Genomic DNA, 56,547 nt, shown 5'->3' on the forward strand with positions numbered 1-56,547 from the left:
AGGTTGATCTTCTCTTCTACGAACTCACTGAAAATGACTTTCTCGATTCTGAAACAAATACTTATTCCCCGGTTATTCGCGATACGGTGAGACTGGAATTTCTTGATGATGAGTATATACAGGATGGACTTATGTATGCTGAGTTCAGGTTTCGGCATGAAAATAGCTTTCCCAATAAAATAAAGAGTAAAATTCGGTTTCTGGACAATAATGGGCGTGAACAGTTTAATGTGAATTATGATATTCCTGGAGGTTCGGTCGCTTCTCCATCCATCGTTGATACCGTGCATACCATGGCTGGAAGCGAAATAGTGAGGGTGAGACGATCTATTCAAATGGTTGTGGAGCTGGAAATGCTAGGAGGAGGAAAAGATATCGAAGGCGGACTTGACTTTTCTTCAAAAGGATTGTTCAAGTTTGAATTTTGATATGCGGAATAGAATCCTCATTTTATTTGCTTTTGTTTCGGTGCTCTGCTACGGGCAGAACAGGCCTCTGCTATATAATGTAGATGATCTTCCGCAGGCCTTATTGCAAAACCCGGGAACCAGGATAGATTTTACCAAACATATTGGAGTTCCTTTTTTTTCTCAGATACATCTTTTTGCCGGTTCTACTGGGGTCACAGCTCATGATATTTTCAGTGATGAAAACTCGAATGTGAATCAGCGGGTTCAGAATGTAATGGATAGAATAACTTCGGGGGATTATTTTTCAGTTAACGAACAGTTGGAAGTACTTTCTTTTGGCTGGAAAATGGGTAGCAGGGGATATTTCTCAGCGGGGGTCTATCAGGAACTAGATATCTTTGCTTACTTTCCAAAAGACCCGGCCCTGCTTGCGTTTGAAGGTAATGCCGAGTATATTGGAAAGAGTTTCAGTTTTTCTGATGCCAATTTTACTGGAGAGGTATTAACGGTATACCATGCCGGTTATAACTATAAGGTTGATCCGAAACTTTCAGTTGGCGGAAGAGTCAAATTATATTCGGGAATTTTCAATGCTGAAAGTACTCAGAATGATGGTTTTTTTAGTACCGTTGAAACCCCGGGCGGGCCTAATTTCTACAGGCATGAATTAGATGATCTTGATGTGCTTGTAAACACTTCAGGTTATGCCTCTTTAAAGGAACAGGATAACATGACAGTAGATCAGGCTGTGGCAGAACTTTTGAGTAGGTCATTTTTTGGGCAGAATGTTGGCCTGGGAATAGATCTTGGATTCAATTACAGGGTAACAGAACAGTTTGCGGTAAATGCATCTATCCAGGACCTTGGGCTGATGTTTCATAAGAATGATACTGAAAATTATCATTATTTCGGTTCCTATTCAACTAATGGCCTGGAACCTTTATTTCCTGAACTTGATGGTAATGAAAGAACTATCCCCTACTGGGAAGTATTTGAAGAGCAATTGGATGCAAATTTAAAGGAAGAGACTACTTATAATGAGTATAATACCTGGCGTCCACTTAAGTTCAATGCTTCCTTTGAATTCGGTACCGGAAAGTCGATCCTTCCCTGCGACTACCTGATTAGCAAAAAGCCCAGATTTATGAACCTTTTTGGGATGCTTGTCTCGGGAGTGAATAGAAGCAAGGGCCCAACCTATGGGGTGACAGCATACTGGGACCGGAAGGTAACGGATAACTTACGCTTTCGGCTGGCTTATGGTGTTGATGATTTCAGTCTTACCAAACTAGGATTAATGGTTTCCTCTCGATTTAAGAATTTTAATATCTATCTTGCAGCAAACGATATTATTGGTTATACTAATTTAGCAAAAGCAAACAGTGCCTCCCTGCAATTCGGGATGCAATTTATTTTTAAAGATTTATGAGAACTTTACTTACCGCCCTGTTCACTTTCGGGGTAATTTTTATTTCAGCCGCTCAGAGTTTAGATCAGTATAAATATATTTTGATCCCGGAAACATTCGAATTCACCGGAGAGGTAGATCAGTACAGACTGAACTCTATGACGAAATTTCTGTTCGAAAAGGAAGGCTATATTACCTTGATGAAGACCGAAGAAAAACCGGCCGATCTCAGACAGAACCCATGTTTGGGAGTAACTACGAAACTTGAAAACAATTCCGGGCTTTTTGTTACAAAATTGGTTTTAAAGCTTGAGGATTGTTATGGAAACGTGGTTTTTAGTTCTGAAGAGGGGAGAAGCAGGGAGAAAGAATTTGAAGATTCTTATCAGGAAGCTTTAAGGGGTGCCTTTGAATCCATAAAAGAACTGAATTATCAATATGAGCCTAATGCCAATATCTCAGCTAATGTTCCTTTACCGAAAGTTGTAGAGGTTGATGAGGTAGAACAGCCGGAAGAAGAGGTAGAAGAAGAAGTTCAGGAAATCATGGTAGAAGAGATGAATGAAGAAAAGGAAGAAGAACCTACGCAAGAGGATGCAGGGACAAATGAGTATCGCTATGCAGGCAAAACCTATACAGTAAAGGAAACCGCACAGGGATATGGCTTATTTCCGGAAAATGCTTCTGAGCCAATCGCAATCCTGATTGAAACCGAAGGAGGAAAGAGTTTTATCTATAATTCGCTAACAAATCAGGGCATTGCTTACTTTGATTCACAAAATAATCTTGTGGTGGAATACTTCAGCCGTGCAGAAAATAAGAAGGTAATTATCAAATATGAACGAATTGATTAATACCCGTATTTCTTTTTCCATCTTTTTCTGAGAAATTCCCTTTGGGCATTTTCTCTCTGATTATTGCCAGGGTTGTAGAGTGTAGTGTTCTTTATTTCTTCAGGCATAAATTCAGCTGCAACAAAATTGCCTTCATGGTTATGGGCGTACTTGTAATCTTTTCCGTAGCCAATGTCTTTCATAAGTTTAGTGGGAGCATTCCTGATGGCTAAAGGCACCGATAGATTACCCGTTTTTTTAACCAGACGCTGAGCTTCATTAATTGCCATATAGGAAGCATTACTTTTTGGGGAAGTTGCCAGGTAGGTGACGCACTGGCTCAGAATGATCCTGGCTTCCGGATAGCCGATAGTATTCACCGCCTGGAAGGAATTGTTGGCTATTACTAAAGCAGTAGGATTCGCGTTTCCAATATCTTCACTGGCCAGAATAAGAAGCCTTCTCGCAATGAATTTCACGTCTTCACCGCCTTCAATCATTCTTGCTAACCAGTAAACAGCAGCATTAGGATCGCTTCCGCGTATGGATTTGATAAATGCTGAAATTATGTCGTAGTGTTGCTCGCCCGCCTTGTCATATAATACAGTGTTTTGCTGCACTTTGGAGAGAACCAGTTCGTTGGTGATCTCTGTATTTTGCTCTTCAGAAGTAACAACCAGTTCAAAGATATTAAGCAGCTTTCGAGCATCCCCGCCACTCAATCGTAAAAGGGCTTCAGTTTCTTTAAGTTTGACCTTCTTGGCCGAAATTATTTTATCCTCTTTCATTGCCCGTTCTAACAATGCGATGAGATCTTCTTTTGAAAATGGTTTCAGGATATAAACCTGACATCTGGATAGCAATGCCGAAATAACCTCAAAACTTGGGTTTTCGGTGGTTGCTCCAATCAGGGTTACCCATCCTTTTTCCACAGCTCCAAGTAATGAATCCTGCTGGGATTTGCTAAAGCGGTGTATTTCATCAATGAACAGAATGGGACTTTTGGTGGTAAAAAGGCCTTCGCTTTTTTTTGCCTTTTCAATAACCTCTCTAACATCTTTCACGCCACTGCTTATTGCACTCAGTGTATAAAAAGGTCTGCCAGATTCATTGGCAATAATATTGGCCAAAGTTGTTTTGCCCACCCCCGGAGGACCCCAAAAGATCATGGAAGGAATCATACCCTGTTTAATCTGTTGTTTTAAGGCTCCGTTTTGTCCAATAAGATGTTGCTGACTAAGATAGTCGTCTAAGGTTTTTGGTCGAAGTCTTTCCGCCAGGGGTTGGTTCATAGCTGTATTTTAAATGACAGTTTTACATCCATTAGAGTTTGGATGCTTTTTTGTAATATTAATTAAAATTGAAGAAAATTTGAAAGCTTCCACACCTTTTGTTTTTACCAGCGGAACCATTGGGTATCCATTATTATTTGTGCTTCTAATATGGATAGTATTTTGGGTAGAGGTACGCTTTGGTGTAAGTTTTAACCACTTTGGTGTCAGGCCGGGTGAAATTACAGGTTTAAGAGGGATAATTTTCTCTCCTTTTATCCATTCAGATATTGAACATTTGTTCAATAACACCATACCATTATTTATTTTATCACTGGCATTGTTCTATTTCTATAGACCTATTAGCTGGAAAGTTTTGTTGATTGGGCTTATTTCTACAGGGGTGCTGACCTGGCTTATTGGCAGGCCTTCAAATCATATAGGAGCCAGCGGTATAATCTATCTGCTGGCCTCATTCTTATTCTTCAAAGGAATATTTTCCAAATATTACAGGCTGGTTGCCCTTTCCCTGATAGTTGTTTTTATCTATGGGGGATTAGTATGGTATGTCACGCCTATAGACCCTACTATCTCCTGGGAAGGCCATTTATCTGGATTGTTAAGTGGTTTGAGTCTTGCACTGATCTTTAGGAAAAATATTACTGAACCTCCAAAGTATTCTTGGCAACAACCGGATTATTCGGAAGATGATGACCCCTTTATGCGGCATTTCGATAAGGATGGGAATTTTATTGAAAAACTTCCGGAAGATGAAGAAGCCGAAGAAGATGAAATGGAATACAGATATATCTATAAAGAAGGTCCAAAGAAAGATTAAAGTCTTTGCCTTACCACCTCATATAAAAATGCGCCGCAAGCAACCGATACATTCAGGGATGCGATACTTCCCAGCATTGGTAATTTAGCCTTATTGTTTACCGATTTTAAAATTGAATTTGAGACTCCTTTAGCTTCATTTCCCATGACAATCGCCAGGGGCTGGTTAAGATTTAAATCGTAAATAACATCATAGGTTTTTTCAGTGGCGGCGATTACATTTATATCATAGGTTTGTAAGTGATAAACTGCATCAAGTATATGGTTCACCTTACAAATAGGCACCTTGAATACAGCTCCGGCAGACGTTTTTACCGTATCAGCATTTATAGGGGCTGATCCTTTCTCCTGAATAATGATCCCGGAAACTCCACAACATTCGGCAGTTCTTATAATAGCACCGAAGTTTCTCACATCTGTAAGTCCGTCGAGTAATAAGAAAAGCGGGATAGTGGAGGCGTTTTGAGCTTTTTCTACCAGCTTTTCAAGGCTTATAAAGCTCACCGGGGAGATATTTGCCACAACGCCCTGATGATTGCCCTTACTTAGCTTATTAAGCTTTTCTATAGGAACATAAGAAACATTATAACTACCATCCTTAAGATGACGATTAAGTTCCTGAAATAGTGAGCCTGATAATCCTTTCTGGATGAATATTTTTTCAATAGACTTTCCGCTCTCAATAGCTTCAATTACGGCACGTATTCCAAAAATTCGGGTAGTTTCATTCATGGGTCAAAAGTACATTTTATTTTAAATAAAAACACCTCCCGAAGGAGGTGTTAGTTTAAAAGTCTTTACCTAATTGATTATTGCTTTTCAAAAAGAAGTTCTACAGTGTATGGAGAAACTCCACATCCACCACCTTCTACAAAATCGGTAAATTTAAGTGTAAAGGATGAATCGTCGGTTATGTCAAAAGGTTGAGGGGATTCAGATCCTTGGGCCCAGACTATTGATCCGGCTCCACATCCTAATCCAGTATTACCTCTTAAAACACCTACTTCTGTACATACAAATTCAAAAGCAAGATTTTGTCCACCATACGCAGTTAGCCAAGCAAATTCGAATGATCTAACTGTTCGGCTGTCTGCATTCAGACTTACAGTCATTCCGTCTTGAAGGTACGGGAGGCCGAAAGCAAGACCATTTGATAAAAGAGAGACCTTGTAATCACCGGTAAATGTTCCTTCCGGTAACGGACAACCTACAGTTACATTGTAACGGAAAGGTGAACTAAAGAAAAGCCCACTAAGGTTTGCACCAGAATTAGTACTGGTGAATGTTTGTCCTTTTGTGGTGTTTACAGCCAGTCTAAACTGAAATTGGTCTCCAGGAGCCAGTTCGTCTTCAGATACTCCTAGTGCACTTAATGCTTCCTGTGCTGGCACTACAAGCGTATAATTAGGAAGTCCTGATTCACCTTCTGTAAATTCAGAAGCAGGGACATTCTTTACTAAGACTTCACTTACGTCATCATCGCCATCTGAATCTCGATAAGCAACATAGACGTCCATTGATTCAAGTTCGTCTCCATCTGAAGCATCACTTTCTTCTAGGACTACAGCAAATTCTGTTGTTCCCAAGTTATAGAGGTCGTATACTCCTGATCGAAGTTCGAGGGTCCTCAAAAATGCTCCGGTTTCAACGTTTTGAACCTGAAGAGCAATTTTATCTTCATCTTCGCAGCCTACCAGTGAAATGGTAAGAAATGCTAATAATAAATATTGTAATTTTTTCATCTTTCTGTTTTTTTTAAATTACTCAGCACAAGAACTAGTATCCCAGAATACAGGTACTGTATGATCAGCTTTTTGGTCAACATTAATATTCTGTTCAACCAATTCATTCGGATAAAGGAATGATCTGATAAATCCAGCATTAGGAATGATCAGGGTAGGCTGCAGGTTCATAGGTGCACAGGTTCTTCTGTAAGTATTGTATGCTTCCACTCCATTACCAAACAAAGCGATGAAGTATTGCTTCACAATAATATCTAATTTTTCATCCTCGCTGGAGGCTGCATCGTAATCTGCCAGCACCTCGTTAACATAAGCGTCGATATCATCATCTGATGGGACAAGAGCCTCATTTGCTACGGAAGCACCAAAATCCATTACTTTTTCGATAGATGTTCTCATACCATTTTCAAGATAGTCCCTTGCATCACCTGTAACTCCCATTGTTAAGGCAGCTTCAGCCAACATGAAATCTGAATAGGATGCTAACATTATTGGAGAAATTCCTGCTCCTTGTAATCCAATTGTTCTTCCAGGTACTGGTTGTCCAGAACTGTCATCAAATTTACCTCCTACAGGATAAACTCCCCAGGTAGTTCTGTCTCCTCCATCTGGTGGAATTCCATCGTTGTTTCCATGATCTCTACCCCAATAACCAGCGGTAGGATTTGTGGTACCTTCATAATTAGCTGCATAACAGAATGGATAATGGTCTAGGTCGTAATGAGTAGGTGCTTCTTCGTTAATACATTCCGCTTCCTGCTCATTCGTTGTCATTGTTAAAGTTTGACGATAGAAGTAATATCTGGTTCGAGGATCTGGCTCAGATTTCTCGAATGCCATATAATACATATAAGAGTTAGACATGTAATCAGTAACATCAGCTGCCACATCAAAGTTTCTTCCGAATATTGGGTGACGGCTGTCTGGATTTGCATCTACATTTGAATATCTGAATTCGAAATCCTCACTGGTGTCATTAATGTAATCTCCACTAGCTACAATATCATTGATTTTTGAAGCAACACTATTGTCAACCAGTCTTGTTTGAACGTACATTTTTAACTTTAACGTATTAGCAAGAGCAAGCCAGTTATCCTCATCACCATCATAGTAAAGATCGTTTGTAGGAAGGAAGGCCTCTTCTTTTTCCAAATCGGCAATGGCTTCATCAAGTAAAGCCTCCATAGCAGAATATATCTCTGCTCCAGGAGTTACATTTGGATTTTGGAAGTTAACACCATCAAGAGCTTCGGAATAAGGTACCGGGCCGAAATAGTCCACAAGGGAAACCATTACGTAAGCCTCGATGATCTTAGAAATTGCAAGGTGTGTATACAATTCCTGTTCTTCTGCACGCTCTCTTAAAGCTCTCGCATCTGCAATTATATCTGCATAAGCAATAGAATAAGGAGTGTTAAACTGATCTGCCTGATATGCATTCGAATAAATAGGTCCGAACATATGTAGCATTCTGGTAACCTCCATACCTTCTTCTGTAATAGCTTCAAAGTAAGACGCAAGATCCACCTGTATGCTATTTAGGTAAAAGTCTACATCGGCATTTCCTGGAGCCAGCGCATTGGGGTTGTCCAGGATCTCCAATTCCGTGGTTTCGCAGGAATTTGCACCTACAAGTACAATAGCCATGGCGAAGACCTTTATAACTGAATTTTTAATCTGTTTGTACATAGTAATATTTTTTTCTAATTAAAAGGTAGCTTTAACACTGAATCCCATTCTTCGGGCGCTTGGTCCGGTTATATAATCTATACCTTGTCCATTCCCAACACCTGTACTAAGCGTATTTGTGTCGAAATTGATCGCTTCTGGGAAATTAAATGCTCTGTACCAAAGATTTGTTCCTGTTAAGTTAATAGAGAAACTTCCAAATGGAGTTTCTTCCAATAGTCTCTTTGGAAAGCTATAGCCTAGAGTGACTTCTGCCAGTCTTAGAGTAGAACCGTCATAAATCTGTAATTCATTAGGTCCAAAACCTTTATTGTTAAAATAAAGATCTGTTGCAGTGATCTGAACATTGTTAGGAGATCCATCTGCTAAGACACCAGGTAGAATAAATGTATCTTCTCTGTCTACAGGTACTGCAGCAACACCACGTCCTTCTGTGGCACCGGCAGTTTGAGAGAAAATATCTCCTCCGTGACGGTATTGTACACTTGCACTGAAGTTTATTCCTTTGTAACTGAAGTTGGTGTTACCCGTTGCATTCCAATCTGGATTAGGGTCGCCCAAAATCTTAAGTCCTGTAGCTTCTAAATAATATCCATCACTACCTACGATACGATTACCGTTCTCATCTCTGGCGATAGCCGAACCTCTTAATACTCCGTAAGGTGCACCTTCAACAGCATAGTTTGCCGGTCTTCCTCCAATAGAAGAAGTAAGGGCAATTTGCTCGGTTCCTTCTGGAAGTTCTGTTACAATTGGTTCGTCTGCATAGAAGTTACCGCCAATATTCCAGTTAATATCATCAGTTCTTATTACTGCCATATTCAAATCTACTTCAACACCTTGGTTTTCCATCTTACCAGCATTAATTCTGGTTACAGTAAATCCGGTTGCAGGATCCAGGTTTTGATCGGTAATAAGATCTTTAGACTCTTTCTTGAATAAACTTACGTTTAAATTAAGTCTATTATCGAATAATCTTGAATCCAAACCTACTTCAAATTCGCTAACAGTTTCTGGTTTCAAATTTGGATTACCCAGTCTGTTTGATACAGAGTTTCCAGTAATAACATTACCAAATCTGTCTACGAATGCCCTTGAAGTCAGTGCTAGTGAATTCCTTGTTCCGTAAGGAGAAGGGAATCCAGCTGAGGAACCGTATCCAACTCGAAGTTTTAGATAGTTAACAGCATCAGACCTTAATCCATCAAAAGCTGAGGTTGGAATGAATGATAAACTTGCTGCCGGGTAGAATAAAGAATAATTATCTTTTTCTAGGGTTGAACTCCAGTCATTACGGGCAGCTACGTTAAGATAAGCAAAATTCTGGTAACCCAGTGTTGCATCTCCGTAAACCCCTAACTGGTTTTCTTCGGAATAGAACGCAATATTACCTCCAGTAAAACTATTTACGGAAGAGGCGTTAACGAAGTTGTAATGTTCAAGAACCCCAAATGCAAGTTGTTGAGTACTTTCAATTCCATCTCTTTCAAAGGTATCTCTACGTGTAGTTCCTCCCACAACGAAATTGAAGTCAAAATCTGAAGAAAGATCGTAATCACCTATTAACTGCAAGTTGTTATTGAAAATTTTGTTTTTCGCCTGGACTGTTCTGTAAATTCCAAGTGGATTTCCATCCACACCACCTTTATTCTGGCCATAAGAACTAAACTCTGTATAAGTGTCAAGACCGGCAGTATAAGAAAGGTTAAGATTGTCATTTAGAGTATACATGATATTCGCAGAACCAAAGATCCTTTCTGTGTTTTGAGTAGTTTTTGAATTGGCTACTGTCCACCTTGGGTTTTGAATATCATTACCAGCTCTATAATAAATACTTCTTCCATCCGGTGTTTGGAAAGGCATTCCCATTAAGTCAACACTTGAAGGGGTGTACATAACATCACCAAATACAGAGGCACCATCACCAACAGTACCACTACCAGCAGAAGCTGCAATTGGTGGCGTTGAATAATCTGTGTTGGAATAGTTGATAGTTCCATTAACACTGAAGTTGTTGCTCAGTTGGGCGTTACCACCGAAACCAAAGTTGTTTCTTCTTAAAGTGTTTCCTGGAGTAAAACCTCGGTCATCAAGATAACCATAGTTCATGTTGAAATTTGCGTTATCTGATCCCCCAGAAACGTTAACGGAGGTTGTGGACGCCACACCTGTTCTAAAGAATTTTTCAACACTATTATACGGTTGAAGACGGTAATCTGATTCTACTAACTCAGGAAATCCCTGTACAAGGCTTTGGTCTGAAATATTAGAGAACGGATGTGCTATCAAAGTAGTTCCATCTTCTGCAATCCCTCTGAATAAGCTGTTATCGCTTATGTCCTGGCCATATCTTGATCCCCAGCTACTAAAGAAGAATCCGAAACTTTGGTGGAAACCACCTGCGTATTCCTCGGTATAATCTGGAAGATGTGGTTCAGAGAAAAACAAGGATTGAGAAACACTCACTTCCATTTTTTTGTTGGTAACACCTTCAGCAGAGTTCTTAGTGGTGATTAAAACCACCCCATTTCGACCTCTTTCTCCATAAAGTACAGTTGCACTCAAACCTTTTAGAACCTGAACATCTTCAATGTTGTTAGGATCAAGGTCAAGAAAACGACTTGATTCTGTTACACCATCGAAAAATGCAGTTTGCTCATTTGCTCCTCCATCAAAAGGAACACCATCAACTACAAATAAAGGCTGGTTACTTCCGGAAATAGAAGAATACCCTCGAATGATAAAGTTTGTACCAGAACCTGATACACCATTGGTAGCCGTAATATTAACCCCGGCTGCTTTACCTTGAAGAATCCTACCTATATCACCTTCAGTTTTCTGATTAATTTGTTCAGAATCCACTTGACTTACGGCATAACCAAGGGCTTTTTGTTCCCTCTTAATACCCTGAGCGGTGACAACCACTTCTTCTAATTGTGCCGAATCGGCAGACATTTCCACATCTATTCGATCAGTTTCTCCAACAGTGAATTCCACGGTTTCAAGACCGATAAATGAGTAAACCAGAACATCCCCCTGGGTAGCCTGGATGGTGTAATTTCCATCGAAATCTGTTTGAACACCGGTAGAAGTCCCTTTGATAACGATGTTCACACCAGGTAGCGGTAGACCAGCTTCATCGGTCACCGTACCGGAAATCGTTTGATCTTGTGCAAAGGACATCTGCACTACAAACGCCAGTAATAGCGTTAAAATACTAGTAAAGTTTGCTTTCATTTTAAATTTATTTGAATTAGCCAGTGCCAAAAATGCCAAAAATATGTTAACTGTCAATAAAAAATATGTTAAAAAAATTGTTACTTTTTAACTGACCTTGTTCAAAACATTCTATGTTTAAATTAAATTGAAAAAAAGTGGTGAATAATTATGGGTTATTGATTTATCAAAGCCTTTATTGTTTATTTGATAAACAAATCATATTTGGGTCTGCTATTTTTTACTTTTTGAAATAAAAAAACCACCCTATTTAGGGTGGTTTTTAGATTAAACTTACTATGAATTTTATTCTTAGTCCTCGATGATAACAACATAAGAATCATCTGCCTGTGACATACTGCCACTGGTAGCTCTGAATTCGTAGTATAAAGTATCGTCAACAGCCAGGTTTAAATCAGCATAATTTGTATTCATTAATTTGATTTCTCCCCCTTCAGTTGATACCTCTGCAGCGCTATTTGAATATGTTCCATCAGAATTTTTCTTTAAGAAAAGTTCTGCGCTGTCAATAGGAGCAGATAGGGTGTAGGTTGAATATGCAATTGCAGCTCCATTGTTTATAGAGTCAAGGCTTAGTTCAACAGGATTTTCGTCATCTACTTCTATTGCTTTCACTACAGCTACTGTAAATGGGTCTTTTGCAGTGTTTCCATTTGATAATTGAGATTCGATCATAATATCGAATTCATCATCTAATTGGAAATCGCCAAAAACCGAGGAATTAAATGTGGCCATGTCTTCCGATACAGTTGCGGATGTTAGAGAGGATCCATCTAACATTACCTCAACAGAATTTATGGTTATACCTTCATCAGTGAAAAAATCTATGGTGAGATCTTCATTAGTATCGAACACACTAATGTTTTGATCTGCCAGGTATGAATAGCCGCCTATATATGTAGGATCCTCAAAGGGAGCATCCTCATCGCATGAGGTTAGAAGCAAACTTGCAAACACCATGCTCAGGCTTATGTATCTTAAATAATTTTTCATTTCTTATCTTTTTGTTTTTCTTTAATTTATTGTACGTCCCAGAAGATTTTGGTGTATAAATCGTCTTCTCCTCCTAAGTTCTGAACGGCAGCCTCATAATTTTCTGAATTGAGTGCTGGTTCTTCGGTAGGGTAGAATACTCTGTTTGGAACAGGAAGATCTGAAAGTGCAGAGTTTACTAAGAAATCTGGCTCGTCTAATCTTCTGTATTCAGTCCAGGCTTCAAAGCCTCTGTTGAAAAGAGCTATCCATTTTTGAGTACCTATTAATTCTTCCCAGTTAGCTGAATTGTATGCTACACCTGATTGAGCAAGGTAAGCTTCCGCCTCTTCTTGTGTCCCATTGTATTTTAAGATACTTGCAGTAACCCCATTTTCATAGAATTGTTCAGCATCTCCACTTATGAAACCTCTTTCTACAGCTTCGGCTAGAAAAAACTGAGCTTCGTAATACTCAAGAACAGCACCGGGTGCATCTGGAGTGGCAACCAGGTCTGGATCTATATGAGTATAAGCAGCATAAGAGTTGTTAGCTCCAATGGGCCCTCCTAAATAGCCATCTTCAATGTTCTCGTCGAAGAAATCGTCGATTCTGGGGTCGTTTACAGACTGAAGATAGTTGACAGAAGTAGCTCCTGCTACATAATCTTCTGCTCTGTTGTTCAATTCAAAAAGTTCATACACCGGATTAGTATTAGGAGCAGAACTTTCGTAATTAATGATCGCACTGTCATCAGATGATTCCATTACTCCATCATTATAGGCTTCACTAACAGTGCTAGAAGCCAGGCTTTCGTTTACATCGGCCAGTCTCATTCCTAAACGTAGTTTAAGAGTATTAGCGAATTTTCTCCATTTTGCCACATCTCCGTTATAGAAGATATCTGCAGTTCCAAAAGAACTCCCGCCATTTGAAAGAGTAGCCTGATCTTCGGAAACCCTTCTAATAAGATCTTCATAGATCGTAGCCGCATCGTCATATACAGGAGTGAAGTTATCTATATTCAATGTTTCAGAATAAGGTACATCACCACTTAGATCAACCAGCATCTGATAGGAGTAAACCTCAAGGATGTCTATGATGGCAAGTTTATTTGCCCTGGTTTCTTCATCTAAAAATTCGTCAGCCTGAATAGCTTCCCTGGATGATTTCAGATCATTAAGCACTCTGGAGTAAATTATAGTCCAGTATCCATCAGCTAAATCTCTACCAATAACATCGTAGTTAGCTTCATCGTTATAGGTAGTCTCTGTCCAGTGCTGGGCCCAAAGGCGGAAAACATTGGATCCTACGGACATATCGTTTATTACATCTGCAAGTTCTTTTTCGGCATTCGTGAATGTGAATTCCGCGGGAACTTCTGCAGGGTTTTTTGGGTCAACATTATAATCGGTAATGTCATCTGTACAGCTCGCCACTGTAAGACCGATTAAAATGCTAAATATTAAAAACTTTTTCATTATTTAAATTTTTTAGAATTGTAGTTGAACGTTGAATCCATACTCTCTAGTAGCTGGGTAAGCACCAATTTGGAATCCTTGTACATTACTTGCGCTAAATCCAGATTCTGGATCGGCATATGGAAGGTCTTTACTTATGATCCAAAGATTTCTACCGGTAGCAGAAAGCTTGATGCCTGTAAATGGCATATTTTTAAGCATGCTCGAAGGAAAGCTATATGAAAGTGCCATTTCCCGCAGTTTCACGTATGAAGCATCATAAACGAACTGAGCATCAGGAGCATTTCCGTATCTACCATAAGGGTTGGCATAAGTTGAAAAATCTGCTCTAACGGTGTTAGGGCTTCCGTCTGCCTGAACGCCTGGAAGAACAATTCCTCCACCTTGAGACAGAGAGTTTCTCTTTGGATTTCCAAGATCATTAAGGCCGGCAGTTTCAGGATAGATACCTGTTGCCATACCAAAGTAAAGATCTCCGGTGAATACACTTCCACCTTCTTGGATATCGAGTAGGAAACTAAAATCCCAGTTTTTATAACTGAATGAGTTCTGAACACCGGCTTTCCAATCTGGGTTGATATTACCAATTACTTCCTGTCTTGAAGTAGTTTTAGCATAGTTACCATCTTCTCCAACAAGTCGCTGTCCGTTCACGTATTCATAATTAGTACCTTTTAACACTCCGTATTCTTCTCCTACGGTTGCATTAAGTGTAACCCCGAAGAATGAATTCACTAATAAGTTCTTAGAATCCTGATATAGCTTGGTAACTTCTGTTTGGTAAGTAGAGAAGTTAGTATTTATTCTCCATTCAAAGTTCTCGTTTCTAACAGGAGAACCGTAAAGTTGGAATTCAAGTCCTTCATTTTCCACAACTCCTGAATTTACAACACTGGAAGTAAATCCGGTTGCTGGAGTTACTGTTACAGGAACGATTTGGTTTTCAGTTTCTTTCTTGTAAACAGAGGCGTCAAAGCCTAATCTTCTGTTCCAGAAGTTCATTTCAAGACCAACCTCAAGTTCGTTTGTTCGTTCCTCGGTTAGATTGGCGTTTTTGGCTGAAGTTGGGTTTGAATATAATGGTACACCATTGAAACCTGCAACTGCGTCAAAAGTATTAACTAATTGATATGGCTGAGCACCATTACCAACTTCACCATAACCTGCCCTTAATTTACCGTAGGTAATCACTGAACTGTTAAACAGGTTCGAGAAAATAACACTCGTAGAGATCGCCGGATAATTAAAGGCTTTATTGTCATCCGGAAGGGTGGAGAAAGTATCCCTTCTTAAAGAACCTTCCAGGTAATAAGTGTCTTTATAGTCAAAGCTTGCTGTACCGTAAACGCCAAATACTCTCTGATCATAATTTTTCTCTGATGGATAATCAAGAAGAGATACAGAGTTGCTTAGGGTGTAAAGCCCTTCAATTACAAGACCTCCATTTGTAGTAGAGGTGATTTGGTCTAGTTTATTCTGGCGATAGTTGGCTCCCAGAGTTGAAACTATTCCCAGGTCTTCTGTGATGTCATAATCGAAATTTAAGAATAGATCGTAGTTATACTCAGTGAAGTTGATATTAGTTCTTGAATATTCTGAAAGGTCTATTCCTCCAACATTGTTTCTTTCTTCACGAAGTTCACTAAAGCTATCTATACTAGCACGACCCTGTACGTCGAACCAGTCTGTGAACTCATAAGAAAGAGTTGCATAACCAAAGATTCTGTTACGCTCATCAGAGTTGTAATTCTCAAATCTTGTGAAATATGGGTTGTCCCAGTATTTAGGGCTTGTATTTCCAGGCCCGGAAGGATTCCAGGTGATGTTTTTTCCTGTCTGATGATAAACTTCCTCCTGTTCACGCAGATCTACATTGTTAGCCCACCACTGTCTGAAATTCGTCATAAGGTTCTCTGCATCATAACCAGTTCCATAGCGACCTAAACCTGAATTTTTAGTGTAAACAGCTTTTCCGCTTGCACTTAGCTTATCTGTAAGATTCAGAGTTCCGGAAAAGTCAACAGTGTGTCTACCAATTTCACTATTAGGCATTATACCTGTTTGATTATAACGCGTATATGAAATTCTTGAAGAACCTTTATCTCCTCCTGCAGTTACCGCGATGTTCTGAATATCAGTGTAGGCAGTTTCAAAAATATAGGAAGGGTCATTTTTTGCAGCTACCCATGGGTGAGCCTGCTGGTATGTATCTAATTCAGGGTAAAAAGACTTCCATCCATATACCATAAGGTTAGGATCAAACCTGCCGCCAAAAGAAGCGTCGTCACCAGTAGGTGGCACAAGGTCAGCTGTTCCGTCTCCATCAACATCTTCAGAAAGGAAGTACCCTCCAGGACCGTATCCTTGGTAAGGGCCGTATCCTTCTCCGTATTCCTTTTGAAATTTCGCAAAAGTATCAGGGTCATAATTCCCTACATTAATTGAAGAGTTAATTGTTACTCCAATACCTTTCTGGTTTTCACCTTTTTTAGTGGTAATTATGATCGCTCCGTTGGCAGCCCTTGAGCCGTATAGGGCGGTAGCGGCTGCACCTTTAAGAACGTTAACAGATTTGATGTCATCCGGATTGATGTCTGACGCAGCATTACCATAATCATAACCGTCTCCACCAGTTTCCTGGTCGTCTGTGTTGAAAGTGTTGTTGTTAATAGGCACACCATCTACAACAAACAGCGCTTGATTGTTCCCTGTAATAGAAGAATAACCACGAATAATTACATTCGAAGAACCACCGATGGTCGAACTTTTTTTAATGTCAAGTCCTGAAATCTTACCTGATAAAGAGTTTACGAAGTTTCCTTCTTTAGCGGTGCTGACCTCTGAACCATCAACCTCCTGGGTAGCATACCCCAGTGATTTCTTTTCCCTTGAAATACCAAGAGCGGTAACAACCACCTCGTCTAACTTCGCGGCGTCAGCCTGCATAACGACATCAAGCTGGTCACTGTCATTTACAACATACTCGGCAGTTTTCAGTCCAACAAAGGAGAATACCAATGTTTCTCCAATGGAAGATTGGATGGAAAAATTACCGTCAAAATCGGTTTGCACACCCTGGGATGTGCCTTTTACAACGATATTTACACCAGGCAAAGGCAGACCATCTTCGTCTGTCACTGTCCCGGTTACCGTTTGTTCCTGTGCAAAGGATATTTGCACAACAAACGCCAGTAATAGCGTTAAAATACTACTAAACTTTGTTTTCATTTTAAAATTTGTTTGAATTAGCCAGCGCCAAAAGTCAGTAGATTTGGGCTTTAATCCAAGGATATCAGAGGCGGCAGAAAGCCTTAACATTTTACTACTCTGAAAAAGAAGAAGACATATAGAATATTTTAACTTTTAGCGAAAAAATACCGGTACGGTTGGATGTAAAACTTAAAAAATTGATGATTGATTAATTTGTATTGTTAACCGTAAATTAATGCAAGATATTTCTTTCATTTTTTAAGTTAAAAAGTAATTATTTTTTATTTAAGATCAGTGTATTTCCATTCCTGCATCTTACCTATCTGTTAGCTTCATGCTAATTTTCTGAAAATAAGTGCATCTATATTTGAATAATATTTTTTTATTTCTACCTTTGCAGACCCTTAAAAATAGGGGAGTAAATTTTATTAATAATTAGTGTATAGGAAATTATGCCAACAATTTCACAATTAGTACGAAAAGGAAGAGCCAAAATAACCAAGAAGAGTAAATCGGCTGCTTTGGATTCGTGCCCTCAAAGGAGAGGGGTTTGTACACGTGTGTACACTACCACTCCTAAGAAACCAAACTCGGCTATGAGAAAAGTAGCAAGGGTTAGGTTGACTAACGGAAAAGAGGTTAACGCCTACATTCCGGGAGAAGGACACAACCTCCAGGAGCACTCGATAGTATTGGTTAGAGGTGGAAGGGTGAAGGATTTGCCTGGTGTTAGATACCACATTGTTCGTGGTGCGCTTGATACTGCCGGTGTTGAAGGTAGGACTCAGCGTAGATCTAAGTATGGAGCAAAACGCCCTAAAAAGTAATTAAAAACTTTTAATGTAAAGAAATGAGAAAAAGACAGGCGAAAAAAAGACCTCTTTTACCAGATCCAAAATTTAATGATCAGCTTGTGACACGTTTTGTGAACATGATGATGTGGGATGGTAAAAAATCGGTTGCCTTTAAAATTTTCTATGACGCTATCGCGATTGTAGAAGAAAAGAAACAGGACGAAGAGAAATCTGGATTAGAGATCTGGAAAGATGCTCTTTCTAACGTTATGCCTCACGTGGAAGTGAGAAGCAGGCGTGTTGGAGGTGCTACTTTTCAAATTCCAATGCAGATAAGACCAGATCGTAAAGTGTCTACTGCTATGAAGTGGTTAATTAGCTTCGCGCGTAAGAGAAATGAGAAGTCTATGGCGGCTAAACTTGCTGCTGAGGTTCTTGCTGCCGCGAAAGAAGAAGGTGCTGCTGTTAAGAAGAGAGTAGATACTCATAAAATGGCTGAAGCTAATAAAGCATTCTCTCACTTTAGATTCTAAAAAAATAACATGGCACAAAGAGATTTAAAATTTACTAGAAATATAGGGATTGCAGCTCATATTGATGCGGGAAAAACCACAACAACGGAGCGTATCCTTTATTATACAGGTATCAGTCACAAGATTGGTGAGGTGCATGATGGTGCTGCAACCATGGACTGGATGGAGCAGGAGCAGGAGCGTGGTATTACAATTACCTCTGCGGCTACTCACTGTACCTGGCCTTATAGAGATCACGAATACATTGTTAATATTATAGACACCCCTGGTCACGTTGACTTTACCGTAGAGGTTGAGCGTTCGTTACGTGTGCTGGATGGTGTTGTTGCATTGTTTTCTGCAGTAGACGGGGTGGAGCCTCAGTCAGAAACTGTATGGAGACAGGCTGATAAATATAGAGTACCACGTCTTGGTTTTGTGAACAAGATGGACCGTCAGGGAGCTGATTTCTTCAACGTTTGCCGTCAGGTAAAGGAAATGCTTGGAGGTAATCCTGTTCCGCTTCAGGTTCCAATTGGTGATGAAGCTGATTTTAAAGGTGTGGTGGATCTTATTTCCAAGAAAGCAATTATCTGGAATGATGAAGATCATGGGATGACCTATGATACTATCGATATTCCTGCTGAACTGGAAGCTGATGTAAATAAATACCGTGCAGAATTAGTTGAAGCGGTAGCTGAATATGATGAGGCATTGATGGAGAAATTCTTCGAAGATGAAAATTCTATTACCGAAGATGAAATCATCGCTGCGCTACGTGCTGCTACCATCGATATGTCTATCATACCGATGATGTGTGGTTCTGCATTTAAAAATAAAGGTGTGCAGGCTATGCTGGACGCAGTGATGCGTTACCTTCCTTCTCCTGTTGATGTTGATGCTATTAAGGGTCAAAATCCGGAAACTGGTGAAGAAGAGAGCCGTAAACCAAATGTGGATTCTCCATTTTCTGCACTTGCGTTTAAGATCGCTACCGATCCTTTCGTAGGTCGCTTGGCGTTTTTCCGTACATATTCGGGTACTCTTGAAGCTGGTTCCTACGTATTGAACGTTCGTTCAGGTAAGAAGGAGCGTATTTCAAGAATTTACCAGATGCACTCTAACAAACAGGAGCCTATCGATAAGATCGAAGCCGGAGATATTGGAGCGGCAGTAGGATTTAAAGATATCAAAACAGGAGATACACTTACTGATTTGAATCATCCTATCGTTCTTGAATCAATGTCTTTCCCTGCGCCTGTAATAGGTATTGCAGTTGAGCCTAAAACAAAGGCTGATGTTGAGAAAATGGGAATGGCTCTAGGTAAACTTGCTGAAGAGGATCCAACTTTTACTGTTAAAACTGATGAGAATTCAGGTCAAACGATCATCTCAGGTATGGGAGAACTTCACCTGGAGATCATTATCGATCGTATGAAGCGTGAGTTCAAAGTAGAGGTTAATGTTGGTGAGCCGCAAGTAGAGTACAAAGAGGCTGTAAAAAAGACTGCGAATCACAGAGAGGTTTATAAGAAACAATCTGGGGGTCGTGGTAAGTTCGCAGATATCATTTTCGAAATGGGGCCTGTAGATGAGGATTTTGAAGGAGATGGTCTTCAATTTGTTGATGAAATCAAAGGTGGACGTATTCCTAAAGAATTTGTTCCTTCTGTAGAGAAAGGATTTAAAGAGGCTATGAAGAATGGTCCTCTTGCCGGGTTTACAATGGATAGCCTGAAGGTTGTTCTTAAGGATGGATCTTTCCACCCTGTGGATTCCGATCAACTTTCTTTCGAACTGGCTGCAAAAATGGGATATAAATCTGCTGCTAAATCGGCAGGCGCTGTAATCCTTGAGCCAATCATGAAGGTAGAGGTTGTAACTCCGGAAGAGAATATGGGTGATATCGTTGGTGACCTTAACAGAAGAAGAGGTCAGGTAAACAACATGTCAGACAGATCTGGAGCGAAAGTAATCAAAGCTGAAGTGCCACTTTCTGAAATGTTCGGTTATGTAACTACGTTAAGAACACTTTCATCTGGTAGAGCAACTTCAACTATGGAATTCTCTCACTATGCTGAAACTCCTTCTAATATTTCTGAAGAAGTGATCGCAGCAGCGAAAGGAGCAGCTAACGAATAATCTTAAGGAAATGAGTCAAAAAATCAGAATAAAACTAAAATCTTACGATCATAACCTGGTAGATAAATCTGCTGAGAAGATCGTAAAAACCGTAAAGACTACGGGAGCTGTTGTTACCGGTCCAATTCCGTTACCAACAAATAAGAAAATCTTTACTGTTCTTCGTTCGCCTCACGTGAACAAGAAATCCAGAGAGCAGTTCCAGTTAAGCTCTTACAAGAGACTTCTGGATATTTATAGCTCTTCTTCAAAAACGATCGATGCGTTGATGAAGCTTGAATTGCCAAGTGGGGTTGAAGTAGAGATCAAAGTGTGATAAAAAAACTTCCGTGCACTTCGGTGCACGGTTAACATGTCCGGAGCGTTTCGCGAAGGAAAAACGGTGAAAAATACAATTCAGGGCTGAAATGTGTTTTTCAGCTCTAAGTTTTTTAAATAGTAAACAATTAATAATTAATTAAATATGTCTGGGTTAATAGGAAAAAAGATCGGCATGACCAGCATTTTTGACGAGAATGGGAAGAATATCCCATGTACCGTTATTGAAGCTGGACCATGCGTGGTTACCCAAGTCAGAACCAAAGAGGTTGACGGGTATGAAGCACTTCAACTTGGTTTCGATGACGTAAAGACTGCAAATAAAGCTGCTGAAGGGCACGCCAAAAAAGCGGGAACCGTTGCAAAACGAAAAGTCATTGAATTCCAGGGTTATAATGAAGATTACAAATTAGGTGACTCTGTTACCGTGGAGCATTTTAAAGAAGGTGAATTTGTGGATATCGCAGGTACATCTAAAGGAAAAGGTTTCCAGGGTGTTGTTAAGAGACACGGTTTTGGAGGTGTTGGACAGGCCACTCACGGCCAGCACAACAGATTAAGAGCTCCTGGTTCTATTGGTGCAGCGTCTTATCCTGCGAGAGTTTTCAAAGGAATGAAGATGGCCGGTAGAATGGGTGGTGAAAGAGTAAAAGTTGAAAACCTTAGAGTTTTAAAGATAGTGGCAGAAAAGAACCTTTTAGTGGTAAAAGGATGTGTGCCAGGACACAAGAACTCTTACGTAATCATTAGCAAGTAATGGAAGTAGCAGTTTTAGATATTAAAGGAAAAGAAACAGGTAGAAAAGCGAAGCTTTCTGATTCTGTTTTTGCTATAGAACCTAATGAGCATGCCGTTTACTTAGATGTAAAGCAATACCTCGCTAATCAGCGTCAGGGAACTCATAAGGCGAAAGAAAGAGCTGAGATCTCGGGAAGTACCCGTAAGATCAAGAAACAAAAAGGTACTGGTACTGCAAGAGCAGGTAGTATTAAGTCTCCTATCTTTAAAGGTGGTGGGCGTGTTTTTGGACCAAGACCAAGAAATTATGGTTTCAAATTAAATAAGAACCTTAAGCGTCTTGCAAGAAAATCAGCGCTTTCTATGAAAGCAAATGATAAGGCCATTATGGTAGTTGAAGATTTTTCTTTCGATACCCCAAAGACCAAGAATTTCATTGAAGTCCTTAAGGCACTGGGAGTTGAAAGTAAAAAATCTTTAATAGTATTGGGTGACTCAAATAAAAACGTATATTTGTCGTCGCGCAATTTAAAAGCCTCTGAAGTCATAAATAGCTCAGAATTAAGTACTTACAAGATTCTGAATGCTAAAAATATTGTCTTTTTAGAGGGGTCTTTAGAAGGAATTGAGTCGAAATTAAGTTAATAAACCGTTATGAGCATCTTGATTAAACCTGTTATTACAGAAAAAGCTACCGCAGATAGTGAGATGAACAATCGCTTCACTTTTGTGGTTAGTAACAAGGCAAATAAGATTCAGATCAAAGACGCGATCGAATCGGCTTATGGCGTGTCTGTTACTAAAGTTCGAACTATAAATGTCCGTCCGGATCGAAAGACTAAATATACTAAGTCTGGAATGATCACTGGTAAAACTAGTGCTTACAAAAAAGCAGTAGTACAGGTGGCGGAAGGTGAAACAATTGATTTATACAGTAATCTTTAAGATTAAACAATGTCAGTTAGAAAATTAAAACCAATCACACCTGGTCAGCGTTTTAGAGTAGTTAACGGGTATGACGCCGTTACTACTGATAAGCCGGAGAAAAGCCTATTGGCGCCGATAAAAAAATCAGGTGGTAGAAACAGTCAGGGAAAAATGACCATTCGCTATAAAGGTGGTGGTCATAAGAGACGTTACCGAATTATCGATTTTAAGCGTGACAAGCAGGGGATCCCTGCTACTGTTGCTAGCATAGAATACGATCCAAACAGAACGGCCTTTATCGCTTTATTGAATTATCAGGATGGTGAGAAAAGGTATATTATTGCTCAGAATGGGCTTCAGGTAGGTCAGAACGTGGTTTCAAATCACGAAGTTGTAGCACCTGAAATTGGAAATGCAATGCCATTGGCAAACATTCCTCTTGGTACTATTATCTCTTGTATTGAGCTTAGAGCTGGACAGGGAGCTGTAATGGCCCGTAGTGCCGGTGCCTTTGCTCAGTTACTGGCAAGAGAAGGAAAATATGCGACCGTTAAATTGCCTTCAGGGGAGATCAGAAGAATTCTTTCTACCTGTATGGCTACTATCGGAGCTGTTTCTAACAGTGACCACCAGCTATTGATTTCCGGTAAAGCCGGTAGAAAACGCTGGTTAGGTATCAGGCCAAGAACCAGACCAGTAGCGATGAACCCAATCGATCACCCAATGGGTGGTGGTGAAGGTAGAGCTTCTGGAGGTCACCCACGTTCTAGAAAAGGTCTTCCTGCTAAAGGATTCAAGACCCGCTCAAGAACTAAAGCGAGTAATAAATATATTGTAGAACGAAGAAAGACTAGAAAGAAAAAATAAGATATGGCACGTTCATTAAAAAAAGGACCTTTCGTTCACTATAAGCTGGAGCAAAAAGTGGCTCAGAATGTTGAGTCTGGAAAGAAAGCCGTGATCAAAACCTGGTCTAGAGCTTCTATGATTACTCCAGATTTTGTGGGACAGACCATCGCGGTTCACAACGGGAAACAATTTGTTCCTGTGTATGTTACTGAAAACATGGTGGGTCATAAACTAGGAGAATTTTCACCAACACGTTCTTTCAGAGGGCATGCAGGTGCTAAAAATAAAGGTAGAAAATAATTGAAGCTATGGGAGTTCGTAAAAGAGAAAGAGCAGAGCAAATAAAAGAAGCCAAACAGCAGGTAGCTTTTGCTAAGTTGAATAACTGCCCTACTTCGCCAAGAAAGATGCGCCTTATGGCAGATCTAGTAAGAGGTGAAAAAGTAGAAAAAGCGCTTCATATTTTGAAATTCAGCAAGAAAGAATCATCAAATCGTTTGGAAAAGCTATTGCTATCAGCTATCGCTAACTGGCAGGCTAAAAATGAAGATGCAAGTATTGAAGATGCTGAATTATTTGTGAAAGAGATCCGTGTAGATGGAGGAAGTATGTTGAAAAGACTTCGTCCTGCACCACAGGGTCGTGCACACAGAATTAGAAAAAGATCCAACCACGTTACATTAGTGCTTGGAGCAAACAATAATACACAAAGCTAAGAGATAGTATGGGACAAAAAACAAATCCAATCGGGAATCGCCTTGGTATCATTAGAGGTTGGGAATCCAACTGGTACGGAGGTAATGACTACGGCGACAAATTAGCCGAAGACGATAAGATTAGAAAATATATCCATGCTCGTCTTTCTAAAGCGAGTGTATCGCGTGTAATCATCGAGCGCACGCTTAAGCTTGTAACCGTTACTATCACCACTGCAAGACCTGGTATCATTATTGGGAAAGGCGGTCAGGAGGTAGACAAGCTTAAGGAAGAGCTTAAAAAGATTACCGACAAGGAGGTTCAAATTAACATCTTTGAGATTAAGAGGCCAGAACTTGACGCTCACCTTGTAGCGGCAAGCGTTGCCAGACAGATAGAGAATCGTATCTCTTACCGTCGAGCAATCAAAATGGCTATCGCGGCTGCAATGAGAATGAACGCCGAAGGGATCAAAATTGAGATCTCAGGTCGTCTAAACGGTGCTGAAATGGCGCGTTCAGAATCATACAAAGATGGTAGAATACCTTTGTCAACTTTTAGGGCTGATATTGATTATGCTTTAATTGAAGCTCACACTACTTATGGTAGACTGGGAGTTAAAGTATGGATCATGAAAGGTGAGGTATACGGAAAAAGAGAGCTTTCGCCTCTAGTTGGCCTTGCGAAGAACCAAGGAAAAAAATCCGGTGCCGGACGTGGAAACAAATCCCGTCGTAGAAAGTAATTTTTTAAAGTAAAGAAAAATGTTACAACCTAAAAGAACAAAATATCGTAAGCAACAAAAAGGCCGTATGAAAGGAATGTCTCAAAGAGGACATAGGCTTTCTAACGGTACTTTCGGAATCAAATCTATGGATTCCAGCTTCGTTACCGCACGCCAGATTGAAGCAGCGCGTATTGCCGCTACCCGTTATATGAAAAGAGAAGGTTCTATCTGGATCAAGATTTTCCCGGATAAGCCTATCACTAAGAAACCTCTTGAGGTTCGTATGGGTAAAGGTAAAGGTGCCGTGGAATATTGGGCAGCCGTAGTAAAGCCAGGAAGAATAATGTTTGAAATTGGTGGTGTACCAATGGATGTGGCTAAAGAGGCGCTTCGCCTTGCAGCTCAGAAACTTCCTGTGAGAACCAAATTTGTTGTAGCTAGAGATTATCAAGAATAATTTTTGAATTATGAAACAATCAGAAGTAAAAGAATTGTCTGTTGCAGAATTGCAAGAAGAGCTTGATAAGTCTCGAAAAGCTTATTCAGATTTAAAAATGGCTCACGCTGTTTCGCCTCTTGAAAACCCTATACAGTTAAGAGCTGTGAGAAGGAATACCGCAAGACTGGCTACAGAGTTAACTAAAAGAGAACAACAATAATTGTTATTCTGCTGAAAGATGGAAAAAAGAAATTTAAGAAAAGAGCGTATCGGTGTTGTTACAAGTAACAAAATGCAGAAATCTATCGTGGTTTCTGAAGTGAAAAAAGTAAAACACCCTATGTATGGAAAATTCGTTTTAAAAACGAAAAAGTACGTAGCACACGACGAAAATAACGACTGCAACGAAGGTGATACTGTAAAGATCATGGAAACAAGACCTTTAAGTAAATCCAAGACTTGGAGACTAGTAGAAATAATTGAAAGAGCTAAATAATCATGGTACAACAAGAGTCCAGACTAAAAGTAGCAGATAATACCGGAGCTAAAGAAGTTTTAGCTATTCGTGTATTAGGAGGTACAAAGAAAAGATACGCATCTGTTGGAGACAAGATAGTTGTCAGTGTAAAAGAAGCTACACCTAACGGAAATATCAAGAAGGGTGCAGTTTCAACAGCAGTTGTTGTTCGTACCAAGAAAGAAGTTCGCAGACCTGACGGATCTTATATTCGTTTTGATGATAATGCATGTGTATTATTAGGTCCTCAGGGAGAGATGCGCGGTACTCGTGTATTTGGTCCTGTAGCTCGTGAACTTCGTGATAAGCAATTCATGAAAATTGTATCATTGGCACCTGAAGTGCTTTAATACATTAAGAAAATGACAAAGCTTAAAATTAAATCAGGAGATACTGTTCGTGTAATTGCCGGAGACCACAAAGGTCAGGAAGGTAAAGTGCAGAAAGTACTTCGTGAAAAGAATAAAGCCATCGTGGAAGGGGTTAATATGATCTCTAAACATGAGAAGCCTAGCGCTTCTAATCCACAGGGTGGTATAAAAGAGAAGGAAGCTCCTATCCATGTTTCTAACCTGGCGCTTATCGACAAGAACGGTGAGACAACCAGAGTTGGTTACAGAGAAGAGGATGGGAAGAAAGTAAGATTTTCTAAAAAATCCAATGAAGTAATTTAGTTATGGCATACGTACCAAGACTTAGACAGGAATATAACGAGAGAGTGAAAAATGCTCTTAAGGAAGAATTCAGCTACTCCAATGTAATGGAGGTGCCAAAACTTACGAAAATAGTAATTAGCCGTGGAGTTGGTGGCGCAGTGGCCGATAAGAAACTTATCGATCATGCTATCGATGAACTAACTGCGATTAGTGGTCAGAAAGCGGTTTCTACAATTTCGAAAAAGGATGTTGCATCGTTTAAGCTGCGTAAAGGAATGCCAATTGGTGCTAAAGTTACTTTGCGTGGATATAAGATGTATGAATTCTTAGATAGACTTATTACTACCGCTTTACCGCGTGTACGTGATTTTAACGGTATCAAATCTAATGGATTTGATGGTAGAGGTAATTACAACCTTGGGGTGACAGAGCAGATCATCTTCCCTGAGATCGATATTGATGCAGTGAACAGAATCGCTGGTATGGATATCACATTCGTTACTACTGCTGAAACCGATAAGGAAGCTAAAGCATTGTTAACAGAACTAGGATTACCTTTTAAAAAGAACTAATTATGGCTAAAGAATCAATGAAAGCCCGTGAGGTAAAAAGACAGAAATTGGTAAAGAAGTATGCTGAAAAGCGCGCTGCTCTTAAAGAAGCAGGTGATTGGGAAGCACTACAAAAACTACCAAAGAACTCTTCTCCAGTTCGTTTACACAACAGATGTAAATTAACCGGTAGACCTAAAGGGTACATGAGACAATTTGGTCTTTCTCGTGTAATGTTCAGAGAAATGGCTAATCAGGGTCTTATCCCAGGAGTTAAGAAAGCAAGCTGGTAAAATTATAAATTGGATGAAGGTTCATTAACATGAAAACCACATCCGCAAATAAAAATAGATGAATACAGATCCTATTGCAGATTACTTAACAAGAATCAGGAATGCAAATGCTGCAAACCACAGAGTAGTGGAAATTCCTGCTTCCAATGTTAAAAAAGAGATCACCAAGATATTATTCGATCAGGGATATATTCTTAGTTACAAATTTGAGGATAATACCGCTCAGGGAACTATCAAGATCGCTCTTAAGTATGATAAACTTACTAAAGAGCCGGTAATTAAGAAAATTCAAAGAATAAGTAAACCTGGTTTACGTAAATACGCCGGATCAACTGAAATCCCAAGAATCCTTAATGGTCTTGGAGTTGCTATTGTTTCAACTTCTCACGGAGTGATGACAGGAAAGCAAGCGAAAGCAGAGAAAGTTGGTGGTGAGGTATTGTGCTACGTTTACTAATACTTAAAAGACTAAAGAAATGTCAAGAATAGGTAAAAGCCCGGTTACAATTCCAGAAGGTGTGACAGTAGAGCACAAAGATGGTGTTGTAACGGTAAAAGGAAAATTGGGAGAACTTAAGCAGGAAGTAAAAGACATCGATGTTAAAATCGAAGATAATGTTATTACTTTTGAACGTTCTTCAGAAAAAAGTGATCAGAAGGCTAAACATGGTTTATATCGTGCATTAGTTAACAATATGATTGAGGGAGTTACAAACGGATATACTAAATCACTTGAATTAGTGGGTGTAGGTTACCGTGCAACTAACCAGGGCAATAAGTTGGATCTAGCTGTTGGTTATTCCCATAATATTGTACTAGATTTGGCTCCGGAAATTAAAGTGGAGACAATATCAGAAAAAGGTAAGAACCCTATCGTAAAGCTTACTTCTCACGATAAGCAACTTGTTGGACAGGTTGCAGCGAAAATCCGTTCATTCAGAGCGCCTGAACCTTACAAAGGAAAAGGTATTAAGTTTGTAGGAGAGCAATTGAGAAGAAAAGCAGGTAAATCAGCTTAATAAAGTTTAGTTATGGCAGTGTCAAAACAAGATAGAAGAAATAAAATCAGAAAGCGTATCCGAAAGGATATCGTTGGAACAACAAGCCGTCCTAGATTATCTGTTTTTAGAAGCAATAAAGAAATCTATGCTCAGATCATCGATGACGTGGAAGGTAAAACCTTAGCATCAGCTTCTTCAAGAGATAAGGACATCGCTTCTGCTTCTAAAGATAAGAAAGAGCAGGCTGTTATGGTAGGAAAAGCCATTGCAGAAAAAGCGAAGAAAGCCGGAATAGATACTATTTCTTTTGATAGAGGTGGTTATCTGTATCACGGAAGAGTTAAATCATTAGCAGAGGGTGCTCGCGAAGGCGGACTAAAATTCTAGAAAATATGTATCAAGATTATAAAAACGTAGAACATGTAAAACCAGGAGGTCTTGAATTAAAGGATCGTTTGGTTGGAGTACAACGTGTTACTAAGGTTACAAAAGGTGGTAGAGCCTTTGGATTCTCTGCTATTGTTGTAGTTGGAGATGAGAATGGCGTAGTTGGACAGGGACTTGGAAAATCCAAGGAAGTTGCAGACGCTATCTCTAAGGCGGTAGAAGACGCTAAGAAAAATCTGGTACGCATTCCTTTACATAAGGGAACCTTACCTCACGAACAAAAAGGTAAGTATGGTGGAGCAAGAGTAATGTTGCTTCCAGCTGCTGCCGGTACCGGTATTATTGCTGGTGGTGCGATTCGTGCGGTATTGGAATCTGTAGGAGTGCATGATGTACTTTCTAAGAACCAGGGATCTTCGAACCCTCACAACGTTGTAAAAGCTACTTTTGATGCCTTATTACAATTGAGAAGTGCCGAGACTGTTGCAAAACAGAGAGGTGTTTCATTGGAAAAGGTTTTTAAAGGATAAATCAAGGAATAAGATGGGAAAGATAAAAGTCACAAAAGTAAAAAGTGCGATCAACCGCACTCAGAATCAAAAACGTATTCTTGAGTCTTTAGGGCTTAAAAGAATCGGGCAGACGGTTGAGCATGACGATACGCCAAACATCCTTGGTATGGTAAATAAAGTTAATCACTTGGTTTCTGTAGAAGAAACAAAATAATAGTCTCTCATGGATTTAAGTAACTTAAAACCTGCAGAAGGTTCAGTTAAGAAAAATAGCAAGCGTATAGGACGCGGGGAAGGTTCCGGAAAAGGAGGAACTGCGACCAGAGGACATAAAGGTGCCAAGTCACGTTCTGGATATTCCAAAAAGATCGGTTTTGAAGGTGGGCAGATGCCACTTCAAAGAAGGGTTCCTAAATTTGGATTCACAAACAGAAACCGTAAAGTTTATCAGGGAATCAACCTTGATACTCTTCAGTCTCTTGTTGACGAAGGAAGAATTAAGGATACCGTTGATTTAGATGTTTTGGTTGAGAACGGCCTGGCCGGAAAAAACGAGCTTGTTAAGATATTAGGTAGAGGTGAATTAAAGGCAAAGTTGAAAGTATCTGTTCATAAATTTACGGCCTCAGCGAAAGAAGCTATCGAAGCTGCCGGAGGTGAAGTTGTTACTTTATAATAGATAATCAAATGAAATTCATCAATACGATTAAAAATATTTGGAAAATCGAGGAGCTGAAAAACCGAATTTTAGTTACCCTCGGTTTGCTTTTGGTATATCGTTTCGGTGCGCAGGTAGTGCTGCCGGGAATCGATGCCGCTCAGCTTTCAAACCTGGCATCTCAAACTGATAGTGGTCTGTTAGGGCTGCTTAATGCCTTTACAGGAGGAGCGTTTTCTAACGCATCAGTTTTTGCACTTGGGATCATGCCTTATATCTCTGCATCTATTGTGGTGCAGTTAATGGGAATTGCGATCCCTTACCTTCAGAAATTACAGAAGGAGGGTGAAAGCGGACGTAAGAAGATAAATCAGATCACTCGTTGGTTGACAATTGCAATTACTCTAGTACAGGGGCCTGGTTATATTTATAACCTGTTCGCAACCTTACCGGGAGAAGCTTTTATGTTAGGGGATAACCTTACATTTGTGGTTTCATCGGTAATTATCCTTACAACGGGTACTATTTTCGCAATGTGGTTAGGTGAAAAGATCACAGATAAAGGTATTGGTAACGGTATTTCATTGTTGATTATGGTAGGTATCATAGCTACATTGCCGCAAGCCTTTATTCAGGAATTCGCTTCAAGAGTATTTGAATCGAATGGTGGTCTTGTAATGATACTTATTGAATTAGTAATCTGGTTTGCTATCATTATGGCTTCGGTTATGCTGGTAATGGCGGTTCGTCAAATCCCGGTTCAATATGCCAGAAGATCTGCCTCAGGCGGATATGAAAAGAATGTTTTCGGATCAAGACAATATATTCCGTTAAAACTGAATGCATCAGGAGTAATGCCAATCATTTTCGCCCAGGCGATCATGTTCATACCGGTAGCTCTTGCGGGGCTTTCTGATTCTGATACGGCTCAGGGAGTAACGGCTGCATTTCAGAATATATTCGGATTTTGGTATAATCTGGTGTTCGCATTATTGATTATTGTGTTTACATATTTCTATACTGCGATCACGGTTCCAACAAATAAAATGGCTGACGATCTTAAGAGAAGTGGTGGATTTATTCCTGGTATTCGTCCGGGAACTGAAACTGCTGAATATCTGGATCGCATTATGTCCCAGATCACGCTTCCAGGATCTATATTCCTGGCCATCATTGCAGTGTTCCCTGCGATCGTGGTTCAACTGTTGGGTGTACAACAGAACTGGGCGTTATTCTTTGGAGGCACCTCGCTTTTAATTATGGTTGGAGTTGCAATAGATACTATGCAGCAGGTGAATTCTTACCTGTTGAATAGACATTATGACGGATTAATGAAAACAGGTAAAAACAGAAAAGCAGTAGCTTAATTATGGCAAAACAACCACCAATTGAACAAGACGGAACTATCATTGAAGCATTGTCTAATGCGATGTTTCGTGTGGAATTGGAGAATGGTCACGTAGTGACTGCCCATATCTCCGGGAAGATGCGTATGCACTATATAAAACTGCTTCCTGGTGATAAGGTGAAACTGGAAATGAGTCCTTACGATTTAACTAAGGCTCGAATAACTTACAGATACTAAAAAGTAATTTTCAGCCTTTTATAAATTTTTTATACTTTTGCACTCTGAAAAATTTATGATGGCTTAGAATTTCACAGAATGGTATTTACCTGCCTGTGAATAAAAAACAGATAAGATGAAAGTAAGAGCATCAATAAAAAAGAGAAGTGCCGACTGCAAGATTGTACGCAGAAAAGGGCGCCTTTACGTAATTAACAAAAAGAATCCTAGATTTAAACAAAGACAAGGCTAATTATGGCAAGAATTGCAGGGGTTGATATACCTAAACAAAAGCGAGGAGTTATAGCATTGACCTATATCTTCGGAATTGGCAAAAGCAGGGCTCAGGAAATACTTGCGCAGGCCAAAGTTGATGAGAGTAAAAAAGTTTCAGACTGGGACGATGATGAAATTGGTCGCATTCGTGAAGCGGTAGGTCAATATACAATCGAAGGAGAATTACGTACTGAGGTTCAGATTAGTATTAAGCGTTTGATGGATATCGGATGCTACAGAGGAATACGTCACAGAAGTGGACTTCCTTTAAGAGGTCAAAGAACCAAAAACAACTCCAGAACCAGAAAAGGAAGAAGAAAAACAGTTGCTAACAAGAAAAAAGCAACTAAATAGTAAGTAGTATGGCAAAGAAAGCAAATCCAAAAGCTAAAACTCAGAAAAAGCGTAAAGTAGCCGTTGAATCCAACGGGGAAGCTCACGTGACTGCTTCTTTCAACAACATCATTATTTCCCTTACCAATAAAAAGGGAGATGTTGTAGCATGGTCATCTGCAGGAAAGATGGGCTTTAGAGGATCTAAGAAAAATACTCCTTATGCTGCACAGCTTGCTGCTGAAGATGCTTCGAAAGTAGCTCATGAGGCTGGTATGCGTAAAGTTAAGGTGTACGTGAAAGGTCCGGGGAACGGAAGAGAATCGGCGATCAGATCTATCCACAACAGTGGTATAGAAGTAACAGAGATCATCGATATTACTCCACTTCCACACAACGGTTGTCGTCCACCTAAGAGACGTAGAGTTTAATAAGATTTAATAATTAGGAGAGGAATTAGATTATCGAAGGACTAATGCCTTAATTCATAATCCCTTTCTAAAACAACAATAATAATGGCAAGATATACAGGTCCAAAAACTAAAATAGCACGTAAGTTTGGTGAGGCTATTTTTGGAGAAGACAAATCTTTCGAAAAAAGAAACTATCCTCCAGGACAACACGGTAATAACCGTCGTCGTGGAAAAAAATCAGAATACGCTATCCAGTTGATGGAGAAGCAAAAAGCCAAGTATACTTATGGTATCCTTGAGCGTCAATTCCGCAACATGTTCGAAAAAGCTACCCGTGCTCAGGGTATTACCGGTGAGGTGCTTCTTCAGTTATGCGAATCCCGTTTAGATAACGTTGTGTACCGTATGGGTATTGCCCCTTCAAGGAGAGCAGCCCGTCAGTTAGTTGGACACCGTCATATTACAGTAAACGGGGAACGAGTAAATATCCCTTCTTACCACCTAAAAGCTGGTGATGTTGTTGGAGTTAGAGAAAAATCAAAATCACTTGCTGTGATTCAGGAATCATTATCAAATAGCAGCAGTGTTTACGAATGGATTTCATGGAATTCAGAAAAGAAAGAAGGAACTTTCGTTTCTGTGCCTGGAAGAGTTCAGATTCCTGAAAATATTAACGAACAATTTATAGTCGAATTATATTCGAAATAATAATTCACACAGAAGTCGAAATATGGCAATACTAAATTTTCAGAAGCCCGATAAAGTTATAATGATTGATTCAACCGATTTCGAAGGGAAATTCGAATTTCGTCCTTTGGAACCCGGGTATGGATTAACCGTTGGTAACGCTTTAAGACGAGTGCTTTTATCTTCTTTGGAAGGTTTCGCGATCACTTCGGTACGCATCGAAGGTGTAGATCACGAATTCTCTACCATTGCAGGTGTGGTGGAAGACGTAACTGAGATCATTCTTAACCTGAAACAAATAAGGTTCAAGAGACAAATCGATGAGATCGATAATGAATCGGTTACTATTTCAGTATCCGGAGAAGAACAATTAACTGCCGGTCACTTCCAGAAATTTATCTCAGGATTTCAAATTCTTAATCCAGATCAGGTGATCTGTAATATGGATAAGAAAGTGAGCCTGAATATGGAAATTACCATTGAAAAAGGTAGGGGTTACGTTCCGGCGGAAGAAAACAAGAAAGCCAATGCTCCTTTAGGTACGATTTTTACAGATTCTATCTATACTCCCATCAAAAATGTGAAGTATAGTATTGAAAACTATCGTGTGGAGCAGAAGACTGACTATGAAAAACTTGTATTCGAAATTATAAGTGACGGGTCTATTCATCCAAAAGATGCTTTGACCGAGGCTGCGAAGACTCTTATTCATCACTTCATGTTATTCTCTGATGAGAGAATTACTCTTGAGGCAGATGAGATCGCTCAAACTGAGACTTACGATGAAGAGTCACTTCATATGAGACAGTTGCTTAAGACTAAACTGGTAGATCTTGATCTTTCAGTAAGAGCTCTTAACTGTTTGAAGGCGGCTGAAGTTGATACTCTTGGAGATCTTGTTTCTTATAACAAGAATGATCTTATGAAGTTCAGAAACTTTGGTAAAAAATCACTTACTGAGCTTGAAGAGCTTGTAAGCAACAAAGGTCTTAACTTTGGTATGGATCTGTCAAAATATAAACTAGATAAAGACTAAACTTGCAGTGAATAATTCACGCTGTTAGTCAAAATAATATAAATCCCGTCATAATTTGCTCCTCAAAGTGGGTCGTAGCAAGATGACGAAATAAAAAATGTCATGAGACACGGAAAGAAAGGAAATCACTTAGGTAGAAAGACTGCACATCGCAGGGCTATGCTTGCAAATATGGCTTGCTCCCTAATTGAACATAAACGTATCAATACTACAGTAGCCAAAGCTAAAGCTCTTAAGGTTTTTGTTGAGCCTTTGGTAACAAAATCTAAAGAAGATACTACTCACAACAGACGTATCGTATTTAGCAGACTGCGTAGTAAAGAAGCAGTAAGCGAACTTTTCAGAGAAGTTGCTCCTAAAGTAGGAGATCGTCCGGGAGGATATACCAGAGTAATTAAGCTTGGTAGTCGTCTTGGAGATGCTGCTGAAATGGCGATGATTGAACTTGTAGATTATAATGAAACTTATGGTGTTGATAAGCCTAAGAAGAAAAAATCTACCCGTCGAGCTGGTAAAAAGAAGTCTGATGATACGGCTTCTACTGCTCAGCCAAAAGAAGCATCTGAAAAAGAAACTAAGAAAGAAGAGCCTAAAGCTGAAGAGCCAAAGGCAGAAGAGAAAAAAGATGATAAAAAAGAAGAGTAGAAATGATTCTTTTTACGATCTAAATTTTAAAAGGATAAGCTTTAATAGTTTATCCTTTTTTTATATCCCATTGATAATTAATTTTACAGCCAAGTAATTATAACACAACTATGAAATATCAGGCTAAACGGAAAGCGATAATTTTACTTGAAGATGGAACTATCTTCTACGGAAAAGCGGTTGGCAACAAAGAAGGTAATGCAGCCGGTGAGGTTTGTTTTAATACCGGAATGACCGGGTATCAGGAGATATTTACAGATCCTTCCTATTATGGTCAGCTAATGGTGACCACCAATGCTCATATTGGTAATTATGGAACGAATAAGGAGGAGAATGAATCGGATAAGGCGAAGATTGCCGGGCTAATTTGTAAAAACTTCAGTTATACAATGTCCCGACCTGCTGCCGATAAGTCCCTCGAAGAGTTTTTGGAAGACAGTAATATTTTCGCGATTTCTGATGTCGATACACGCGCACTGGTGACCTACATCAGGGAAAATGGGGCGATGAACGCCATAATTTCTACAGATGTCAATAATATTGACGGATTGAAGGAGCAACTGGCAAAGGTCCCTGATATGAAGGGTCTGGAGCTGGCATCAAAAGTTTCTGTAAAGGAGCCTTATTATTTCGGTAATGAAAATGCTACATATAAGATTGCGGCCCTGGACGTTGGTATCAAAACGAATATTCTTCGTAATCTGGCTAAAAGAGATGCTTATATTAAAGTTTTCCCTTATGATGCTACCTATGAAGAAATGAAGGAATGGAATCCTGATGGATATTTCCTCTCGAATGGACCTGGAGATCCACAACCATTGGAAAGCGCCATAAGCGTTACCAAAACAATTATTGAGAACGATCATCCTTTATTCGGTATCTGTTTGGGACATCAGATCATTGCGATTGCAAATGGAATTAAAACCTATAAGATGCACCATGGTCACAGGGGAATTAATCACCCTGTTAAAAATATGGTAAGTGGAAAAGGAGAGATAACCTCTCAAAATCATGGATTCTCGGTTGATAAGGAACAAACTGAAGCCCATCCGGACGTTGAAGTAACACATATATGTTTAAATGATGGAACTATAGGTGGATTGGCAATGAAGCATAAAAATGTGTTCTCTGTTCAGTATCATCCTGAAGCTAGTCCTGGTCCACATGACGCCAGTTATTTATTTGATGAATTTATTGACAGAATAAAATCAGCAAAGGCATAGAATTTCTAAAATATATAATGACAACCCGGAAGAGATATTCCGGGTTTTTTGTTACTGTTAGGCTTGTAAAAAATTTGTGCGTTCAATGCGAAAAGAATAGATTTGAGACAATAATCTCAGCTCCATGAAATACAGCCTTTCGGTAATTCTTATATTTTTCTTATCATTCACCAGCATTTCTCAAAATATTTCTACCAATAGTCAGTTTTCCCTGAATCTTCTTGCTCCTTCTGTGGAATATGAACTTTCTATTTCTGATAGATCCACTATAGATATGGATCTGGGAGTTGGTTTTGCCTATCATAAATCTAATTATACTGGCGAAGCCTATGGGTTTTATCCCGGCTTTGAAGGCCAATATCGATATTATTATAATTTCGGAAAGCGTAGCGATAAAGGGAATAAAACTTCAGAAAACAGTGCGAATTACTTTGCGGCAACGGCTTCCATTACAGGAGGGGATCCCATTATTGGTGACCTTAGGTACGCCAGTGATTATGGGGTACTGGTTGGACCGGTCTGGGGTTTGCAAAGAGTTTATTACAGCGGATTTAAATTAAATTTTAATCTTGGCCTTGGTCTGGGTTTCAATGAAACGCAGACATATTTCACTCCTTTATTCGGACTGCAGTTAGGGTGGTTGGTCGCACAGTAAATCTTTGGATTTTTCTTTGGTCTCCTTCCGGTCTTCCCTCGCTCTTCGGAGGCTCCGACTAATTCAGGGATGTAAGCTTTGAAGACGATTTTCAGGGTAACGGATGATTTTCGGTTTTCCCTGCTTCTTAAATATAGTTTGCTGTACACTGAGAATGTTGTAAGCTCCCTAACTTTTTTTGAATATGGAATCAGATCTAACGGGGAAGTCCTTCCAACTTGTGCCCGTAATTCAGGTTTTCGCAGATTTAATTTCCCTTTTCAAAAAAAACTGCATTTCTATCAAAGCGAAAACGTTTGAAATGGAATTCCTGTTATAATTGCTTTAAAACTACTGTGTTTGCTCGCTTTTTAAATGGTGACTTTGTATCTTGCAGCTTATTCAATTAACTAACAAAAAAAAGATTATGAGTGCTATTTTAGATATTCATGCCCGTCAGATTTTTGACTCAAGAGGAAACCCAACTGTAGAGGTTGATGTAATTACGGAAAATGGAATTATGGGACGTGCGGCAGTTCCATCAGGAGCTTCCACAGGAGAACATGAAGCAGTTGAACTTCGTGATGGGGGTGATGATTTTATGGGAAAAGGAGTCGCTAAGGCGGTTGAAAATGTGAATGGTGAAATTGCACAAAAATTACTGGGATATTCGGTTTTTGAACAAAACCTGATAGATCAGACGATGCGAGATCTTGATGGAACTCCTAACAAATCTAAACTTGGTGCTAATGCTATTCTTGGTGTTTCGCTTGCAGTTGCCAAGGCCGCTGCAAATGAATTGAATATGCCTCTTTACAGATATGTAGGTGGAGTGAGCGCTAATACGCTTCCCGTACCGATGATGAATATTATCAACGGAGGGTCTCATAGTGATGCGCCTATAGCATTTCAGGAATTTATGATCATGCCTGTTATGGCTGAAAGTTTCTCTCATGCACTAAAAATGGGAACCGAAATTTTCCATAATCTTAAAAAAGTGCTTCATGATCGTGGTCTTAGCACCGCGGTGGGAGATGAAGGTGGATTTGCGCCTACTCTAGATGGAACCGAAGATGCTCTGGATACGATTTTAAAAGCCATTGAAAAAGCCGGATACACTCCGGGAGAGCAGGTTAAGATCGCACTTGATTGTGCTGCTGCTGAATTCTTTGTAGATGGAAAATACGACTATACTAAATTTGAAGGAGATAAAGGAAAAGTAAGATCAAGCCAGGAACAGGCTGAATATCTTGCTGAATTGGCCTCTAAATATCCAATTATCTCGATTGAAGATGGAATGGATGAGAATGACTGGGAAGGCTGGAAGGCCTTAACTGAGAAAGTTGGGGATAAAGTTCAGTTGGTGGGTGATGACCTTTTTGTTACGAACGTTGAACGTTTAGGAAGAGGTATTAATGAGAATATCGCCAATTCAATTTTAATCAAAGTGAACCAGATAGGTACTTTAACCGAAACTATTGCTGCCGTTAATATGGCGCATAACGCAGGTTATACTTCGGTAATGTCCCACCGTTCTGGAGAAACTGAAGACAATACGATAGCTGATCTTGCCGTAGCTCTGAATACAGGGCAGATCAAAACGGGTTCAGCATCCCGTAGTGATCGTATGGCTAAGTACAATCAGTTGATAAGAATTGAGGAAGAATTAGGAGATGTTGCCTATTATCCGCAGGATAAGGCATTCAAGATAAAATAATATTTTCACTTTATTATTATGAAAGCCTCTTCGAAAGAAGGGGCTTTTTTGTTTACTATTTATTTCTGTATATGTTATATTAACAATCATTTAATGAAATAAAATGGGAGGGATAAGGCTTAATCCTTAAATTCCTGATAACAACCAACCTTTACTTTTTGAAAACTAACTTTCTATTTGTTGCTGCCGAAAATGATGCTATCCCCCGTTGCAAAGCCGGGGGTATGGGTGATGTGGTACGCGATGTCCCCAGACAGATTGCCGCTAAAGGTGATCGTGTTTCGGTGATCACGCCTTCTTATTCCAGGTTACATGCATCGGGAAATAAAATTGCAGATGTTCATTTTGTCTTTCGTGGAACGCCTCAAACGGCTGAGGTTTATGAAGTACCAGGGAAAAAAGAAATAGAAGGCATCAGCCATTATGTGATTCATCATCCGGATATTAAGGCCGGAGATATTGCGCATATCTATTTCAATGATCCAGATCAGCCCTTTTTTACAGATGCGAACGTTTTTTCGCTTTTTTGTACGGCAGTGGCAGCTTCGGTCAGGGAGAATATCTTTGAAAAGATTGATATTATCCACCTACATGACTGGCACACCAGTATGATGTTATTCCTCAGAGAATTTCACCCAAGGTTTGAGGCGTTGAAAGATATACGTTTCGTCTATTCTATCCACAATCTGGCTATTCAGGGAATACGACCATTTGAAAATAATTATTCTTCCCTCCGGGCATTCTTCCCTGATGTGGAATATGACAGGGAGAAGTTGTATGATCACAGATATCCTGATTGCATCAATCTTATGGCTGTGGGGATACGACTTGCCGATGCCGTACATACCGTCTCTCCTTCCTATAAAGAAGATATTCAGAAGCCGAGTGATCCACCACATTTTATTGGTGGGGAAGGACTGGAAGATGATCTTAAAACTGCCAATAAGGAAAAGCGACTATTCGGAATCCTGAATGGAGCCAATTATGCCAATGTCAATACGGTTGAAAAAGGAATTCTCTTCCGTCAGTGTATAAGAAGATTGTTCAGGTGGCTTCAGGAGGAGAAAAAAGATTATAAAGCCCATTATCTTGCGCATACCGGTGAGAAGCTTACCAGGTTTCAGGAAAATAAGCCTGATTTCATCTGCTCCAGTGTTGCCAGGTTGACAGAGCAGAAATTCTATTTTTTTAAGCATAATCCGGAACTCTTACCAAATCTGATGGAGAAACTGGCAGAGGTAAATGGGGTATATATTCTCCTTGGAACCGGTGCGCCCGAATATGAAATCATATTCCGAGAAGCCAGCTACAGGTATAAGAACCTTATTTTTATTAATGCCCAGTCTGAAAGCATTATCGATATGCTTTACCAGGAGTCTGATCTTTACCTGATGCCAAGTCAGTTTGAGCCCTGCGGAATAAGCCAGATGCTGGCAATGAGGAATGGTCAGCCCTGTCTGGTACATAACACCGGAGGATTAAAGGATACGGTTATTCATATGAAGACCGGTTTTAGCTTTGATGGTAAAACTATTGAGGAGAAGGAGGTGGATTTCACTAAGGTATTTGGCGAAGTGGTAGATCTGTTCTTTACCGATCATAAAACCTGGAAAAAAATATGCGCTAATGCCAAAAAACAAAGATTTACCTGGGAGAAATCTGTCGATCAGTATTATAAGGAACTGTATGGGTTAGATCAACCCGATTAAGTATGCAAAAAAAAGGGCTTTTCCCCTTGTCTTTCATAAGCTAATCTAAATGGTTTTAGGAGATTTTTGACATATTCAAACCTTTATTATTAAAACTCCCTTGTTTTTTTGTTTAATCAAAGTTGGGATTCATAAAAACGGAAAAAAATGCGGCTATTTCTGAAATTTCGTTACTGTACATGAAATTTTTTTAACAGCAAATTTCGTAATTTAGCGATACCTATAAAATTAATCCAAAACAGAAGAAAATATAATATGTCTAAAACAGCAACACTCGAATTTAACGGAAAGAAATATGAGTTTCCAGTTACAGAGGGAACCGAGCAAGAAATTGGGATTGATATTAAAAAACTGCGTGGAGAGGCAGGGCTTATAACGCTAGATCCCGGATATAAGAATACTGGAAGCTGTGAGAGTGCTATCACATTTTTAGACGGAGAAAAAGGTGTTCTAAGATACAGAGGCTATGCTATAGAAGATCTTGCTGAAAAAGCAGATTTTCTGGAAGTAGCATATCTTTTGATCTTTGGAGAGCTTCCTATTAAAGAGCAGCTTGAAAAGTTCACTAAAGACATTAAGGAGCAGTCTCACGTAGATGAGGAGATGAAGAAGATACTGGATGGATTCCCAAAATCAGCCCATCCAATGGGTGTTCTTTCTTCACTTACAAGTGCTTTGATAGCATTTAACCCTTCCTCGGTAGATGTTTCTTCAGAAGAGGAAATGTATAAGGCCATCGTAAAGATCCTTGGTAAATTCCCGGTTCTTGCGGCTTGGACGTTAAGAAAGAAGAACAGTCTTCCTTTAAATTATGGGGATGAAGATTTAGGGTATGTAGAGAATCTTCATAAAATGATGTTTGAAAAACCAAACAAATCCTATAGTGTAGATAAGGCTGTTATAGATGCATTGGATAAACTCCTGATTCTTCATGCAGATCATGAACAGAACTGTTCAACTTCCACGGTAAGAATGGTAGGATCTTCACATGCTGGTTTATTTGCTTCAATTTCTGCAGGTATCTCAGCGCTATGGGGACCACTTCACGGTGGAGCTAACCAGGCGGTGATCGAAATGCTGGAAAGAATTAAGGAAGATGGTGGTGATACTCATAAATTTATGCAGAAAGCCAAAGATAAGGAAGATCCGTTCCGTTTGATGGGCTTCGGTCACCGTGTATATAAGAATTTTGACCCAAGGGCGAAGATCATCAAAAAATCAGCTGATGAAGTACTCGGACAACTGGGAGTGGAAGATCCTGTACTGGATATTGCAAAAGGTCTCGAAAAAGAAGCATTGGAAGACGATTACTTTGTAAAAAGAAAGCTTTATCCTAACGTGGACTTCTATTCTGGTATCATTTACCGTGCACTGGGGATTCCGGTTGAGATGTTTACTGTAATGTTCGCATTAGGTAGACTTCCGGGATGGATAGCTCAGTGGAGAGAAATGAGGCTCAGAAAAGAACCAATTGGTCGTCCACGTCAAATATATATTGGTGAGAACCTTAGGGATTTTAAACCGTTAGGGAGTAGATAAATTTCTGGATTTCCTTCAAAATTAACTAAAGAAAAAGCTTCATCCTCGTATGAAGCTTTTTCTATATTTGCGAAATAATTTTTAAGCAATGAAATTGCATATCAACAATGAGACTTCCAGATTAAGGGCTGTGGTGCTGGGAACCGCTGAAAGTAACGGTCCTGTTCCTGGACTGGAAGAGGCTTATGATCCCAAGTCTATAGAACATATTAAGGGGGGTACCTATCCGAGGGAAGAGGATATGAGAGCGGAGATTGAGGCGGTTGCAGAAGTGTTGAAGAAGTATAACGTAAAGGTATTCAGGCCAGAGGTAATTGAAGATTATAACCAGATCTTTACCCGGGATATAGCTTTCGTGATCGAAGATAAGTTTATTAAATCCAATATTCTGCCGGACCGGGATCAAGAAATTGAGGCTATCCGTGAGGTTTTAGAGCAAATTGATCCGGACAAGATCATTACGCTTCCTGAAGAGGCTCATATAGAAGGCGGGGATGTGATGCCAATGGGTGATTACATTTTTGTGGGAACATACAAGGGAAAGGATTATAAAGATTTTATAACAGCTAGAACTAATATTCAGGCAGTAGAGGCCCTTCAGAATATATTTCCGGAGAAGAAAGTGGTTTCTTTCAGTCTTAAAAAATCCAACACCATAGCTAAAGACAATGCCCTCCATCTGGATTGCTGTTTTCAGCCTGTTGGGAAGGATAAGGCGATCATCTATAAGGACGGCTTCCTTATAGAAGAGGAATACGAATGGCTTGTTAATTTTTTCGGAAAGGATAATGTATATCATATTACACGTGATGAAATGTATGATATGAATTCAAATATTTTTTCTATTTCTGAAGATGTGGTAATTTCAGAAAAGAATTTTACGAGACTGAATGCCTGGTTAAGAGAACAGGGAATTACGGTGGAAGAGGTTCCTTATGCAGAAATTTCCAAGCAGGAAGGTTTGTTGAGATGTTCAACTTTACCCTTAATAAGAGATTAAAAGGAAGAAAATGAAGCAAATTACAGATACAATATTGATGGTTAGACCCGTGGCGTTCAGAATGAATGAAGAGACTGCGGTGAACAATTATTTTCAGAAAGAGCTGGAAGGTGATGATATTAATTCGCTGGCTGCGAAAGAATTTGATGAGTTTGTTGATAAACTTAAGTCTGTAGGAGTGAATGTGATCGTAGTGGATGATGTTCTGGAAGACAATACTCCCGATTCAATTTTTCCTAATAACTGGGTCTCTTTCCATCAGGACGGGAAAATAGCTTTGTATCCAATGTTTGCTGAAAACAGAAGGAAAGAGCGCCGTTTGGAATATTTTGCCAGGCTGGAAGAGGCAGGATTTAAAATAACAGATATCGTTGATTATACATCGGCTGAAGAAGATGATATTTTCCTGGAAGGTACAGGCAGTCTTATCCTGGATCGAGTGAACCAGAAGGCATATTGTGCTATTTCCCCTAGAGCAGACGAAGATCTGCTGATAGAATTCTGTGAGGATTTTGAATACACTCCGGTTATTTTTAATGCTTATCAGAAAGTTGAAGATAAACGTTTGCCAATTTATCATACAAATGTGATGATGTGCCTGGGTGAGGAGTTTGCCGTGATTTGTCTTGATACTATTGATGATAAGAAGGAACAAAAGAATGTTGTTAAGCATTTGAAGCAGGATGGAAAGGAGATAATTTCCATTACCGAAGAACAGATGCATGAGTTTGCCGGAAATATGCTGCAGGTACAGGGAATGGCTGGAAAGAAATATCTCGTGATGAGCGCCCGGGCACACCGAAGCCTGACCGATGACCAGATAAGAAGAATAGAACAACATTGTGAGATTCTTAGTTCTGAGATTCAGACCATAGAAACCTGTGGTGGAGGAAGTGCCAGATGCATGATGGCCGAGGTATTCCTGCCAAAGGCCTAATGGAGTTTTCTAATAAGCTTAAGGCTGAAGAGCAGTATTATTATCAGGCTTAAGAATGCGAATGGAAGAGAGGTGATAATAAGGAATTTCTGCATCGCAGTTAATACATTTGAATCTGGTTTTACCTGGCCAAGCACAATTATGGCTTCACAAAAGATAAAAATAAGTACCGCCCATGCCAGGCGGTATTTTTTTTGAGGTTCCTGTCTCCCGTTATCTGTGAACATACTCAGTACGAAGATCGCTGAATCTACTGAAGTCACAAGAAAACTCACCAACAGTATTATAACTGTAAAACTCGTGAAAATTGAAAGAGGGTAGGATTCGAAAAATACGAACATAGAGGTAAACACATTTCCGAATTCTCCATTATAGCTATTCCAGGTTTCAATAAGCTCAAAAGCTGAAGTTCCAAAGACGCTGAACCAGAAAAAGCTTCCAATAGACGGAATAAGTAATACGCCCAGTATCATTTCCCTTAAGCTACGACCTTTGGAGATTCGTGCAATGAAAATCCCGGTAAACGGAGCCCATGCCAGCCAGAAGGCCCAGTAATAATAAGTCCAGTCAGTTAAAAATTTAACCCCTGGATCGAATTTTCCAGTTGCAAGACTGAGTGGAATAAAATCTATGATATAGTGATATAATGAATTAAAGAAGTTACTCAGGATGCCAGAAACGTCCCCGGTCAAGAAGACAAAGATCATCAGGATCAGTGCGATATAGATGTTCCAGTTGGAGATTCGTTTGATTCCTTTATGCACTCCGGCCCAGGCTGACATAAATGCGAGAGAGCAAATAAGAAAAACCAGCCCCATATTTTGTAGTAAGGATCCTGGTTTTCTTGATTCCATATGACTTAAGCCTCCTTCAATTTGTGTGGTTCCAAGACCAATGGCTGCTACAAGGCCTATTACTGTAGTAAGAATGGTTAATACGTCTACAGAAGAGCTGAAAAAACGATTCTTTTTAAAAGCTGAAAAGCCTGAACTCAATCTAACATCTGCTTTTTCAACAAAAATTGAATAACCTATCACCAGTGCGAAAAGCGCGTAGAATGCCCAGGCCGTAAATCCCCATTGATAGAAGGTATATTCCAGAGAAATAATTTCGGCAGATTCACCGGTTTGTATGGGGGGATTCAATAGCATGTAAACCGGTTCCTGAACCGCTCTTAAAAGTATACCCGCACCCATTCCTGCAGAATATAGCATGGCTATCCAGGACCATCGGTCAAATTCAGGAGGAGTATTTCCTAATCGAATTCGTCCGAATTTGGATAATGCAATGATCAATAGAAAAAGTACACAGCCTAATCCCAGCCATAAGTAAAGGGTTCCAAAATATTCTCTTACCAGAAGGGAGATCTCTTCTATGCTGTTATAGAATTCAGCAGTAAATAAAAATATGAGAATAGAACTAAGAAGCAGGATGATCGCGGAGATCGAAAAAACCTTGTTCTTAATTAAAGTATTGAAAGCTGGCTTCAAAGGAGTAGTTCTGATCTTATAAAACTAATCTTTTTTAATGCCCTTCGCAATTCTGTTGATCATACCTTCAAAAATGAAATAATGGAAAGGATACATAGAATACCAGTAAGCCCGTCCAAGTAAACCTTTTGGTCTAAAAGTCGCGTTTTGATGAAGCACATTATTTTCATCAATTTTGAATTCCAGCCAGGCTTCGCCGGGAACTTTCATTTCGGCAAATAATAAAAGCCTTTTCTCCTCTCTGTCTGCCATCAGGACTCTCCAGAAATCAAGCGAATCCCCGGCATTGATCTTATTGGGATGGGTTCTTCCGCGCCTCAGGCCAACGCCTCCTACCAGTTTGTCCAGATAGCCTCTCACTCTCCAGAGCCAGTTTCCATAATACCAGCCGGTATTCCCTCCAATAGCCCAGATCCTGTCCAGACCTTCTTCAGGATCTTCGATTTCTATGGACTTTTTATCCTGCAAACATCCATATTTTGGAATCTGAATGTATTTGTTCAGCTCCTTTTTAAACCTTCCGCTGCTTAGGGAATCCTTCCAGCTGGAGATCACTTCATTTTGTTCGATCTTATAGAAGGCCAGTTTGATAGCTTCCTTATAATGAATAGGCTGGATGTTCAACATTTCCTGAAGTCTGGTATCTTTCGTGATTACTTCTACCGACATACTGTCTACCAGATTCTGGGCAAGCCTGTAGGATGTTGAAGTGACAAAGTATAGCCAGTAAGAACTTAGTTTTGGCGACAAAAAAGGTACACCTATGATCCAGAGCTTTAATCCACGGACCTCGGCATATTGTTCCATCATTTCCTGATAGGTTAAAATATCGGGACCTCCAACATCAAAGGATTCATTATAACATTCCTCCCTGCAAATCACTCCGGTGAGATATTGAATAATATTTCTAACTGCAATTGGTTGAGATTTTGTTTTTACCCATTTCGGGGTGACCATAACCGGCAGTTTTTCACATAGGTCCCTAATGATCTCAAAAGAAGAACTTCCTGAACCTACAATTATAGCAGCTCTTAAAACTGTAAGGTTAAAATTACCTTTGTACAGGATCTCTTCAACTGCTTTTCTTGACTCTAAATGCTTGGAAAGGTTTTCTTCATTGATAATTCCACTGAGATAAATAACCTGATTTACAGAAGTTTCAGCCATCATTTTGTTGAAATTCTCGGCAGCTTCAGCTTCCTGCTTATCAAATTCTTTGGTGGAACCGGTCATGGAGTGTATCAGGTAATAAGCGATATCAATATTCCTGATCTTTTCAGGTGTCGTTGAATCTTTAAGAAAATCCAGTTCAACAATCTCTACTTTTTCCTTTAGCTCGTCAATAGAGGTAAACCTGTTCCTGTTTCTAACAGCGCAAACAACTTCATGCCCCTGCTCAAGTAATTGTGGCAGAAGTCTCATTCCAATATAACCATTGGCACCGGTAAGTAATATGCGCATTTGAAGGATTTGAACTTCAAATTAGAAATTTAATTATTACTTTCACTTCAGATTAATAAAACTTTATTAAATGAATAACGTGCTGAAATTCGTTCTTCTAATCATTGGGATTGGACTTGTAGGGTATGGGCTGTATGATCTTTTAACACCTGAATTTTCTATAGATGCAGGACCATTACAGGTTGAAGCACATGGAGACAATACCCAGTCTTACGCTATGATCATTTTTGGGATCCTTTCTTTAGTAGGAGGCCTGGCTTTTAGAAAGAGATAATTCTTTAAACAAACAGTTTAAAGATCTTCAATTTGCGTCGGTGCGTTATCTGACCTATAATCAATGATCTTTCTGAAGAATTTATGGATACCCGGTTTATCAGCTTTTACTTTGATGAAGTAGTGATCTTTATGAATGCTGTATTCTTCTGCTCTTCCCTTATAGAGGTTCAGCTTGAAATAGGGGATTACCAGGGCATAGGTTTCCAGTAATGATCTGAACATCACTACAATTCCGTTATTCCTCATCTCAACATTACAAACATTGGCATTATTATCCAGGATTAGAAGATTATAGATATCAATACTTGCCGAAGTGATCTGTAATTTTGGCGAGCCGGTACCCTTGAGTTTCACCCTTTCAAAAAGTGTGAAAGGCTTTCCAACCTCTTTATTTATTTTTTCTGAAATGGCCGGCCGGTTGTAGGAAATATTCAGTAGCATTTCTTTTTTTTTAAATATAAGGATTTGAGCACAAAGCCTGACTCCTGAAACTTCATTTCTTTTTATCTTTGCGCACTTAATAACAAGAAATACCCTAAAAAGCATAGGAAAATGAATATTGAACAAATTCTTGCATCAAAGGTCAAAGAAGCCGTCAGAAAAAATTACGAGGTAGAACCTGAAAATATCGAATTTCAGCCTACGCGTAAGGATTTTGAAGGTGATATAACTTTGGTGGTCTTCCCTATGCTCAAGCAGGTTAAGACAAATCCAGCCCAATTAGCTGAAAATATTGGTAAATATCTTGAAGATGAAGTAGAAGAGGTAGCCGGGTTTAATGTGATACAGGGTTTTCTGAATATCGTTATAAGTGATAAGTATTATATCAATTTCTTCAATGAGGTAAAGGATAGAAAAGATTTCGGTATTCTTTTGCCACAGAGCGATGCAAGCGGGATCATGGTGGAGTATTCTTCGCCAAATACTAACAAACCCCTGCATTTAGGTCATATTAGAAATAACCTCCTGGGGTATTCGGTTTCTGAAATACTTAAAGCTGCGGGCAACAAGGTTTATAAAGTTCAGGTGATCAACGATCGTGGTATACATATCTGTAAATCCATGGTGGCCTGGCAAAAATTCGGAAATGGAGAAACTCCGGAATCTGCGGGCTTAAAAGGAGATAAGCTGGTCGGCAACTATTACGTAAAATTCGATCAGGAATATAAAAAGGAAATAGCACAACTTCAGGAAGAAGGGAAATCTGAGGATGAAGCAAAAGCGGGAGCCCCTATTTTTGTTGAGGCTCAGGATATGCTTAGAAAATGGGAGGCCAACGACCCTGAAGTGGTAAAGCTTTGGGAGACTATGAACCAGTGGGTTTATGATGGCTTCGATAAGACTTACGATGCCCTGGGCGTAGATTTCGACAAGAATTACTATGAGAGCCAGACGTATCTTTTAGGAAAAGATAATGTGAAAAAAGGTCTTGAGGATGGGGTTTTCTTTAAAAAGGAAGACGGCAGTGTATGGATAGATCTTAGTGATGAAGGGCTCGATGAAAAGATCGTTCTTAGAAGTGATGGTACCGCTGTTTACATGACGCAGGATATCGGCACTGCCATTCAGCGCTTTAAGGATTTTGATATCAACCAGATGGTTTATACGGTTGGGAATGAACAGGATTATCACTTCAAGGTGCTGTTCCTTATTCTGAAAAAACTGGGGTATGACTGGGCTGATTCCCTTTACCATCTGAGCTATGGAATGGTGGATCTTCCATCCGGAAAAATGAAAAGTAGGGAAGGGACCGTTGTAGATGCCGATGATCTGATTAAAGAAATGGCGGCTACCGCGAAAGATATTTCCGAGGAACTAGGAAAACTGGATGGCTATACGGAATCTGAAAAAGAGGAATTATATCGCATTATAGGGCTTGGTGCTCTTAAATATTATATACTTAAAGTAGATCCCCGAAAGAGAATCCTCTTCAATCCTGAAGAATCGGTAGATTTTCAGGGGAATACAGGACCGTTTATTCAGTACACCTATGCACGTATCCAGTCTATCTTAAGAAAGGCTGAATTTGATACATCTGCAGAATTGCCTAAGGAATTTCAATTCCATGAAAAAGAGAAGGAACTGATCAAACAGGTGCAGTTATTTCCTGAAACCGTTGGACTGGCAGCGGAAAATCTGTCTCCGGCCCTGATTGCAAATTATATATATGAACTGGTAAAATCTTTCAACTCATTTTACCAGAATGTTCCAATTCTGGGAATTGAAGATGAAGATGAAAAAGTTTTTAGGGTTCAGTTATCCAGACTAGTAGCGAATATTATAAAATCAGGATTTAAGCTCCTTGGAATTGAGGTTCCTGAAAGGATGTAAACTTCCCCTTATCTGTATAGAATATGCCAGATAAGGGAAAGAACTTTTTTAAATTAATTGCTTTTTTAACTGGGAGATTTCTCCCTCAGAATCCAAAAGTATATTTCGGAATTGTTCTGAATTGGAGAGATAATTCTCTGCCAGGAGACCCCTGTAGTATTTAATCCCTTCTAGAAGATTATCACAAAATCTTTCATATGTTTTGACAGCTTTCGGATCAGGAGAAATATGTTGTAATACCTGTTTTTTAATATAATCCACATATAGCTGCAATTCTTTGGCAAACATATTAGGCCGGTCTTTTCGGTCCATGATATTCTTCCAGCCGTAAATATGACCTATTATTTCCTGCAGACTGACCTTCTTTGTAAAATTGGCAATATTAGGGCCGGGGCAAATAGTTACCTCTTTTAGATTTTTAACGAATTTCTCTTTGTATTGTATTACGGCTGAATTGCTAAGGCCAACACAAAGACATTCTTTCGCCAGAACTTCACTTTTACGTTTTTCATAATCTGCTTCGGGTAACTGTGAAGCTTTCAATTGTTCGAGTTTTAAAGTCTGATATTTTTTTGAAGCAGTACAAATAGGTTTTTTTGTGAATTCGGTATTTGAAACCAGATATTTTTCAGGACAGCTGCTACCCGGACTCTCCTGAGCTATTCTTTTTAACCTCTCTTTTTCAGCGCTTGTCCCTTTTAGATAATTAAAACTTACGCCTAACGGACTGCTCTCACTCAGAACCACATCTTTATCTTTTGATTTCTGAAGAACCTTTAAAGTGTCATCCTCTACAGTGGTTGCTTCCGGGCAAAGTAAAAAAGGAGTACCCCATCCGGTACTGTCAACCTGGTAATATTTCTGCAGAAACTGATCTTCTTCATAAGTGCCGATTCCTCCCTGTGCTGTGATCTTTATGGGATGAGGCTTTTTGAATTCATTAAGGCCCAGAGCCGAGACGGATTTATTATAGATTTCGAACAGGCTTTCCTGCAGTTCGTTTTTCCTGTTTTTAAACTCTTCCAGAATAGGGCCCATCAGTGCTCCCTGAGTAGCGAAAGCATGACCTCCGCAGTTCAGGCCAGATTCTATTCTGAATTCGCTTACCCAAATGCCTTTCTTTGCGAGATATTTTCCCTGAATTAAAGCAGATCGGAAATCACTGACCTTAATGGCGATCTTCTTCCTGAACTCTCCTAGCGCATGAGCATCGAATTCCCTGAAGCTCCCCAGATAATTAAATAACCTGGGATTCATGCCTGCAGAGAATATGACTGTGGAATTTTCAAGATCGCTTTTGGCGTAGCCTTTAAGGGCGGTTAAAGCATCGGAGTGATCAGGAATGGGGCTTCCATTTTTATCTGAGACCTCTCTGTCTACCTTTGTCATTATATTTACTTCTATAGACCCGGCCTTTACTTCTTTTCTTAGCTCTCTTTCTATCAACTTTTTCTTTTCTGGCAGTTCTGTAGTCTTAAATTGAAGGAATTTTTTCTTCAGGGAACTTCCATCAGGTAACATTTCGAAGTATTTCACCAGATCTGAGCCAGCCTCAAAAGAAGAGTCTCGTAGTTCTTCCAGGCGCTTCTTTACATTTTTATTTATGAGGTTCAGGTAATCGGTAATTCTTTTCGCCCTGTAATCTTTTTCGCGAGTAGTGATAGGAACATAAGTCTCGTTGTTCTGTTTGTAGTAGACTCTTCTCATAACCTCAATGAGATTGTCTTCAACAATAGATAGGGCTGAGTTAATGCCGAAACCTGCTACTTTAATTGGAGTGTCTATGGTATAGGCAATTCCCATTACAGGAATATGAAATGTATGAGGAGATTGGTCTTTCATTGCAAAAATTTTAAGCAGGCAAGATGAAGTATTTGTGAAACCTAAAAAATGATATTTATCATATAAGTCTCCTTCATTACAGGAAAGATTGAAAATATCCCGGGAGTGAGTGTTTTATTAGACAGCATTTTGAAATAAACTTTTTCACTTCAGCTTCAAATCATTAAATTTGCAACTCGCTGCCTGGCAGCGACAGATTAAAATCACAGGAAAGAATATGTTTGATAATTTAAGCGATAAGTTAGATAATGCCTTACACGTATTAAAAGGGCATGGCCAGATCACCGAAGTTAATGTAGCTGAAACCCTTAAAGAGGTTAGGCGTGCACTTGTAGATGCCGATGTTAACTATAAAATTGCTAAAGAATTTACCAGTACGGTAAAAGAAAAAGCGCTTGGCCAGAATGTTCTTACGGCATTGAAGCCGGGGCAGATGATGGTGAAGCTGGTAAAAGACGAGCTTACCGAATTGATGGGTGGAGAAGCGGAAGGTATCGACCTTTCCGGAGATCCTTCAGTGATCCTGATGTCTGGTCTTCAGGGTAGTGGTAAAACTACTTTCTCCGGAAAACTTGCTAATTTCCTTAAAAACAAAAAATCAAAAAAACCTCTTCTTGTTGCCTGTGATGTATACCGTCCTGCGGCGATAAATCAGCTTCATGTTGTTGGAGAGCAGGTTGGTGTAGAGGTGTATTCTGAAGAAGGAAATCAGGACCCTGTAGCTATTTCCAAAAATGCTATTGCTCACGCTAAAGAAAATGGCCATAATGTAGTGATCATCGATACCGCTGGGCGACTTGCTGTAGATGAGGCGATGATGACCGAGATCTCGAATATTCATCAGGCGATAGAGCCTAATGAAACATTATTTGTGGTTGATTCGATGACCGGTCAGGATGCGGTGAACACAGCCAAGGCATTTAATGATCGTCTGGATTTTGATGGAGTAATCCTTACAAAACTGGATGGTGATACTCGTGGTGGAGCGGCAATTTCTATTAAATCTGTAGTTAATAAACCAATAAAATTCATCGGTACCGGTGAGAAAATGGATGCGATTGACATCTTTTATCCTTCCCGTATGGCCGACAGGATCCTGGGAATGGGGGATGTTGTTTCCCTTGTGGAACGTGCCCAAGAGCAGTATGATGAAGAAGAAGCACGAAAGCTTCAGAAAAAGATCGCCAAAAATAAATTCGGTTTTGATGATTTCCTGACTCAGCTTCAGCAGATCAAAAAGATGGGGTCTATGAAAGATCTTATGGGAATGATACCTGGTGCAGGAAAGATGCTGAAGGATGTAGATATTGATGATGATGCCTTTAAGGGAATTGAAGCCATAATCCATTCGATGACCCCGGACGAAAGAAGTGAGCCGAAGATCATTAACGCGAGTAGAAAGAAAAGAATCGCGAAAGGTTCAGGAACTTCTGTTCAGGAGGTAAATCAGTTGATCAAGCAATTCAACCAGATGGGCAAAATGATGAAGATGATGCAGGGTGGCGGAGGCCGAAAAATGATGCAAATGATGAAGGGGATGAAGTAATTCCCTTTTTTTGATTTAATACTCAACATTAACAAAACTAATAAATGACAATTCTCGACGGTAAAAAGGTCAGTAATGATATCAAGGATGAAATTGCTGCTGAGGTTACCAAAATGAAAGAACGTGGTGAGAAAGTTCCACATCTTGCTGCAATTATTGTTGGAAAGGATGGCGCGAGTTTAACCTACGTAAACAGTAAGGTGAAAGCCTGTGAAAGAGTAGGTTTTGAATCATCGCTTTACCGCCTGCCTAATACGGTAAGTGAACTCGAATTACTTGACAAGATCGAAGAGCTGAATAAGAATGATAATATTGATGGTTTTATCGTGCAGCTGCCATTGCCACCGCAGATAGATACCCAGAAAGTATTAAATGCCGTTGACCCCGATAAGGATGTGGATGGATTCCATCCTACGAACTTCGGAAAGATGGCTCTGGATATGACCACCTTTATCCCGGCGACTCCATTTGGAATTCTAGAACTGCTTGAACGTTATGATATTCCCACAAAAGGGAAGCATACAGTAGTAATTGGTCGAAGCTATATAGTAGGAAGGCCAATGAGTATACTTATGGGCCGAAGTGGATTTCCCGGAAACTCAACTGTAACTCTTACTCACGAATTCACTAAGAATATCACCCAGGTCACTTCACAGGCCGATATTATCATTATTGCCGTAGGAATCCCTGATTTCCTGAAAGGGGAAATGATAAAGGATGATGCGGTGATCATTGATGTAGGGATCACCAGGGTGCCAGATGAGAATGCCGAAAGGGGTTATGTTATAAAGGGGGATGTTGATTTTGATAATGTTAGTAAACGAGCCTCTTATATTACACCAGTGCCTGGTGGAGTAGGCCCTATGACTGTTTCTATGCTTCTGAAGAATACTCTCCTCGCAAGGGAAAGACATAAAAAAAGAGCCCTGGAGGCTCAGAGAAAATAAAAAAGAGGTCTAAAAGTACGGGATGCCGGTCATTACGAACAAAGTGAAGTAATCTGCCTTTTGATTACCTGTAATGTGGAGATTGCTTCGTTCCTGGCAATGATAGGTTAAATAAACTTTTTAGACCTCTTTCTTTAAGTAGCTTCTTCCGCTTCTGCATGTTCGAGTTTCCAGTCCAGATAATTATGCAGGTCAGATTCAATGAATCTTAGACCGAAGGTGAGTACAGCAAAATCATCAATATAACCTAGGCCGGGAATAAAATCCGGAACAATATCGAAAGGGTTTAGGATATAAAGAAAAGCAAAAGCTATAGTAGCGATGGTAAACCATGGAACCTGGGTGTAAATACCTTTTCTATAGTCTTTAAGCATTCCGTACATCACTTTTCCTAATTCGGTATATTTTTTAAGCATGTTGGAATTAATGATCTTATCGGCAATTTCTTCCTGATTTCTCATTACCACATCCACATCGTCATCATCAATTTTAGTGATTTCGGTCTTTACAAAATCTTCATCTATTTCTTTTTTCTTTTTTCCGAACATATCTCCCTTTGTTTAAATTATTATAATCTGTGATGAGCGTTGCCGTATTCTTTCTTGTATATCTTCAGAATAAGAAGAAAAAGTGAAATTAGCAAGGGCCCGAATATCAATCCGATAAAACCAAACAGCGGTACTCCTACGATCACGCCAAAAAGAGTGATAAGAGGGTGTACGCTGGCCAGTCTTTCAAGGACATAAAGCCTTATAATATTGTCTGTTGAACCAACCACGACAAAGCCATAGATTAGCAGTGCTACAGCCTGCCAGTCATTTCCCTGGGCGAAAAGAAGGATGGAGGCGGGGAGAACACCTATGGCAGTTCCTATAAAAGGAATCATTGAACCAATGGCAGTAATAACGAACCAGAAAAAAGGGTCTGGAACGCCAAAAATTAAAAAGCCAATAAGGGCTATTACTCCCTGGACAATAGCGACCAATGGTATTCCTAAGGCATTCGATTTCACCAATTGGTTACTTTCTTCCCCAATTATTCTGAGATTGTCCTTCCCCAATGGGATGTATTCTATCATCGATTCCCTCATGGAATGCCGGTTGGTAAGCATGTAGTATAGCATGAAATACATGATCCCGATCGCTATGAAGGCATTGAAGGTTCCTCCAGCCAGGCTTTGCAGGTTAGCAGATACCCAGTTAGTTACTGCTGAGGTATCTATGCTAGAACTGATATTATAGCCCAGGTATTCTTCAAAATTATTCATCTGTGCCTTAAGCGCGCTTAGCACGCGTTCTGAATTTGCCGCTGCCTTTCCAATTTTTGAAGTAAGCATGAAGGCAATGATAGAAACAGGAATTAATATGCCGACAAAAGAAAGGGTCATTAGAAGGGTGGCAGCTAAAGGTGGTTTCCAGCCTCTGTTAAGAAGGGCTTTCATCCAGTGTTTTAATATCACATATAAAGTAACAGCACCTAGAACCCCAGAAAGATAAGGCAGGATCTCTTTAAAAATTAAAACCGTTAAGAAGAGTATTAGCACCAGAACAAATATCTGGCGTACTAAAGACGGTTTAAGTCTATCCATATTACGGGGTTGGTTATTACTATTATGTTGCAAAAAGCTGATCTATATTTTTAAAAGCCTTGAATTCCAAAGCATTTCCACACGGATCTCTAAAGAACATGGTAGCCTGCTCACCTGGTTTTCCTTCAAATCTAATATAAGGCTCTATTACAAATTCTATGTTCTTGCTTTTTAATAGCTTGGCAAACTCATGAAATACGTCCCACTGCAGTACCACTCCAAAATGCGGAATAGGAACTTCTTTTCCATCAACGGGATTGGAGGTTGAAGCTTTAGTTTCCTGGGGATCCTGATAATGGATCACAAGCTGGTGTCCAAAAAAATTGAAATCTACCCACTGATCACTACTCCTGCCCTCACCGCAACCGAGGGTCTCTTTATAAAATTTTCTGCATTTTTCAAGATCGGAAACCGGGATGGCCAGATGAAATGGTTGTATCTTCATAAGTATATTGTTAAAGCTGGTCTAGCCTGAATGTAATAATAATTACTGGCAAAACGAGCCGGTTTAAAAATAAAAAGAACTGAATACAAAACAACAAGCTCTATCGCTAATAATCTGTTAAGATTTATGCTTTCTTGGCCTTTTTGACTTTCGTGGCTTCTGGTTGCCGGAAGTTTCTATCACCGAGCCTTCCTCGGTTTTGGTGGATTCTCCAAGGAGTTCATTTATGGTTTTGAGTTCTTCCCGGGTTAGATCACGCCATTTTCCCACAGGTATATCCAGTTCAACATTCATAATTCGAATTCTCTTCAGTGAAGTAACTTCATAGCCTAAAAATTCACACATCCTTCGTATCTGCCGGTTCAATCCCTGGGTAAGCACAATTCTGAAAGTGTGTTTTCCCAGTTTCTCCACCTCGCATTTTCGGGTTACGGTATCAAGAATCGGAACTCCGTTTGCCATCCGTTTTATAAAATCTGAAGTGATGGGTTTGTTTACCGCTACCACATATTCCTTTTCGTGATTGTTCCTTGCCCGAAGTATCTTATTTACAATATCACCGTCATTAGTCAGGAAAATAAGCCCTTCACTGGGCTTGTCAAGCCGGCCGATAGGGAATATTCTTTTCGGGTAATTTATATAATCTATGATATTGTCCTTTTCAACGCGGGTGTCTGTAGTGCAAACAATCCCTACAGGTTTATTAAAGGCAAGATAGACGTTGGGTTCCTTTAATTCAGCTTTTGAAACCGGCTTACCATCAACTTTTACAATATCGCCGGGGCTAACCTTGGTTCCCATTTCAGGGACTTCGTCATTAATTGTGATCCGGCCCTGGTCTATTAATTTATCGGCTTCCCTTCTGGAGCAGTACCCTAACTGGCTTAAATACTTATTTATTCTAACTTCTTCTGCCATAAAACTAATTGTCTCACAAAGATACAAGATAAGATTTCGGGAGGGGAGAACGAAAAAAAATAAAATTTTAAAAAGCTCAGGCAACCTTTTGTAACTTTCTTGCGTCTATATAAATAGAAGGCCTTTTGAAAATGGTAAAAGTCATACAGCTTTTTAAGAATGAATCTTCTTTGATCGGAAAAG

At 39.6% G+C, this 56,547-nt stretch carries 64 protein-coding genes (2 of these 64 running past the window's edge); 48 read left to right on the forward strand and 16 right to left on the reverse strand.

The window, feature by feature from the left end; genetic code table 11:
• The 3 genes in view from LU635_RS00655 to LU635_RS00665 are tightly spaced (at most 1 nt apart) and all read left to right on the forward strand, a layout consistent with a single transcriptional unit that may run on beyond the window.
• Window positions 1-428 carry the 3' portion of a hypothetical protein gene (locus tag LU635_RS00655; RefSeq protein ID WP_240095261.1) on the forward strand. It extends 124 nt beyond the left edge of the window, so only the last 428 of its 552 coding nucleotides appear in the window; the start codon falls outside the window, past its left edge; it ends in the stop codon at window positions 426-428.
• A gap of 1 nt (window position 429) precedes the next feature.
• Window positions 430-1,839 (forward strand): DUF5723 family protein, encoded by a 1,410-nt coding sequence (locus LU635_RS00660; RefSeq protein ID WP_240095262.1) that lies wholly within the window; start codon window positions 430-432, stop codon window positions 1,837-1,839.
• On the forward strand, window positions 1,836-2,672 hold the full coding sequence (locus LU635_RS00665; protein ID WP_240095263.1) for a hypothetical protein: 837 nt from the start codon (window positions 1,836-1,838) through the stop codon (window positions 2,670-2,672). The genes LU635_RS00660 and LU635_RS00665 overlap by 4 nt, the downstream gene beginning before the upstream one ends.
• Here LU635_RS00665 and LU635_RS00670 read toward each other — a convergent pair.
• Window positions 2,669-3,943 (reverse strand): replication-associated recombination protein A, encoded by a 1,275-nt coding sequence (locus LU635_RS00670; RefSeq protein ID WP_240095264.1) that lies wholly within the window; start codon window positions 3,941-3,943, stop codon window positions 2,669-2,671. The two genes, LU635_RS00665 and LU635_RS00670, sit on opposite strands and share 4 nt — an antisense overlap.
• A 79-nt stretch (window positions 3,944-4,022) precedes the next feature.
• Between LU635_RS00670 and LU635_RS00675 the strand changes: the two genes are divergently transcribed.
• On the forward strand, window positions 4,023-4,760 hold the full coding sequence (locus tag LU635_RS00675; protein WP_240095265.1) for a rhomboid family intramembrane serine protease: 738 nt from the start codon (window positions 4,023-4,025) through the stop codon (window positions 4,758-4,760).
• Here the strand turns inward: LU635_RS00675 and rlmB are convergent.
• The 7 genes from rlmB to LU635_RS00710 form a co-directional block, all read right to left on the reverse strand.
• Entirely contained in the window at window positions 4,757-5,491 is a 735-nt protein-coding gene (rlmB, locus tag LU635_RS00680; protein WP_240095266.1) for a 23S rRNA (guanosine(2251)-2'-O)-methyltransferase RlmB, read from the reverse strand. The genes LU635_RS00675 and rlmB overlap by 4 nt on opposite strands.
• A 77-nt stretch (window positions 5,492-5,568) precedes the next feature.
• Window positions 5,569-6,501, reverse strand: coding sequence for a hypothetical protein (locus LU635_RS00685; protein ID WP_240095267.1), 933 nt, complete (start codon window positions 6,499-6,501; stop codon window positions 5,569-5,571).
• Window positions 6,502-6,519: 18 nt separating this feature from the next.
• Window positions 6,520-8,190, reverse strand: a complete 1,671-nt coding sequence (locus LU635_RS00690) for a SusD/RagB family nutrient-binding outer membrane lipoprotein (protein ID WP_240095268.1) — start codon at window positions 8,188-8,190, stop codon at window positions 6,520-6,522.
• A gap of 18 nt (window positions 8,191-8,208) precedes the next feature.
• A complete protein-coding gene (locus LU635_RS00695) occupies window positions 8,209-11,427 on the reverse strand; it encodes a SusC/RagA family TonB-linked outer membrane protein (RefSeq protein ID WP_240095269.1) in 3,219 nt (1,072 codons plus the stop codon).
• Window positions 11,428-11,718: 291 nt separating this feature from the next.
• Window positions 11,719-12,420, reverse strand: a complete 702-nt coding sequence (locus tag LU635_RS00700; RefSeq protein WP_240095270.1) for a hypothetical protein — start codon at window positions 12,418-12,420, stop codon at window positions 11,719-11,721.
• A gap of 26 nt (window positions 12,421-12,446) precedes the next feature.
• A complete protein-coding gene (locus tag LU635_RS00705; RefSeq protein WP_240095271.1) occupies window positions 12,447-13,880 on the reverse strand; it encodes a SusD/RagB family nutrient-binding outer membrane lipoprotein in 1,434 nt (477 codons plus the stop codon).
• 12 nt (window positions 13,881-13,892) lie between these two features.
• The gene (locus tag LU635_RS00710; RefSeq protein WP_240095272.1) at window positions 13,893-17,108 is read right to left on the reverse strand and encodes a SusC/RagA family TonB-linked outer membrane protein; all 3,216 of its coding nucleotides are present in this window, start codon (window positions 17,106-17,108) and stop codon (window positions 13,893-13,895) included.
• A gap of 434 nt (window positions 17,109-17,542) precedes the next feature.
• Between LU635_RS00710 and rpsL the strand changes: the two genes are divergently transcribed.
• The 39 genes from rpsL (at window position 17,543) to ctlX (ending at window position 43,520) form a co-directional block, all read left to right on the forward strand.
• Complete coding sequence (rpsL, locus tag LU635_RS00715) at window positions 17,543-17,917, forward strand: 30S ribosomal protein S12 (protein WP_010230128.1); 375 nt, start codon at window positions 17,543-17,545, stop codon at window positions 17,915-17,917.
• Between the two features lie 23 nt (window positions 17,918-17,940).
• Window positions 17,941-18,417, forward strand: a complete 477-nt coding sequence (gene rpsG / locus LU635_RS00720; RefSeq protein WP_108172297.1) for a 30S ribosomal protein S7 — start codon at window positions 17,941-17,943, stop codon at window positions 18,415-18,417.
• A 9-nt stretch (window positions 18,418-18,426) separates the two neighbouring features.
• Entirely contained in the window at window positions 18,427-20,538 is a 2,112-nt protein-coding gene (fusA, locus tag LU635_RS00725) for an elongation factor G (RefSeq protein WP_240095273.1), read from the forward strand.
• Window positions 20,539-20,548: 10 nt separating this feature from the next.
• Window positions 20,549-20,854: a 30S ribosomal protein S10 gene (gene rpsJ / locus LU635_RS00730; RefSeq protein WP_026915146.1), complete on the forward strand. Its 306-nt coding sequence runs from the start codon at window positions 20,549-20,551 to the stop codon at window positions 20,852-20,854.
• A gap of 147 nt (window positions 20,855-21,001) precedes the next feature.
• The gene (gene rplC, locus LU635_RS00735) at window positions 21,002-21,613 is read left to right on the forward strand and encodes a 50S ribosomal protein L3 (RefSeq protein ID WP_240095274.1); all 612 of its coding nucleotides are present in this window, start codon (window positions 21,002-21,004) and stop codon (window positions 21,611-21,613) included.
• Window positions 21,613-22,239, forward strand: a complete 627-nt coding sequence (gene rplD, locus LU635_RS00740) for a 50S ribosomal protein L4 (RefSeq protein WP_240095275.1) — start codon at window positions 21,613-21,615, stop codon at window positions 22,237-22,239. Before rplC ends, rplD begins: the two co-directional genes overlap by 1 nt.
• 9 nt (window positions 22,240-22,248) lie before the next feature.
• Complete coding sequence (gene rplW, locus LU635_RS00745) at window positions 22,249-22,539, forward strand: 50S ribosomal protein L23 (protein ID WP_131397698.1); 291 nt, start codon at window positions 22,249-22,251, stop codon at window positions 22,537-22,539.
• Between the two features lie 9 nt (window positions 22,540-22,548).
• Window positions 22,549-23,388: a 50S ribosomal protein L2 gene (rplB, locus tag LU635_RS00750; protein ID WP_240095276.1), complete on the forward strand. Its 840-nt coding sequence runs from the start codon at window positions 22,549-22,551 to the stop codon at window positions 23,386-23,388.
• A gap of 3 nt (window positions 23,389-23,391) precedes the next feature.
• A complete protein-coding gene (rpsS, locus tag LU635_RS00755; protein WP_011710692.1) occupies window positions 23,392-23,670 on the forward strand; it encodes a 30S ribosomal protein S19 in 279 nt (92 codons plus the stop codon).
• Window positions 23,671-23,678: 8 nt separating this feature from the next.
• The gene (rplV, locus tag LU635_RS00760) at window positions 23,679-24,086 is read left to right on the forward strand and encodes a 50S ribosomal protein L22 (RefSeq protein ID WP_240095277.1); all 408 of its coding nucleotides are present in this window, start codon (window positions 23,679-23,681) and stop codon (window positions 24,084-24,086) included.
• Window positions 24,087-24,094: 8 nt separating this feature from the next.
• Window positions 24,095-24,811, forward strand: a complete 717-nt coding sequence (gene rpsC / locus LU635_RS00765; protein ID WP_107010928.1) for a 30S ribosomal protein S3 — start codon at window positions 24,095-24,097, stop codon at window positions 24,809-24,811.
• Between the two features lie 19 nt (window positions 24,812-24,830).
• Entirely contained in the window at window positions 24,831-25,250 is a 420-nt protein-coding gene (rplP, locus tag LU635_RS00770) for a 50S ribosomal protein L16 (protein WP_156274147.1), read from the forward strand.
• 10 nt (window positions 25,251-25,260) lie between these two features.
• Window positions 25,261-25,452 (forward strand): 50S ribosomal protein L29, encoded by a 192-nt coding sequence (gene rpmC, locus LU635_RS00775; protein WP_240095278.1) that lies wholly within the window; start codon window positions 25,261-25,263, stop codon window positions 25,450-25,452.
• Window positions 25,453-25,470: 18 nt separating this feature from the next.
• The gene (gene rpsQ, locus LU635_RS00780; RefSeq protein WP_240095279.1) at window positions 25,471-25,728 is read left to right on the forward strand and encodes a 30S ribosomal protein S17; all 258 of its coding nucleotides are present in this window, start codon (window positions 25,471-25,473) and stop codon (window positions 25,726-25,728) included.
• Between the two features lie 2 nt (window positions 25,729-25,730).
• Entirely contained in the window at window positions 25,731-26,099 is a 369-nt protein-coding gene (rplN, locus tag LU635_RS00785) for a 50S ribosomal protein L14 (protein WP_026915155.1), read from the forward strand.
• Between the two features lie 12 nt (window positions 26,100-26,111).
• On the forward strand, window positions 26,112-26,423 hold the full coding sequence (rplX, locus tag LU635_RS00790; RefSeq protein WP_240095280.1) for a 50S ribosomal protein L24: 312 nt from the start codon (window positions 26,112-26,114) through the stop codon (window positions 26,421-26,423).
• A 2-nt stretch (window positions 26,424-26,425) separates the two neighbouring features.
• The gene (gene rplE / locus LU635_RS00795; protein WP_240095281.1) at window positions 26,426-26,977 is read left to right on the forward strand and encodes a 50S ribosomal protein L5; all 552 of its coding nucleotides are present in this window, start codon (window positions 26,426-26,428) and stop codon (window positions 26,975-26,977) included.
• Window positions 26,978-26,979: 2 nt separating this feature from the next.
• Window positions 26,980-27,249 carry a 30S ribosomal protein S14 gene (gene rpsN, locus LU635_RS00800; RefSeq protein WP_240095282.1) on the forward strand — a complete coding sequence of 90 codons (270 nt, stop codon included), beginning with the start codon at window positions 26,980-26,982 and terminating at the stop codon, window positions 27,247-27,249.
• A gap of 58 nt (window positions 27,250-27,307) precedes the next feature.
• Window positions 27,308-27,706 carry a 30S ribosomal protein S8 gene (gene rpsH / locus LU635_RS00805; protein WP_240095283.1) on the forward strand — a complete coding sequence of 133 codons (399 nt, stop codon included), beginning with the start codon at window positions 27,308-27,310 and terminating at the stop codon, window positions 27,704-27,706.
• Window positions 27,707-27,725: 19 nt separating this feature from the next.
• The gene (gene rplF / locus LU635_RS00810; protein WP_240095284.1) at window positions 27,726-28,268 is read left to right on the forward strand and encodes a 50S ribosomal protein L6; all 543 of its coding nucleotides are present in this window, start codon (window positions 27,726-27,728) and stop codon (window positions 28,266-28,268) included.
• 12 nt (window positions 28,269-28,280) lie between these two features.
• Window positions 28,281-28,637, forward strand: a complete 357-nt coding sequence (gene rplR, locus LU635_RS00815; RefSeq protein WP_240095285.1) for a 50S ribosomal protein L18 — start codon at window positions 28,281-28,283, stop codon at window positions 28,635-28,637.
• 5 nt (window positions 28,638-28,642) lie between these two features.
• Window positions 28,643-29,167 carry a 30S ribosomal protein S5 gene (rpsE, locus tag LU635_RS00820; RefSeq protein WP_011710679.1) on the forward strand — a complete coding sequence of 175 codons (525 nt, stop codon included), beginning with the start codon at window positions 28,643-28,645 and terminating at the stop codon, window positions 29,165-29,167.
• Window positions 29,168-29,180: 13 nt separating this feature from the next.
• Window positions 29,181-29,363, forward strand: a complete 183-nt coding sequence (gene rpmD / locus LU635_RS00825) for a 50S ribosomal protein L30 (RefSeq protein ID WP_240095286.1) — start codon at window positions 29,181-29,183, stop codon at window positions 29,361-29,363.
• A 9-nt stretch (window positions 29,364-29,372) separates the two neighbouring features.
• Entirely contained in the window at window positions 29,373-29,825 is a 453-nt protein-coding gene (rplO, locus tag LU635_RS00830) for a 50S ribosomal protein L15 (protein WP_240095287.1), read from the forward strand.
• A gap of 11 nt (window positions 29,826-29,836) precedes the next feature.
• Entirely contained in the window at window positions 29,837-31,174 is a 1,338-nt protein-coding gene (secY, locus tag LU635_RS00835; RefSeq protein WP_240095288.1) for a preprotein translocase subunit SecY, read from the forward strand.
• A gap of 2 nt (window positions 31,175-31,176) precedes the next feature.
• Entirely contained in the window at window positions 31,177-31,392 is a 216-nt protein-coding gene (gene infA, locus LU635_RS00840) for a translation initiation factor IF-1 (RefSeq protein WP_072553873.1), read from the forward strand.
• A gap of 115 nt (window positions 31,393-31,507) precedes the next feature.
• Window positions 31,508-31,624, forward strand: coding sequence for a type B 50S ribosomal protein L36 (ykgO, locus tag LU635_RS00845; protein WP_010519235.1), 117 nt, complete (start codon window positions 31,508-31,510; stop codon window positions 31,622-31,624).
• Between the two features lie 2 nt (window positions 31,625-31,626).
• Window positions 31,627-32,001, forward strand: a complete 375-nt coding sequence (gene rpsM / locus LU635_RS00850) for a 30S ribosomal protein S13 (protein ID WP_240095289.1) — start codon at window positions 31,627-31,629, stop codon at window positions 31,999-32,001.
• Between the two features lie 8 nt (window positions 32,002-32,009).
• On the forward strand, window positions 32,010-32,411 hold the full coding sequence (gene rpsK / locus LU635_RS00855) for a 30S ribosomal protein S11 (protein ID WP_240095290.1): 402 nt from the start codon (window positions 32,010-32,012) through the stop codon (window positions 32,409-32,411).
• A gap of 84 nt (window positions 32,412-32,495) precedes the next feature.
• A complete protein-coding gene (gene rpsD, locus LU635_RS00860; RefSeq protein WP_240095291.1) occupies window positions 32,496-33,101 on the forward strand; it encodes a 30S ribosomal protein S4 in 606 nt (201 codons plus the stop codon).
• 22 nt (window positions 33,102-33,123) lie between these two features.
• Complete coding sequence (locus LU635_RS00865) at window positions 33,124-34,116, forward strand: DNA-directed RNA polymerase subunit alpha (RefSeq protein WP_240095292.1); 993 nt, start codon at window positions 33,124-33,126, stop codon at window positions 34,114-34,116.
• 102 nt (window positions 34,117-34,218) lie between these two features.
• Window positions 34,219-34,761: a 50S ribosomal protein L17 gene (gene rplQ / locus LU635_RS00870; RefSeq protein WP_240095293.1), complete on the forward strand. Its 543-nt coding sequence runs from the start codon at window positions 34,219-34,221 to the stop codon at window positions 34,759-34,761.
• 110 nt (window positions 34,762-34,871) lie between these two features.
• Window positions 34,872-35,984, forward strand: coding sequence for a glutamine-hydrolyzing carbamoyl-phosphate synthase small subunit (gene carA, locus LU635_RS00875; RefSeq protein ID WP_240095294.1), 1,113 nt, complete (start codon window positions 34,872-34,874; stop codon window positions 35,982-35,984).
• A gap of 124 nt (window positions 35,985-36,108) precedes the next feature.
• A complete protein-coding gene (locus tag LU635_RS00880; RefSeq protein ID WP_240095295.1) occupies window positions 36,109-36,639 on the forward strand; it encodes a hypothetical protein in 531 nt (176 codons plus the stop codon).
• Between the two features lie 406 nt (window positions 36,640-37,045).
• A complete protein-coding gene (eno, locus tag LU635_RS00885; RefSeq protein WP_240095296.1) occupies window positions 37,046-38,335 on the forward strand; it encodes a phosphopyruvate hydratase in 1,290 nt (429 codons plus the stop codon).
• Window positions 38,336-38,493: 158 nt separating this feature from the next.
• A complete protein-coding gene (locus LU635_RS00890) occupies window positions 38,494-40,044 on the forward strand; it encodes a glycogen synthase (protein WP_240095297.1) in 1,551 nt (516 codons plus the stop codon).
• 255 nt (window positions 40,045-40,299) lie between these two features.
• Entirely contained in the window at window positions 40,300-41,583 is a 1,284-nt protein-coding gene (locus LU635_RS00895; protein ID WP_240095298.1) for a citrate synthase, read from the forward strand.
• A gap of 88 nt (window positions 41,584-41,671) precedes the next feature.
• Entirely contained in the window at window positions 41,672-42,583 is a 912-nt protein-coding gene (locus tag LU635_RS00900) for a dimethylarginine dimethylaminohydrolase family protein (protein ID WP_240095299.1), read from the forward strand.
• 10 nt (window positions 42,584-42,593) lie between these two features.
• Complete coding sequence (gene ctlX / locus LU635_RS00905) at window positions 42,594-43,520, forward strand: citrulline utilization hydrolase CtlX (protein ID WP_240095300.1); 927 nt, start codon at window positions 42,594-42,596, stop codon at window positions 43,518-43,520.
• Here the strand turns inward: ctlX and LU635_RS00910 are convergent.
• Window positions 43,517-45,010 carry a BCCT family transporter gene (locus tag LU635_RS00910; RefSeq protein WP_240095301.1) on the reverse strand — a complete coding sequence of 498 codons (1,494 nt, stop codon included), beginning with the start codon at window positions 45,008-45,010 and terminating at the stop codon, window positions 43,517-43,519. The genes ctlX and LU635_RS00910 overlap by 4 nt on opposite strands.
• Window positions 45,011-45,034: 24 nt before the next feature.
• Window positions 45,035-46,471, reverse strand: coding sequence for an SDR family oxidoreductase (locus LU635_RS00915; RefSeq protein ID WP_240095302.1), 1,437 nt, complete (start codon window positions 46,469-46,471; stop codon window positions 45,035-45,037).
• Between the two features lie 70 nt (window positions 46,472-46,541).
• On the opposite strand from LU635_RS00915, the gene LU635_RS00920 reads away from it, so the two are divergent.
• Window positions 46,542-46,745, forward strand: coding sequence for a hypothetical protein (locus LU635_RS00920; RefSeq protein ID WP_240095303.1), 204 nt, complete (start codon window positions 46,542-46,544; stop codon window positions 46,743-46,745).
• 17 nt (window positions 46,746-46,762) lie between these two features.
• On the opposite strand, the gene LU635_RS00925 is transcribed toward LU635_RS00920, so the two are convergent.
• Entirely contained in the window at window positions 46,763-47,188 is a 426-nt protein-coding gene (locus LU635_RS00925; RefSeq protein ID WP_240095304.1) for a hypothetical protein, read from the reverse strand.
• A gap of 111 nt (window positions 47,189-47,299) precedes the next feature.
• On the opposite strand from LU635_RS00925, the gene argS reads away from it, so the two are divergent.
• Window positions 47,300-49,078 carry an arginine--tRNA ligase gene (gene argS / locus LU635_RS00930; RefSeq protein ID WP_240095305.1) on the forward strand — a complete coding sequence of 593 codons (1,779 nt, stop codon included), beginning with the start codon at window positions 47,300-47,302 and terminating at the stop codon, window positions 49,076-49,078.
• 48 nt (window positions 49,079-49,126) lie between these two features.
• Here argS and LU635_RS00935 read toward each other — a convergent pair whose 3' ends face one another.
• On the reverse strand, window positions 49,127-50,920 hold the full coding sequence (locus LU635_RS00935; RefSeq protein WP_240095306.1) for a hypothetical protein: 1,794 nt from the start codon (window positions 50,918-50,920) through the stop codon (window positions 49,127-49,129).
• Between the two features lie 217 nt (window positions 50,921-51,137).
• On the opposite strand from LU635_RS00935, the gene ffh reads away from it, so the two are divergent.
• On the forward strand, window positions 51,138-52,466 hold the full coding sequence (ffh, locus tag LU635_RS00940) for a signal recognition particle protein (protein WP_240095358.1): 1,329 nt from the start codon (window positions 51,138-51,140) through the stop codon (window positions 52,464-52,466).
• 44 nt (window positions 52,467-52,510) lie between these two features.
• The gene (locus LU635_RS00945; RefSeq protein WP_240095307.1) at window positions 52,511-53,413 is read left to right on the forward strand and encodes a bifunctional 5,10-methylenetetrahydrofolate dehydrogenase/5,10-methenyltetrahydrofolate cyclohydrolase; all 903 of its coding nucleotides are present in this window, start codon (window positions 52,511-52,513) and stop codon (window positions 53,411-53,413) included.
• Window positions 53,414-53,547: 134 nt separating this feature from the next.
• Here LU635_RS00945 and LU635_RS00950 read toward each other — a convergent pair whose 3' ends face one another.
• The 4 genes from LU635_RS00950 to rluF form a co-directional block, all read right to left on the reverse strand.
• Window positions 53,548-53,961: a YkvA family protein gene (locus LU635_RS00950; protein WP_240095308.1), complete on the reverse strand. Its 414-nt coding sequence runs from the start codon at window positions 53,959-53,961 to the stop codon at window positions 53,548-53,550.
• A gap of 20 nt (window positions 53,962-53,981) precedes the next feature.
• Window positions 53,982-55,001 carry an AI-2E family transporter gene (locus LU635_RS00955; RefSeq protein ID WP_240095309.1) on the reverse strand — a complete coding sequence of 340 codons (1,020 nt, stop codon included), beginning with the start codon at window positions 54,999-55,001 and terminating at the stop codon, window positions 53,982-53,984.
• Window positions 55,002-55,023: 22 nt separating this feature from the next.
• Complete coding sequence (locus LU635_RS00960) at window positions 55,024-55,446, reverse strand: VOC family protein (RefSeq protein ID WP_240095310.1); 423 nt, start codon at window positions 55,444-55,446, stop codon at window positions 55,024-55,026.
• Window positions 55,447-55,563: 117 nt separating this feature from the next.
• Window positions 55,564-56,364: a 23S rRNA pseudouridine(2604) synthase RluF gene (gene rluF / locus LU635_RS00965; RefSeq protein WP_240095311.1), complete on the reverse strand. Its 801-nt coding sequence runs from the start codon at window positions 56,362-56,364 to the stop codon at window positions 55,564-55,566.
• Between the two features lie 131 nt (window positions 56,365-56,495).
• Between rluF and LU635_RS00970 the strand changes: the two genes are divergently transcribed.
• Window positions 56,496-56,547, forward strand: the beginning of a protein-coding gene (locus LU635_RS00970) for an RNA polymerase sigma factor (RefSeq protein ID WP_240095312.1). 515 nt of this gene lie beyond the right edge of the window; the window shows 52 of its 567 coding nt (coding positions 1-52); its start codon is at window positions 56,496-56,498; its stop codon lies beyond the right edge, outside the window.

The sequence above is a fragment of the Christiangramia crocea genome (genome assembly GCF_022410465.1).
Lineage (GTDB): Bacteria > Bacteroidota > Bacteroidia > Flavobacteriales > Flavobacteriaceae > Christiangramia > Christiangramia crocea.

Excerpts from the sequence above, each read along its gene's own strand:
- rpsD (WP_240095291.1), top strand. The coding sequence starts at position 32,496 with ATGGCAAGATATACAGGTCCAAAAACTAAAATAGCACGTAAGTTTGGT.
- rplE (WP_240095281.1), top strand. The coding sequence starts at position 26,426 with ATGGCATACGTACCAAGACTTAGACAGGAATATAACGAGAGAGTGAAA.
- rplO (WP_240095287.1), top strand. The coding sequence starts at position 29,373 with ATGGATTTAAGTAACTTAAAACCTGCAGAAGGTTCAGTTAAGAAAAAT.
- rpsQ (WP_240095279.1), top strand. The coding sequence starts at position 25,471 with ATGGAAAAAAGAAATTTAAGAAAAGAGCGTATCGGTGTTGTTACAAGT.
- ctlX (WP_240095300.1), top strand. The coding sequence starts at position 42,594 with ATGAAGCAAATTACAGATACAATATTGATGGTTAGACCCGTGGCGTTC.
- LU635_RS00670 (WP_240095264.1), bottom strand. The coding sequence starts at position 3,943 with ATGAACCAACCCCTGGCGGAAAGACTTCGACCAAAAACCTTAGACGAC.
- LU635_RS00945 (WP_240095307.1), top strand. The coding sequence starts at position 52,511 with ATGACAATTCTCGACGGTAAAAAGGTCAGTAATGATATCAAGGATGAA.
- rpsS (WP_011710692.1), top strand. The coding sequence starts at position 23,392 with ATGGCACGTTCATTAAAAAAAGGACCTTTCGTTCACTATAAGCTGGAG.
- rplB (WP_240095276.1), top strand. The coding sequence starts at position 22,549 with ATGTCAGTTAGAAAATTAAAACCAATCACACCTGGTCAGCGTTTTAGA.
- LU635_RS00920 (WP_240095303.1), top strand. The coding sequence starts at position 46,542 with ATGAATAACGTGCTGAAATTCGTTCTTCTAATCATTGGGATTGGACTT.
- rpsH (WP_240095283.1), top strand. The coding sequence starts at position 27,308 with ATGAATACAGATCCTATTGCAGATTACTTAACAAGAATCAGGAATGCA.
- rpsJ (WP_026915146.1), top strand. The coding sequence starts at position 20,549 with ATGAGTCAAAAAATCAGAATAAAACTAAAATCTTACGATCATAACCTG.
- LU635_RS00915 (WP_240095302.1), bottom strand. The coding sequence starts at position 46,471 with ATGCGCATATTACTTACCGGTGCCAATGGTTATATTGGAATGAGACTT.
- rplD (WP_240095275.1), top strand. The coding sequence starts at position 21,613 with ATGGAAGTAGCAGTTTTAGATATTAAAGGAAAAGAAACAGGTAGAAAA.
- rpmC (WP_240095278.1), top strand. The coding sequence starts at position 25,261 with ATGAAACAATCAGAAGTAAAAGAATTGTCTGTTGCAGAATTGCAAGAA.
- LU635_RS00665 (WP_240095263.1), top strand. The coding sequence starts at position 1,836 with ATGAGAACTTTACTTACCGCCCTGTTCACTTTCGGGGTAATTTTTATT.
- rpsK (WP_240095290.1), top strand. The coding sequence starts at position 32,010 with ATGGCAAAGAAAGCAAATCCAAAAGCTAAAACTCAGAAAAAGCGTAAA.
- LU635_RS00685 (WP_240095267.1), bottom strand. The coding sequence starts at position 6,501 with ATGAAAAAATTACAATATTTATTATTAGCATTTCTTACCATTTCACTG.
- rplW (WP_131397698.1), top strand. The coding sequence starts at position 22,249 with ATGAGCATCTTGATTAAACCTGTTATTACAGAAAAAGCTACCGCAGAT.
- LU635_RS00865 (WP_240095292.1), top strand. The coding sequence starts at position 33,124 with ATGGCAATACTAAATTTTCAGAAGCCCGATAAAGTTATAATGATTGAT.
- LU635_RS00925 (WP_240095304.1), bottom strand. The coding sequence starts at position 47,188 with ATGCTACTGAATATTTCCTACAACCGGCCGGCCATTTCAGAAAAAATA.
- rplQ (WP_240095293.1), top strand. The coding sequence starts at position 34,219 with ATGAGACACGGAAAGAAAGGAAATCACTTAGGTAGAAAGACTGCACAT.
- rplV (WP_240095277.1), top strand. The coding sequence starts at position 23,679 with ATGGGAGTTCGTAAAAGAGAAAGAGCAGAGCAAATAAAAGAAGCCAAA.
- LU635_RS00960 (WP_240095310.1), bottom strand. The coding sequence starts at position 55,446 with ATGAAGATACAACCATTTCATCTGGCCATCCCGGTTTCCGATCTTGAA.
- ykgO (WP_010519235.1), top strand. The coding sequence starts at position 31,508 with ATGAAAGTAAGAGCATCAATAAAAAAGAGAAGTGCCGACTGCAAGATT.
- rplF (WP_240095284.1), top strand. The coding sequence starts at position 27,726 with ATGTCAAGAATAGGTAAAAGCCCGGTTACAATTCCAGAAGGTGTGACA.
- rplR (WP_240095285.1), top strand. The coding sequence starts at position 28,281 with ATGGCAGTGTCAAAACAAGATAGAAGAAATAAAATCAGAAAGCGTATC.
- carA (WP_240095294.1), top strand. The coding sequence starts at position 34,872 with ATGAAATATCAGGCTAAACGGAAAGCGATAATTTTACTTGAAGATGGA.
- LU635_RS00690 (WP_240095268.1), bottom strand. The coding sequence starts at position 8,190 with ATGTACAAACAGATTAAAAATTCAGTTATAAAGGTCTTCGCCATGGCT.
- rluF (WP_240095311.1), bottom strand. The coding sequence starts at position 56,364 with ATGGCAGAAGAAGTTAGAATAAATAAGTATTTAAGCCAGTTAGGGTAC.
- rplX (WP_240095280.1), top strand. The coding sequence starts at position 26,112 with ATGACAAAGCTTAAAATTAAATCAGGAGATACTGTTCGTGTAATTGCC.
- rpsC (WP_107010928.1), top strand. The coding sequence starts at position 24,095 with ATGGGACAAAAAACAAATCCAATCGGGAATCGCCTTGGTATCATTAGA.
- ffh (WP_240095358.1), top strand. The coding sequence starts at position 51,138 with ATGTTTGATAATTTAAGCGATAAGTTAGATAATGCCTTACACGTATTA.
- rlmB (WP_240095266.1), bottom strand. The coding sequence starts at position 5,491 with ATGAATGAAACTACCCGAATTTTTGGAATACGTGCCGTAATTGAAGCT.
- rpsN (WP_240095282.1), top strand. The coding sequence starts at position 26,980 with ATGGCTAAAGAATCAATGAAAGCCCGTGAGGTAAAAAGACAGAAATTG.
- LU635_RS00895 (WP_240095298.1), top strand. The coding sequence starts at position 40,300 with ATGTCTAAAACAGCAACACTCGAATTTAACGGAAAGAAATATGAGTTT.
- LU635_RS00880 (WP_240095295.1), top strand. The coding sequence starts at position 36,109 with ATGAAATACAGCCTTTCGGTAATTCTTATATTTTTCTTATCATTCACC.
- LU635_RS00950 (WP_240095308.1), bottom strand. The coding sequence starts at position 53,961 with ATGTTCGGAAAAAAGAAAAAAGAAATAGATGAAGATTTTGTAAAGACC.
- rpmD (WP_240095286.1), top strand. The coding sequence starts at position 29,181 with ATGGGAAAGATAAAAGTCACAAAAGTAAAAAGTGCGATCAACCGCACT.
- LU635_RS00660 (WP_240095262.1), top strand. The coding sequence starts at position 430 with ATGCGGAATAGAATCCTCATTTTATTTGCTTTTGTTTCGGTGCTCTGC.
- LU635_RS00935 (WP_240095306.1), bottom strand. The coding sequence starts at position 50,920 with ATGAAAGACCAATCTCCTCATACATTTCATATTCCTGTAATGGGAATT.
- LU635_RS00955 (WP_240095309.1), bottom strand. The coding sequence starts at position 55,001 with ATGGATAGACTTAAACCGTCTTTAGTACGCCAGATATTTGTTCTGGTG.
- rpsM (WP_240095289.1), top strand. The coding sequence starts at position 31,627 with ATGGCAAGAATTGCAGGGGTTGATATACCTAAACAAAAGCGAGGAGTT.
- fusA (WP_240095273.1), top strand. The coding sequence starts at position 18,427 with ATGGCACAAAGAGATTTAAAATTTACTAGAAATATAGGGATTGCAGCT.
- LU635_RS00705 (WP_240095271.1), bottom strand. The coding sequence starts at position 13,880 with ATGAAAAAGTTTTTAATATTTAGCATTTTAATCGGTCTTACAGTGGCG.
- argS (WP_240095305.1), top strand. The coding sequence starts at position 47,300 with ATGAATATTGAACAAATTCTTGCATCAAAGGTCAAAGAAGCCGTCAGA.
- LU635_RS00900 (WP_240095299.1), top strand. The coding sequence starts at position 41,672 with ATGAAATTGCATATCAACAATGAGACTTCCAGATTAAGGGCTGTGGTG.
- LU635_RS00710 (WP_240095272.1), bottom strand. The coding sequence starts at position 17,108 with ATGAAAACAAAGTTTAGTAGTATTTTAACGCTATTACTGGCGTTTGTT.
- rpsL (WP_010230128.1), top strand. The coding sequence starts at position 17,543 with ATGCCAACAATTTCACAATTAGTACGAAAAGGAAGAGCCAAAATAACC.
- rplN (WP_026915155.1), top strand. The coding sequence starts at position 25,731 with ATGGTACAACAAGAGTCCAGACTAAAAGTAGCAGATAATACCGGAGCT.
- infA (WP_072553873.1), top strand. The coding sequence starts at position 31,177 with ATGGCAAAACAACCACCAATTGAACAAGACGGAACTATCATTGAAGCA.
- secY (WP_240095288.1), top strand. The coding sequence starts at position 29,837 with ATGAAATTCATCAATACGATTAAAAATATTTGGAAAATCGAGGAGCTG.
- rpsE (WP_011710679.1), top strand. The coding sequence starts at position 28,643 with ATGTATCAAGATTATAAAAACGTAGAACATGTAAAACCAGGAGGTCTT.
- eno (WP_240095296.1), top strand. The coding sequence starts at position 37,046 with ATGAGTGCTATTTTAGATATTCATGCCCGTCAGATTTTTGACTCAAGA.
- rpsG (WP_108172297.1), top strand. The coding sequence starts at position 17,941 with ATGAGAAAAAGACAGGCGAAAAAAAGACCTCTTTTACCAGATCCAAAA.
- rplC (WP_240095274.1), top strand. The coding sequence starts at position 21,002 with ATGTCTGGGTTAATAGGAAAAAAGATCGGCATGACCAGCATTTTTGAC.
- LU635_RS00695 (WP_240095269.1), bottom strand. The coding sequence starts at position 11,427 with ATGAAAGCAAACTTTACTAGTATTTTAACGCTATTACTGGCGTTTGTA.
- LU635_RS00700 (WP_240095270.1), bottom strand. The coding sequence starts at position 12,420 with ATGAAAAATTATTTAAGATACATAAGCCTGAGCATGGTGTTTGCAAGT.
- rplP (WP_156274147.1), top strand. The coding sequence starts at position 24,831 with ATGTTACAACCTAAAAGAACAAAATATCGTAAGCAACAAAAAGGCCGT.